Source organism: Bacillus sp. HNG (assembly GCF_003400205.1).
Lineage (GTDB): Bacteria > Bacillota > Bacilli > Bacillales > Bacillaceae_L > Ferdinandcohnia.
On the sequence record NZ_QUQV01000009.1, the window covers coordinates 115034 to 172704 of the forward strand.

Sequence of the window (57671 nt, forward strand, 5' to 3'; positions counted from 1 at the left end):
ACTCCCCATATGGATTGGCTGCTTATGTCTTTACTGAAAATATTGGGAAGGCTATTCGCATAAGTGAACAGCTTGAATATGGAATTGTTGGTTTGAATGACGGACTGCCATCAGTAGCACAAGCTCCATTTGGTGGCTTTAAAGAAAGCGGACTTGGAAGAGAAGGCGGACACTTCGGAATCGATGAATATATTGAAGTCAAATACATTTCGATTGCATTTTAGATTTATCAAAAAAACTGCCCATTCAATTAAGAATCGGCAGTTTTTTTAGTAGATGTGGTTGAATTTGCTGAATTAGACACTTCGCTCAACCCTAAAAATTGCGTGATGCAGCATTTCAATTAATAGGTCTACCTCCTCCTTGGTAATGCAAAGTGGAGGTGCAAAGACTAGGGTATCCATTCCATCAAATACGACAGATCGACAGATAAGCCCTATTTTAGCAGCTTCATTTACAATTCTAGGGGCAATTGGGCCTTTTACATGTTGTGGCGTATTGATTTCAACTGCGCCCATGAGCCCTAACGCACGAACATGACTGACAAGACTTGATTCACTTTGAATCCATGAAAAACCATCGAGCATTTTAGCTCCCATTTTCGCGGAATTCTCAATTAATCCTTCAGTTTCGATGATTTCGATATTTTTCAATGCAACCGCGCATGCCATTGGATGACCGCTATACGTATATCCATGTAAAAGCGTTCCGGTAGAAAGCTCTTTGAAGTCCTCAAAAATCGCTTCAGATAAAACAACACCACCTAATTGGGCATATCCACTTGTTACCCCTTTAGCAAAGCACATCATGTCTGGCACAACTCCATAGTGATCGACACCGAAATATTGCCCAGTTCGACCAAATCCGGTTATCACTTCATCGGTTATCCACATAATATTGTGTTCATCACAAATGTCTCGAATTTCTTTAAAATAGCCTTCAGGTGCGATATGCACTCCACCTGCACCTTGAACTGGCTCTGATACAAATGCAGCAATTGTTTCCGGTCCCTCTGTTTCAATCGTTCTTCGCAAATCCTCCGCTGACATATTATCTGTATAATAAAAATCTGGCGCTAATGAATTGGTAAAATCTCTGAACGGCTTTAAACCAGTCGCGCTGGTCGAGCCCATTGCAACCCCGTGGTAAGATTTTTTACGAGAAATGATTTTCTTTTTCTCCGGCATTCCACGTAATATCCAATAATGGCGCGCTAATTTATATGCCGTATCATTTGCTTCTGATCCTCCTGAAGTAAAGAAAGTTGTCGATAAGTTCCCTGGTGAAATGTCCGCAAGCTTTGCTGCCAATCGTATCGCGGGTTCATTACTAAACGTCGCAAAGCAAGAACTAAATGCGAGTTTGTTCATTTGTTCTTGAGCCGCTTGTCCCAATTCCTTCCGTCCATGCCCGATATTGACATTCCATAAAGAGGACATGCCATCAAGGACTCGTTTCCCATTCACATCCTCAAGGAAGACACCTTCTCCTTTTGAAAAAATAAACGCGGGACCGAAATCCTGCTGTTGCTGAATCGGTGAGGTTGGATGTAAAAAATGTTTCTGGTCAAGTTCCATTAATTCTTGGCGTACCATCAATTTTTCGTTCATTCACATTCCTCCTTCGTTCATTAAGGGTGCAAGTTCGCACATTTATTGAAATATATGCGTTAGGTTCAAGCTTTTGAACTATGAATATGGAATAGAACTTATAGAATTCACGTGAATATTTCTTTTTGTAAAGGACAACCTTGAATTCGTAATTATGTTTTAACTCTCCTGTAACACGGATGAAATATATTTTGAGTATGATAATAGTAGTAATTGACCCCCTTTTTATAAAATAGATTTATTTTGGGCACAGGAACATCCCCTGTGCCCCCTTTTTTTGTAGCTGGCAGAAAAATGACACATCGATAGAGGAACTTCGACTCACTACCGACACATCCTGTGGAAGCGCGTTGGCTTGCTTCTCCGTTCCTCACGTATTAACTACATACGCTCCGGTACTCAAAGCTGCGCCGCCTTGAAATCCTCGGTCCTTTTCAACCTCCTTCATGTACATAATTTATAACTACAACAAAAAACAATATACAAATCTTGTTCGTTGTGAGTACCTGTTAGAAATAGTATAATAATAACCATAAGATTGCTTACAAACGGTCTGCCATTTACGGGACCGACTTGGGGTGAAAGAGAGTGCAAAGAGTAACAAATTGCGTAGTACGCAAAGATAATAAAGTATTGCTATTGCAAAAACCGCGACGCGGATGGTGGGTTGCTCCTGGAGGAAAAATGGAGCCAGGTGAATCAGTTCGGGACTCCTGTATCCGTGAATACCGTGAGGAAACAGGATTATATCTTAAAAATCCAGATATAAAAGGGATTTTTACATTTATCATTAAAGAAGGCGATAAGGTAACTTCCGAATGGATGATGTTTTCTTTTTTAGCTAATGATTTTGAAGGAGAAAATGTTGATGAATCCGAAGAAGGTATCCTGAAATGGCAGGAAATTAAGGACATACCAAATCTTCCGATGGCTCCTGGGGATTATCATATTTTGGATTACGTACTTAAAGGTTCTGGGGTTATTTATGGAACATTTACATATACGCCAGATTTTCAATTACTTTCTTATAGATTAGATCCTAGTTAGATATGGGGAGGCAAAACGATGAGTGTTGGTTCAACGAGTGAAATACAATTGGTGATAATAACGGGAATGTCAGGTGCAGGTAAAACTGTGGCCATTCAAAGCTTTGAGGATTTAGGATATTTTTGCGTAGATAACCTTCCTCCAACCTTGCTTCCAAAGTTTCTTGAGTTGATGAAGGAATCTGGAGGGAAAATGAATAAAGTCGCTCTTGTCATGGACTTACGTGGTCGTGAATTTTTCGACAGCTTATTCGCATCCCTTGACGATCTTTCAGAGGTTTCATGGATTGCTCCACAAATCTTATTTTTAGATGCAAAGGATACAACGCTTGTCACACGTTATAAGGAAACAAGACGTTCTCATCCACTGGCTCCAACTGGTTCGCCACTCGAAGGCATCCAGGCTGAAAGGGAAATCCTTGAGGAAATGAAGGGAAGAGCCCAGTATATTTATGACACTTCAGATTTAAAGCCGAGGGAACTAAGGGAAAAAATATTAAAGCAGTTCGCATCACATTCAAGACCTACCTTTTCAGTTAACGTGATGTCATTTGGCTTTAAATATGGTATTCCAATTGATGCGGACCTTGTGTTTGATGTGCGTTTTCTCCCGAATCCTCATTACATCGAAGCGATGAGACCAAAGACTGGACTTGATGAGGATGTATCAAGCTATGTTCTAAAATGGACGGAAACCCAGAAGTTTATTGAAAAAGTAACTGATCTCCTCGCATTTATGCTCCCGCAATACAAGCGGGAAGGAAAAAGCCAGCTTGTGATTGCAATTGGGTGTACGGGCGGACAGCACCGTTCTGTCACACTTGCTGAATATATCGCAAATCATTTCAAGGATGACTATCAAACTCATGTTTCTCACCGCGATATTGAGAGGCGAAAGGAAAGAAAGTAATGACCAATCAAAAACAGCCTAAGATTGTCATCATTGGTGGAGGAACTGGCCTTTCCGTACTTTTACGAGGGTTAAAATATCAGCCAGTTGATATTACGGCCATTGTAACGGTTGCGGATGATGGAGGATCGTCTGGTCGTCTACGCGATGAGATGGATATTCCACCACCTGGTGATATTCGAAATGTATTAGCTGCCTTATCAGATGTGGAGCCCTTGATTGAGGATTTGTTCCAGCATCGGTTTGCAGGTGGAAATGGCTTATCTGGTCATTCACTTGGAAACTTGATCCTTGCGGCAATGACAACAATAACTGGTGATTTTGTTCACGCAGTAACTGAAATGAGTAAAGTCCTAAAAGTAAGAGGAAAAGTGCTCCCAGCAGCGAATAAAAGTGTCGTTTTAAATGCTGAAATGGAGGATGGCACTGTTGTTACAGGTGAATCTAAAATTCCATACTCCGGTAAAAAAATCAAGCGTGTCTTTTTAACACCGGATGATGTTGAGCCACTCAACGAATCAATTGAAAAAATTCGACAGGCCGATATGATTGTCATTGGACCAGGCAGCCTTTATACAAGCATTTTGCCAAATTTGCTTGTACCTAAAATAGGCGAAGAGGTCGTAAATGCAAAGGCAAAAAAGGTTTATATTTGTAACGTGATGACCCAGGCAGGGGAAACCTTGAACTATACAGCAAGTGACCATGTGCAGGCTTTGAATGATCACATGGGCTTGAGGTTTATTGATACCATTTTGGTCAATGATGGAGATATCCCTGAGCGCATCAAGGATAAATATGCAAAAGAGTTGGCGAAGCCAGTTGTGTATGACGTAGAAAGGCTTTCTACTTTAGGTTTATCCATCATTAATGATAAAATAATTTCATATGATAACGATGTAATCAGACATGATACAACAAAAGTAGCAAATCTTTTATATAATATGGTTTTAGAAAATAAAAATGGGTGATTGAATAAATCACCCTCATTATAAAAAGGAGGGTGGAACCTGTGTCATTTGCATCAGAGACGAAAAAAGAACTAACAAACCTAGACATCAAAGAGTGCTGCGCAAAAGCCGAGCTTTCCGCTTTGATTCGAATGAATGGCGCACTTTCCTTCTCCAACCAAAAAATAGCGGTTGATATCCAAACGGAAAATGCTGCTATCGCGAGAAGAATTTATACATTACTGAAAAAATGCTATAATGTTGGTGTTGAGCTCCTCGTTCGTAAAAAAATGAGACTCAAGAAGAACAATGTATATATTGTTCGACTGATTGAGGAAGCAAAGGATATTTTAGAAGATTTAAAGATTTTTGAAGGTTTTTCCCTACATCAAGAAATCTCTCCTGCCCTCGTTGCAAAGAAATGCTGTAAACGCTCCTATTTACGCGGGGCTTTTTTAGCAGGGGGCTCAGTAAATAACCCTGAAACATCCTCATATCATCTTGAGATTTTTTCATTATATAAAGAACATAATGATTCTCTTTGTGAATTAATGAACGTTTTCGATCTCAATGCCAAAACATTAGAACGAAAAAAAGGTTTCATTACGTATTTGAAGGAAGCTGAAAAAATCACAGAATTTCTCAATGTTGTTGGTGCTCACCAAGCATTGCTTCGATTTGAGGACGTACGTATTGTTCGCGACATGCGAAATTCGGTGAACCGTCTCGTGAACTGTGAAACAGCTAACTTAAATAAGACAATTGGCGCTTCCATTCGTCAAGTAGAAAATATCCGCTACATTGATGAAACAGTCGGCCTTGGCATTTTACCAGATAAGTTAAGAGAAATTGCTGAGCTCCGAGTGGCCTACCAGGATGTCACTCTAAAAGAGTTAGGTGAAATGGTAACATCTGGAAAGATTAGTAAATCTGGAATTAACCACCGTCTTCGAAAAATAGATGAAATTGCCGACAAGCTCCGTGCAGGCCAATCGATCAAATAAGTGTTTTGTTCACTTGGAAAGAAATAAAGCGCTATCATTTTGAAACCTTTTTGGTTTATTCTACGTATGAATAGAAAACTAATGAGAAAAAACAAACAACTTAAGAATTGCACACAAATTTGAGGAGGAAGAAAAAATGGTTGAAAGACATGTTGAGGTTGTATTAAGAACGGGATTACAAGCACGCCCAGCAGCAATGTTTGTTCAAGAAGCAAACAAATATTCTGCGGACATCTTTTTAGAAAAGGATGGGAAAAAGGTTAACGCAAAAAGCATTATGGGGCTAATGAGTTTAGCGATTGGCTCAGGTGCAACGATTACCCTTATCGCAGAAGGAAACGATGAAGAAGCTGCGGTTGAAGCTTTAACTGAATTTGTTCAAAAAGAAGCATAAAAAAATCCTCTCACGATATGATGTGAGAGGATTTTTATTTATATACTTATTTATTGTTATCTTGTGGGTACATAACCTTGTCGATAAGACCATACTCCATTGCTCTTTCAGCAGTCATGAAGTTGTCACGGTCTGTATCTCTTTGAAGAACCTCTAATGGTTGGCCAGTACGTTCTGATAAAATTTGGTTAAGCTTTTCGCGTAAGAATAGAATACGCTTCGCTGCGATTTCAATCTCAGTTGCTTGCCCTTGTGCTCCACCAAGTGGTTGGTGAATCATAACTTCACTGTTTGGAAGCGCAAAACGCTTGCCTTTTTCACCAGCTGCAAGTAAGAAAGCACCCATTGATGCAGCCATACCGATACAAATAGTAGAAACCTTTGGCTTAATGAACTGCATTGTATCATAGATCGCCATACCAGCTGTAATTGAACCACCTGGGCTGTTGATGTATAAAGAAATATCTTTTTCAGGATCCTCAGCTGCTAAGAACAATAACTGAGATACGATTGAATTGGCAACATTATCATCAATCGCACTTCCAAGCATGATAATACGGTCTTTTAATAAACGTGAGTAGATGTCATATGCGCGCTCTCCACGGTTTGTTTGTTCAATAACTGTAGGTATTAAATTCATTTTACTTCCTCCTTCAAACAAATTAAAAGGTTTGTTATGTACTTCCATCATACAATTAAGGTCAGTAAAGGTCAAACAATTCGCTTTACTAACTTATACTATTCTACAAACGATTATCCCATACCTCTTTAGGCACGGAAAAAATCAAAATTTCATACGTATTCCATCATAACCGATTTGACGTATTTTAAACATGGGACCAGAGGGACGGGTTCTATTGGTTCCATGTGGTCCAAAGGGAGCAGAGGGGACGGTTCCAATGGTTCCACGGGGTGGGTGGAATAGAAAAAACCTGTCTCTTTAATTAGAAACAGGTTTTCAATAGCGCCCTCGGCAGGATTCGAACCCACGATAAGAGAACCGGAATCTCTTGTGCTATCCACTACACTACGAGGGCATGTTTTGGATAAAACTGCACTCATCATTATAGGATAGAACTTATTTGAATGCAAGAATTTAATTTAAGGATGGCGTGTGCTTTTTGCAAAGGCCTCGTAAATATTGACTCAATTAATTAGGTACGATTACTTGAATGTTTTTGGAAGAATAAAGGGAAAGGGGCAATATAAGGTTTTGAAAGAACTATTGGATAAATATTGTAAAAGTCATGAGAGATAGCTTATATTTGTAGATGCTTTTGGATGAAAGTGGAAAAAGCCCACATAAAACCAATATATGAAAAGACTATTGGATAAATCTTGAAAAAGTGATACCAAAAAAACTATATTGAACCTAATTTCTCTTCGTCTAATCCAGAAAAAGTGGTATATCGCAGAACACCCCAATATACCACCTTAAAATCTTCTCTCTAGTTATCCTTATAGCCCAATGTCCCGTCGTACACATCTTCATCAACAGGATTCACAGCCCACATCGTTTGAATCGGATCGAACTCTGATGCAAACTCTTTTTTGTTATTACTTTCCTTTGCTTCATCAAGTGTCCCAGTGACTGGGCCCGTGTACATGATTTCATTCTTTTTCAACAGTAATCACCTCTTTAAGGTAGATTCTTTCAAAAAATGAATAAAAATGCGTGCTAAAATTTAACTTTTTCGATACGATAGAAGTAAGAAAAAATAAACGATATATCATTTAGTCAAATGTTTATTAAAATTGCGAATTAAAAAGTAAACGCTTCCATTTTATTGAATCACCTCAAAGGAAGGGGGAAACCATGAGTGAATATGCAAACTGGACTTTTTCAGCAACAATCTTTAAAGCTAGTCATGACAAAGGAATTAACACAGGCAATTACTCTTTTACAATACTCTTCTTTGGATTTGACTAAATTTCTAGAAGAGCAAACACTAGAAAATCCCCTCATTGATGTAAAACCATCAGATTTTGGACGACCAAAAAAAATGAAGGTTACAAAAGATACGTATACAAATCCAATCGACTATCTAAGTAAAAAAGAAACAACGTTATACGAGCATTTACTCACACAGATTTCCTATATGAAATTAAACAACACGAAAAAACAGACGGTCGAATATATCATCCAACTACTCGACAGTAATGGGTATTTGTATTTTCCTACAGAAGAAATAGCAAGGGATCTTAATATCGATACGGAAACCATTGAAAATGCGATCCAAATTATTCAGAGCTTAGATCCGGTTGGGGTAGGAGCAAGGTCTCTGCAGGAATGTCTTCTCCTGCAATTGCAGGCACTCCCAAATCGAAACAGGTTGGCAGAGACAATCATACAAGACCATTTTGAACGTTTTGCTGAAAAGTCATGGAAGGAAATCGCTAAGGACCTAAATGTAAAGCTTTTTGATATCCAACAGGTGTTTGATTTTATTCAAACGCTAAAGCCGAGACCAGGTACTGCCTTTCATGGTGGAGAAGCGCATTATATTGTTCCGGACATCGATATTCAGGTAGAAGGCGATGTCGTCACAATGAAGATGCAAGACTCGTACCTGCCAAAGGTATCGTTGAATCTCCAGTATTATCAACACTTTTTAGATGAAAAGGATACCAAAACAAAGTCCTATCTTCAGGAAAAAGTAGATCAATGTCAGTGGATTATGAGAAGTTTAGAGCAACGAAAAATGACCTTGCAAAATGTCATGAGTGAAATTATTAAACGTCAAATGGATTTTTTTATAAAGGGACCAGCACATTTAAAACCGCTTATTATGAGTGATGTTGCGGATGCTCTTGATATCCATGAATCAACAGTTAGCAGAGCGGTAAAGGATAAGTTTGTGCAAACTCCATTTGGGATTTTTGAGATGAAGTATTTCTTCAGCCGGAATATCCAAACAACGGGTGAAGCTGATACGTCGTCGACGCAGGTGAAAAATGTAATGAAACAGATGATTGAAGAGGAGAATAAGCAAAAGCCTTTGTCAGACCAAGAAATTGTCAGTATACTTGAGGAGGAGCATGGTATTCTTGTATCGAGACGAACAATCGCAAAATACCGTGACCAATTAAACATACCTTCTTCGACAAAACGAAAACGGTATAGCAAGTAGATTGGAAGTGTAAGAAGTTGAATCGAATTCAGGTAACCATGTATTCAAAGGAAAATTGCTCACTTTGTACCAAAGCAAAAATCGTGATTGAGGAATTAAGCGAGGATTACCCTATAGATTTTCAAGAAATTGATATTTATAAAGATGACCAACTTTTGGAAAAGTATCAAATCATGATTCCGGTAATTGAAATCGATGGAAATGAAGTAGAATATGGGATCATTCATAAAGAAACAATCCAAGAGTACTTGAATCATTTAATGAAAAAATAAAGTTTACCCCGACTGCCTAAAAAATAGGCAGTTTATTTATTGCTTTCTTTTAAAAGTATTGTTACTATAATAAATGTAGCACGACGATATTTAAATTTAATGATGTGTTTTTTTTTACTGTAAGCGGGACATAATATGTCACACCGGGACAAAAGAAGTCCCTTATGGTAAAAAGGGGAAATGACAAAATGAGTTCAATCATTGAGGTACAACAAAAATTATTACCCGATTTACTCGAGGTTATGCAAAAGCGCCATGAGATCCTCAAATACATACGACTTATGCAGCCGATAGGAAGAAGGAATCTTTCAACGAGTCTTGGTCATAGTGAGCGTGTCCTCCGCGGAGAAGTTGAGTTCTTAAAAAAACAAAATCTCGTGGACTTTAGCACTGCTGGTATGAGCTTGACGAAAGAGGGCGCGGAGCTTTTAAAAGACCTTGAGGATGTTATGAAGGAAGTTTTAGGCTTAAGGGTTTTAGAATCGAAACTTAAGGAGAAGTTAAATATAAAAGAAGTGATTGTCGTCCCTGGCGACAGTGACACGACTCCTTGGGTGAAGAAAGAAATGGGAAGAGCTTGCGTTTCAAGAATAAAACAAAGGCTTTTTGGAGAAAATATCGTCGCAGTTACTGGTGGTACGACCCTTGCTGAGGTGGCAGAAATGATGACGCCGGATTCGAAAGGGAGAAGCATTTTATTCGTACCAGCAAGAGGTGGTTTAGGAGAACGAGTAGAAAATCAAGCAAATACTATTTGCGCAAAAATGGCTGAAAAAGCCTCGGGTGATTATCGACTCCTTCATGTACCTGATGTTGTGAGCAATGAAGCGTACCATTCATTTGTGGCAGAACCATCGATCCGAGATGTCTTGAGTTTGATAAAGTCATCAAGTATGGTTGTTCACGGAATAGGAGACGCTATTACAATGGCAAAGCGTCGCAAGACAGATGAAGAGGATATGAAAAAAATCATTGAATCTCATGCGGTCGCAGAAGCTTTTGGCTATTATTTTGACGAAGATGGGAATGTAGTCCATCGCGTCCAAACGATTGGAATCCAGCTTAAGGATCTTCCAGCAATCCATGATGTGATTGCCGTAGCTGGTGGAGCTTCGAAGGCAATTGCCATCAAAGCTTACTTAAAGCAAGCCCCGGGAACTCTGTTAATTACAGATGAAGGTGCTGCGAAAGAGTTAATAAAGGGGTAACCCTTATATAAAATTTCTTTAGGTTTCACATACAAAAGGAGGAAATCAAAATGGCAGTAAAAGTTGGTATTAATGGTTTTGGACGTATTGGTCGTAACGTATTACGTGCGGCTCTTAAAAATCCTAATGTAGAAGTAGTAGCAGTAAACGATTTAACAGATGCAAACATGTTAGCTCATCTATTAAAGTATGACTCTGTTCATGGTGTTCTTGATGCAGAAGTATCTGTTAATGGAAACAACCTTGTTGTTGATGGAAAAGAAATTCTTGTTAAAGCAGAACGCGACCCAGCTCAACTAGCTTGGGGTGACCTAGGTGTTGAAGTTGTTGTTGAATCAACTGGTCGTTTCACAAAACGCGCAGATGCTGCGAAACACTTAGAAGCTGGTGCAAAGAAAGTTATCATTTCTGCTCCTGCAACTGATGAAGATATCACAATCGTTATGGGTGTTAACGAAGACAAATATGATGCAGCAAACCACAACGTTATTTCAAATGCTTCTTGTACAACAAACTGCTTAGCACCATTTGCAAAAGTTTTACATGAAAACTTTGGAATTAAGCGTGGTATGATGACAACTATTCACTCATACACAAATGACCAACAAATTCTTGATTTACCACATAAAGACTATCGTCGTGCTCGTGCGGCAGCTGAGAACATCATTCCAACAACTACTGGTGCTGCAAAAGCTGTTTCTTTAGTATTACCTGAGTTAAAAGGTAAATTAAATGGTGGAGCTGTTCGTGTTCCAACTCCAAACGTGTCACTTGTTGACTTAGTTGCTGAATTAGATAAAGAAGTAACTGTAGAAGAAGTAAACGCAGCTCTTCGCAAAGCTGCTGAAAATGAGTTAAACGGAATTATGGGTTACAGCGAAGAGCCACTAGTATCTGGTGACTATAACGGTAATGCAAATTCTTCAACTATCGATGCACTTTCTACAATGGTAATGGAAGGCAACATGGTTAAAGTTATCTCTTGGTATGATAACGAAACTGGTTACTCACACCGTGTAGTTGACCTTGTAGATTACCTTGCATCAAAGGGACTATAATTTTACCGTTTGATTAGTATGTCACATTAATCAAACAGTAAAACACATTATTCTTGGAATCCTAAACAACAATAACTATAATAGAACTTGTGTGGGGAAGGGAGTGTTCCCTTCCCTTTTTGATGTCATTTAGACAAATGCCACAGAACAAGTTTTGAATATTACATAGAACGGAGGCCTTCCCAGTGAATAAGAAATCAGTAAGAGATATTGATGTGAAAGGCAAGCGAGTATTCTGTCGAGTTGATTTTAACGTTCCAATGCAAGATGGTCAGGTTACGGACGAAACTCGTATTCGTGCAGCATTACCAACAATTGAGTACCTTCGTAAAGAAGGAGCAAAGGTTATTTTAGCAAGCCACCTTGGTCGTCCAAAAGGAAAAGCGGTAGACGAACTTCGCTTAGATCCAGTTGCAAAACGATTAAGCGATCACTTAGGGATCGAGGTTCGCAAAACAAATGAAGCGTATGGTCCAGAGGTTGAACAAGCCATTTCAGAAATGAACGAAGGCGATGTTCTTTTATTAGAAAACGTTCGTTTTTATCCTGGTGAAGAGAAGAATGATCAGGAACTTGCAAAACAATTTGCTGCATTAGCTGATCTATACGTAAATGATGCGTTCGGAGCTGCACACCGTGCACACGCTTCTACAGCTGGTATCGCTGAACACTTGCCAGCCGTTGCAGGTTTCTTAATGGAAAAGGAAATTGAAGTACTAGGCAAAGCACTATCAAATCCAGAACGTCCTTTCACTGCGATTATCGGTGGAGCAAAGGTTAAGGATAAAATTGGTGTCATCGAGAACCTCTTAGAAAAAGTAGACAACTTGATCATTGGTGGAGGTCTTGCTTATACGTTCGTAAAAGCACAAGGCCATGAAATCGGTAAATCTCTTTTAGAGGAAGATAAAATGGATCTTGCTAACGAGTTTATCAAAAAAGCAAAAGAAAAAGGCGTAAACTTCTATATGCCTGTTGATGTAAGAGTAGCAGATGATTTCTCTAATGATGCGAACATTAAAATCGTTCCTATCACCGAAATTCCAAGCGATTGGGAAGCACTCGATATCGGTCCAAAGACAGCTGAAATTTACAGTGAAGTAATTCAAAAATCTAAGCTTGTGATTTGGAATGGGCCAATGGGAGTATTCGAATTAGATGCATTCGCAAATGGTACAAAAGCTGTTGCACAAGCACTTGCTGATGCAACTGACACGTATTCTATCATCGGTGGAGGTGACTCTGCTGCAGCGGCAGAAAAATTCGGTCTTGCTGATAAAATGAGCCACATTTCAACTGGTGGTGGAGCATCATTAGAATTCATGGAAGGTAAAGAGCTTCCAGGAGTCGAACTACTTAACGATAAATAATAAAAATTCATCTAGATTTAATGTCTAGTTCCAGGCGCCATCGGCTCGAGGTCACAAGCCAATCGCTTCGGAAGGTAAAATACACCTTCTGTCAGCGCTTGTCTTGTGCTTATCGCCGATGAACGGGCGCCTTGCACTTTTCTATTTGAAAGGGATGGTGAAACATGAGAAAACCAATCATTGCAGGAAACTGGAAAATGAATAAGGTTCTTTCAGAAGCAGTTCAGTTTGTAGAAGAAATCAATGGTCTAATTCCATCACCAGAAAAGGTTGATTCTGTTGTTTGTGCGCCAGCACTATTTTTAGAGCGTCTGGTTGCAAACGTAAAAGAAGGAAACTATGACCTTAAAATCGGTGCACAAAACATGCACTTTAAAGAGAGTGGAGCATTCACTGGTGAAATCAGCCCAGTGGCATTAAAGGACTTAGGTGTTGACTATGTAATCCTTGGTCACTCTGAACGCCGTGAAATGTTCGCAGAAACCGATGAAACAGTTAACCAAAAAACACTTGCGGCATTTGCACATGGATTAGTTCCAATTGTATGCTGTGGTGAGACATTAGAGCAGCGTGAAGCAGGTCAAACGAATGACCTTGTTGGAACACAAATCGAAAAAGCATTAGCAGGTCTTACAGCTGAACAAGCGAAAGAAGTTGTCATTGCCTATGAACCAATCTGGGCAATTGGAACAGGTAAATCTTCTTCTGCTGAAGATGCGAATGAGGTTTGTGCACATATCCGTAAAGTTGTTGCTGAACAATTCTCACAAGATGTGGCAGATGCTGTTCGCATTCAATACGGTGGTAGTGTAAAACCAGAAAACATTAAGGAATACATGGCACAACCAGATATCGATGGTGCTCTAGTTGGTGGAGCAAGTCTTGATGCTTCCTCTTTTGTTAAGCTTTTGGAGGCAGGTAGCAATGAGTAAATCACCAGTTGCACTAATCATCTTAGATGGATTTGCATTTCGCGATGAAGTAAAAGGAAATGCGGTTGCCCAAGCAAACAAACCAAATTTTGATCGCTATTGGAACAAATACCCGCACGCTACTCTACAAGCAAGTGGTGAGGCTGTTGGTTTACCAGAAGGCCAAATGGGGAATTCAGAGGTAGGGCACTTAAATATCGGCGCAGGCCGTATTGTCTACCAAAGCTTAACCCGTGTAAATGTTGCGATCCGCGAGCATGAATTTGAAAAAAATGAAACTTTCCTTGCAGCCATGAAGCATGTAAAGGAAAAAGGTACTGCTCTACATCTATTCGGTTTATTATCCGATGGTGGTGTACACAGTCACATTGATCACCTTTTTGCACTGTTAAGACTCGCTGCATCTGAAGGCATTAAAAAAGTGTACATTCACGGCTTTTTAGATGGAAGAGACGTTGGTCCTCAAACCGCGAAAATCTATCTCGAACAGCTCGATGAAAAAATCAAGGAATACGGTGTTGGTGAAATTGCAACCTTGTCTGGCCGTTATTATTCAATGGACCGTGACAAGCGTTGGGAGCGCGTTGAAAAATCATACCGTTCAATGGTTTACGGCGAAGGTCCTACATATAAAAATGCATTCGAACTTGTTGATGACTCCTATGCTAATGGCATTTACGATGAATTCGTATTACCATCAGTCATTGTAAAAGAAGACGGTTCACCAGTTGCAACCATCCAAGACAATGATGCAGTCATTTTTTATAATTTCAGACCAGACCGCGCTATCCAAATTTCAAACACATTCACAAATGACGATTTCCGTTCATTTGATCGTGGACCTAAGCATCCGAAAGACTTATTCTTTGTGTGCTTAACACACTTCAGTGAAAGTGTTGATGGATATGTAGCATTCAAACCAACAAACCTAGATAACACACTAGGAGAAGTTCTTTCACAAAACGGATTAAAACAGCTTCGCATTGCCGAAACTGAAAAATATCCTCATGTGACATTCTTTATGAGTGGTGGTCGTGAACAAGAATTCCCTGGTGAAACTCGTATTTTAATCAACTCACCAAAGGTTGCAACCTATGACCTAAAGCCAGAAATGAGTGCTTATGAGGTTAAGGATGCACTTTTAAAAGAGATTGCTGAAGATAATCATGATGCGATTTTATTAAACTTTGCAAACCCAGATATGGTTGGACACTCAGGAATGCTTGAACCAACAATCAAAGCAATTGAAGTAGTTGATGAGTGCTTAGGTGAAATCGTAGATGCAATCATTAAAAAAGGTGGAGCAGCGATTATTACGGCTGACCATGGTAACTCCGACGAGGTTGTTACTCTTGAAGGAAACCCAATGACTGCTCACACAACAAATCCAGTACCAGTCATTGTCACAAAAGAAGGATTAGCTTTACGCGAAGATGGAATTCTAGGAGACTTAGCACCAACCATGCTTGACCTACTAGGCGTCCAAAAATCCGCTGAAATGACAGGAAATAGTTTAATAAAATAAAACGAATTTGAAAAAGGAGAGATTTTTAATGTCAATTATCGTAGATGTATACGCTCGTGAAGTATTAGATTCTCGTGGAAATCCTACAGTTGAGGTTGAAGTTTATACTGAATCAGGTGCATTTGGCCGCGCATTAGTACCAAGTGGTGCTTCAACTGGTGAATACGAAGCAGTTGAGCTTCGTGATGGCGACAAGAGCCGTTACCTTGGAAAAGGTGTTCAAACAGCAGTAAACAACGTAAATGAAATCATTGCAGCAGAAATCATCGGTTTCGATGTAACTGACCAAGTAGCAATCGACCACGCGTTAATCGAGCTTGATGGAACTGAAAACAAAGGTAAATTAGGTGCTAACGCAATTCTTGGTGTTTCTATGGCAGTAGCTCGTGCAGCAGCTGATTTCTTAGAAATTCCTTTATATCAATACCTTGGTGGTTTCAACTCAAAAACTCTTCCAGTTCCAATGATGAACATCATCAACGGTGGAGAGCATGCTGACAACAACGTTGATATCCAAGAATTCATGATCATGCCTGTTGGAGCAGAAAACTTCAAAGAAGCACTTCGTATGGGTGCTGAAATTTTCCACAACCTAAAAGCAGTGTTACATGCAAAAGGCTTAAACACAGCTGTAGGTGACGAAGGTGGATTCGCTCCAAACCTAGGTTCAAACGAAGAAGCTCTACAAACAATTGTAGAAGCAATCGAAAAAGCAGGTTACAAGCCTGGTGAGCAAGTACGCCTTGCAATGGATGCTGCATCTTCTGAGTTCTACAACAAAGAAGACGGTAAATACCATCTTAAAGGAGAAGGCAAAGTTCTTACTTCTGAAGAAATGGTTGCCTTCTACGAAGATCTTGTATCAAAATACCCAATCATCTCAATTGAAGATGGTTTAGACGAAAACGACTGGGAAGGCCACAAACTTCTAACTGAGCGTCTTGGCAAAAAAGTTCAATTAGTTGGAGACGACCTATTCGTTACAAATACGAAGAAACTTGCTGAAGGTATTGAGAGAAACATCGGTAACTCAATCCTTATCAAAGTAAACCAAATCGGTACATTAACTGAAACATTTGATGCAATTGAAATGGCAAAACGCGCAGGTTACACTGCAGTAATCTCTCACCGTTCTGGTGAAACAGAAGACAGCACAATCGCTGACATCGCAGTTGCAACAAACGCTGGCCAAATCAAGACTGGTGCTCCATCACGTACTGACCGTGTTGCAAAATACAACCAATTACTACGTATCGAAGACAATCTTGGCGAAACAGCTCAATACAACGGCTTAGCATCTTTCTATAACCTAAGAGGCTAATCTGATAAATAGGAAAACGACAAGCGCGGTTGCTTGTCGTTTTTTTAGTTGGTAGTTGGTTGTTCGGTTTTGGTAAACGCAATTCCTGCGAGCTAAAGCGCAATTACAAAAATTAACGCGCGATTCCGTCGAATTAAAACGCAATTCCGGCATACTATAGCGCAATACCGTAAAATAAAGCGCAATCACACTAAATTGAATGCAATACCTACTTTTCTTTCTTCATCTGTTGCTTCTTTTGTTTACCTTGCTGTGTATGTTCACCTAAATAATTCGTTTTGTGTTTTTTCTGTTCTTTAACAAACGCATCAAAATCCAAATTGACCACATCTCATCATTCCTTTCAAGATAGTCAATTTTAATATGGACGATTCTAAAGGAAATCATGAAGTGAATCATTGGAAATTAGGTGTTGGGAAAATCTTAACTGGATGAAGACCTGAACCGAGATCCTGAATGCACGAAAAGGTCATCATAAACGAGATGACGACTCGAACCGAAAGATCAGGCGCACGAAAAAGTCTTCATAAGCGAGATGAAGACTCGAACCAAGAACGTGGAGCAGAGAAAAGTCCTTCATAGGCCAGATGATGATGATTCAATCCATAATTCTTTTTTCAATTATTTGACTTATGTCAGAAAATGCAGTATTGTCCACATGGTATTTTTATGGTACATTTATTTTAACGTCATATGCGTTCTTGTTCAGGAGGTGTCGTTTTATATGTTGCATGGAATTTTTGTTACATTACTCGTAATCGTATGTATCGGGTTAATCGTAGTGGTGTTATTACAATCGGGTAAAAGCGCAGGTTTATCTGGAGCTATCTCTGGTGGTGCCGAGCAATTATTCGGAAAACAAAAGGCTCGTGGCCTTGATGCGGTCCTACATCGTATCACAGTAGTCCTAGCGGTATTATTCTTTGTTCTTACAATTGCGGTTTCTTACTTTGAACTATAAAACTTTTCGAAAAGAGGGTTAGACAAGTTGATGTCTAGTCCTTTTTTATTGCGCTCAAAACGCACTTTCCGGTACGATAGTAGAATACCGAAAAAAGCGCAAAATAAAAATAAGGAAGTCATCATAAAGGAGTTATACATAATGAAGATCAAATTACCTCAGCCTTTCTTTTTTGAAGGAGGAGAAAGAGCCGTTTTATTACTACATGGATTTACTGGAAATTCAGCAGACGTAAGGATGCTAGGTAGATTTCTTGAAAATAGGGGCTATACGTGTCATGCACCGATTTATAAAGGACATGGTGTCCCACCGGAAGAATTGGTGCATACCGGTCCTGAGGATTGGTGGGAAGACGTCATGAACGCCTATCAATTTTTGAAAAATAAAGGATACGATAAAATTGCAGTAGCCGGATTGTCACTTGGCGGGGTATTTTCCCTAAAATTGGGTTACACTGTACCTATAAAAGGGATTGTGACCATGTGTGCCCCTATGTATCTAAAAAGTGAAGAAGTTATGTATGAGGGTGTCGTTGAATTTGCACGTGAATACAAGCGATTCGAGGGGAAATCTCCAGAGCAAATCGACAAGGAAATCGAAGAATTCAAAAAGACCCCGATGAATACGTTGAAAGCACTGCAGGAGCTAATCGCGGAAGTCCGTAACAATGTCGATATGATTTATTCTCCGACCTTTGTTGCGCAGGCGCGTCATGACAAAATGATAAATCCGGATAGCGCAAATATTATTTATGAAGCGATAGAAAATGATTTTAAAAAGATCAAATGGTACGAGGAATCAGGACATGTCATTACCCTAGACAAAGAACGTGACCAGCTGCATGAGGATGTGTATGCATTTTTAGAGCAGTTAGATTGGTAACGGGAGGGATAAAAAATGGAACAGGAAATCCAAAATCATATTAATAAATTATTAGAATTTATGAAGGAAGAAGCATACAAACCGTTAACCGTCCAAGAGCTTGAGGTGGCATTTGGAATCTCAGGATCGGAGGATTTTAAAGAGTTTGTCAAAGCCCTTGTTGTAATGGAGGAACAGGGATTAGTCGTTCGAACCCGTAGTAATCGCTATGGTCTTCCGGAAAAAATGAACCTTGTTCGCGGGACACTCACAGGTCATGCGAAGGGGTTTGCATTCGTGGTGCCAGATGACAAAACTATGGATGACGTATTTATTCCACCAAATGAGTTGAAAAATGCGATGCATGGGGATACCGTGCTTGTTCGAATTAATTCTGAATCTTCCGGTCAACGAAAGGAAGGTACAGTTGTTCGGATTATTGAGCATGGTATCAAAACGATTGTTGGTACATATACCGAAAGTAAAAACTTCGGCTTCGTCATTCCAGATGATAAAAAAATCACCAATGATATTTTCATTCCGAAGCAAGCGTCAAATGGTGCGATTGAAGGACATAAGGTAGTTGTGAAACTCGTCACGTATCCTGAAGGAAGAATGAGTGCAGAAGGTGAAGTTATTCAAATTTTAGGTCATAAAAATGACCCTGGAATTGATATTCTTTCTGTCATTCATAAGCACGGACTCCCAGAGGAATTTCCGGGAGAAGTATTGGAGCAGGCGAATAACACCCCTGATTCCATCGATCCAAGAGAGCTTGAAAATCGACGCGATTTACGAAATGAAGTCATCGTGACAATTGATGGCGCCGATGCAAAAGATTTGGATGACGCCGTGACGGTTACGAAGCTTGAAAATGGGAATTACAAGCTCGGTGTACACATTGCGGACGTCACTCATTATGTGACAGAAGGTTCTCCTATCGATAAAGAAGCAAGTGACCGTGGAACAAGTATTTATCTTGTTGACCGCGTAATTCCGATGATTCCTCATCGTCTTTCAAATGGCATTTGTTCCTTAAATCCAAAAGTGGACCGTTTAACCCTGTCTTGTGAGATGGAAGTTGACGGGAACGGTACCGTTGTGAAGCATGATATTTTTCAAAGTGTAATAAAAACAACGGAACGAATGACATATGCAGATGTAAATAGCATTTTGGTCGAAAAGGATGAAGAGCTCAGAACTCGCTACGAACCACTTGTTCCAATGTTTGAAGATATGGAAAGACTAGCTGCAATCCTTCGTGAAAAACGAATGAAGCGTGGTGCAATTGACTTTGATTTTAAAGAGGCAAAGGTTCTTGTCGATGATGAGGGTGCACCTTATGACGTTGTCTTACGGGAGCGATCTGTTGGTGAACGTTTAATCGAAGAATTCATGTTGCTAGCAAATGAAACGGTTGCAGAGCATTTCCACTGGATGAACGTTCCGTTTATTTATCGGATTCACGAAGATCCGAATGAAGAAAAGCTTAGACGTTTCTTAGAGTTCATCACGAACTTTGGTTATCTTGTAAGGGGAGCTGGAAATTCGATTCACCCTCGTGCCTTGCAGGAAGTAATTGAAGCCGTTCAAGGGAAACCAGAGGAAATGGTTGTTTCAACCGTTATGCTGCGCTCAATGAAGCAAGCAAAGTACGATCCAGAAAGTGTCGGACACTTTGGACTTTCAACGGATTTTTATACGCACTTCACGTCACCCATTCGACGTTATCCAGACTTAATCGTTCATCGATTAATTCGTACCTATTTGATTCAAGGTAAGCTTGACAATGCGACCCAGGATAAATGGAGAGAAAAACTCCCGGAAATTGCAGAGCATTCCTCAAACATGGAACGCCGTGCGGTTGAAGCTGAGCGTGAAACAGATAGTATGAAAAAGGCAGAATATATGATGGATAAAATCGGTGAGGAATACGATGGCATCATTAGCTCTGTGACCAACTTTGGTATGTTTGTGGAGCTACCAAACACTATTGAAGGACTTGTTCACGTCAGCTATCTAACCGATGATTACTATCGATATGATGAGAGAAGCTATGCGATGATTGGTGAACGGACCGGTAATGTATTCCGAATTGGAGACGAAATTACGGTTCGTGTCATTAACGTGAATAAAGATGAACGCTCTGTTGACTTTGAGGTGGTTGGAATGAAAGGTAGCCGCCGCAAGTTTTCAAAGGAACAACCGACAATCATCAAGTCCGATAAAGGAAGAAATCGACGCAAATCAAATGAGGATGACAAGAAACGTGGTAGTGACAAAGACGGCGAATGGTCAACTCGGAAGCCTCGGAAGAAAAAGAAGAAATATGATAATGTGCCACCACAGAAAAGCAAGAAACGGAAAAAGAGAAGATAATCGAGAGTACCCCACTTATGTGGGGTGCTTTTTTTCTGTATAGTTTATTTAATGGAACAAATAATAAGAGTTGTTATTAAAATGGCATTATTGGAGGGTGAGAAAGATGAATATAGGGGATCGGGTTAGTCGTGTAGCCTTGATAGGGACTGGTTTTGTTGGTTCAAGCTATGCCTTTGCGTTAATGAACCAAGGAATTGTCAATGAATTACTTATGATTGATGTCAATGAGGAAAAAGCCAAAGGGGATGTCCTGGATCTTAATCATGGAAAAGCTTTTACAGGGAATCCGACACTTATTAAATTTGGAAGCTACGAAGATTGCAAAAATGTTGATCTAGTGGTCATTTGTGCAGGAGCCAATCAAAAGCCTGGAGAAACAAGACTAGACCTAGTAGAAAAAAACCTTAAAATTTTTAAAGAAATCGTTGAAAACGTGATGGCAAGCGGATTTGATGGAATCTTTTTAGTCGCTACGAATCCAGTTGATATTTTAACATATGCCACATGGAAATATAGTGGATTACCGAAAGAACGTGTAATAGGTTCCGGTACGATATTAGATACAGCGCGTTTCCGATACTTATTAGGGGAATATTTTAATGTCGCCCCCAAAAATATCCATGCTTATATTATTGGAGAACATGGTGATAGTGAATTGCCAGTATATAGCTCGGCATACATTGGAACACTCCCGATAAAAAAGTATATGCAGCGCAATGAAAAATATAAAAAAGAAGATTTAGATGACATTTTTATTCGGGTGCGTGACGCAGCCTATGAGATTATTAAAAGCAAGGGTGCGACCTACTACGGAATAGCAATGGGGCTAGCCAGAATCACCAAAGCCATATTCTCAAATGAAAATGCAGTGTTGACAGTTTCCGCCCATTTGGATGGACAGTATGGGGAAGAAAATGTGTATATAGGGGTGCCATGCGTTATAAACAGAAATGGGATTCGTGAAATCATGGAACTTGAGTTAAATGAAGAGGAAGAACAAAAGTTTGAGAACAGTGCGAATGTGTTAAAAACGATCCTTGCCCCATATTTTGATGAGGTGAAACCAAAAGGGTAACGTGGTGAATACGTATGGAAACTAAACCACTATCAAGTATTGAAAAATTAGCACTGTCTCGTCGTGATACATTTCAAAGTAGTAGGGTGATCTATTTTTTACGAGCCGTGTTAGCCAGTATGTTTATTGGGTTTGGGGTAATCGTTGCCTTTCGAACAGGTAATTTCTTCTTCATGCAGCAATCACCAGTTGCATTTCCAATAGCAGCCATCACATTCGGTGCCGCAATAATCCTCATTGCATATGGTGGAGGAGATTTATTTACAGGAGATACCTTTTATTACACGTATGCGGCCTTACGTAAAAAGATGAAATGGAATGTGGTCGGCCAAATGTGGCTTTATAGCTATATTGGATATATAATTGGCGCCATTTTCTTTGCCTTTTTATTTTACATGACAGGCCTATTCCAAGGTGATTCTGTTAATGAATTTCTATTAACGATTGCCTACAATAAAACACAACTCACCACTTCTCAATTGTTTTTTCGAGGGATTCTCTGTAACTGGCTTGTGTGCCTTGCCTTTTTTTTACCACTGGGAATGCGTGGAGACGGACCTAAAATATTTATTATGATGTTACTTGTATTCTGCTTTTTTATCTCTGGCTATGAACATAGCATTGCGAATATGTGTACGTTTGCCATATCGTATGTGATGAAACATCCGGATTCTGTCACAGTCAATGGCGTTATCCACAATTTAATCCCTGTCACCGTTGGGAACCTAATCGGTGGCGGTGGTTTCATGGCATGGATGTATTTCTATGCAAATAAGGCAAATATTGAATGAAACTCGAAAGATCCAGCCGGTGCACTGGATCTTTTTATATGAAAAATATTCCAATTACAATCTAAATGAATTATACTTGTGTAAATTATAAGGGGGTAACTGGGATGGAGGATTGTTTTATTTGTAAAAAACACAATGGTTTGATTCAAACCGCTGGGGAGACGATATATGAAGATGAGCTTGTTTATGTAGGACACATTGATCATAATGGTGAAGATAGTTACCTAGGTCATATTATGATTGATTTAAAAAGACATGCTCCAACTCTTGCTGATCTGACAATAGAGGAAGCGAAGGCATTTGGTATCATTATGGCAAGAGTGAGTAATGCATTAAAAGAAAGCGAACAAGCAGAACATATTTATTCTTTTGTTTCAGGAAATGCGGTTCCTCATCTTCACATGCATATTGTCCCGCGCTATCCAAACACGCCGATAGAGTTTTGGGGACCAATGGCTGTATATGATTGGCCACAAGCACCGATGGGGAATAATGAACAGATTGTGCAGATTTGTAGAAGACTAAAAGGTGCCTTGGAGAAAATAAGCAATGAATGATTTTACATGGGGTGGTTCAGAGATTCATTTCATTGATACATTATCTGTTCAAAAACAAGGGAACATAACCATAGGCCGATTCGGTGGCAATTCTTCAGCAGGTCAAATCAAAAATGAAGATGGGTGCCTTGTCTGGCAGAATGAACAGCAGGATTGGGAGTTCGTGATTCTCATGGATGCACATCACACCGCTGAAAGTGCAGAATTGATTGTACAGGAATTTACGAAACAGCAAGCTTCAATAAAGTCTGTGTTTTCTGGAACACTCAAGGAGACCTTTAAGAATATCGAAGAGACGGTGCTTCAAATTTTTCAGAATCCTGAATTTCTAGGCAACTGCCGGAAAGTTAGAGGTTCTACCTCATGTCTTATGGTTCTTAGAAAAGATAAATACATTTGGTGGTTTTCAGTTGGTGATTGTATCTTGTACTTATTTCATCCAGAGTTAGAGAGACTCGGACAATATCAAGTGAATCAACGTCATTTTTTTGAATGGATCGGCCAGGTGAACACCTTCGAACTGCCTGTCCCATGCTACAGTTCTGGAAGAAAAGAACTAAGGAAAGGCAATAACCATATATTTTTAACAACAGATGGTTTAATTGAATGTCCTGGTTTACCTTATAATCACCCTGAAAAGATACAAAAAGAATTTTTAGATCGCTCAAATGAATATGCCGTTGAAGCATTATTAATGAAAATCCAATCACTCAACGTAAGAGACAGCACGACAGTCATTTCTTGGTTTGTGAATTCCGATCAAGAAGCAAGTTTACCTTGCAATCAATAAGCCTTTCCTTGAGATGTTGTCCATTATTTGCTAAAATAGAAGGTACCGTCTTAAGGGGGAAATCAATATGCCAAAAGGTGTAGGCAAGGTAATCGCACAAAACAAAAAAGCAAATCATGATTATTTTATCGAAGAAACCTATGAAACAGGAATCGTGCTTCAAGGGACTGAAATCAAATCCCTTCGTAATGGCCGTGCAAACCTAAAGGATTCATATGCTCGTGTTCATAACGGTGAAGTATACCTGTATAACATGCATATTAGCCCTTATGAGCAAGGTAACCGATATAATCATGATCCACTGCGGACACGTAAGCTACTTCTTCATCGAAAAGAAATCAACAAACTGATTGGACTGACAAAAGAAGAAGGCTATGCACTTGTGCCAATTAAGATCTATTTAAAAAATGGCTATGCAAAGCTGTTATTAGGTCTTGGTAAAGGTAAGAAAAAGTATGACAAACGTGAAGACCTCAAGAAAAAAGAAGCAAAACGTGATATCGAGCGTGCCTTCAGAGAAAGACAGAAGATGTAATCTGCCACTTCTTACAATAACTTACAATTGAAATTGTGAGGACATGTGCTATAATAAGACATGTGGTTGACAATTGAATAGTCAACGAAAGCAAGAACACTTCATCCGAAACACCCAGATAACTGGTGATTAAGTTCATCATTATCATTTTATAATGGGGACGCTACGGATTCGACAGGGGTAGTTTGAGCTTAAGTTGCGAGTCGAGGGGATCGGCCTCGTTAAAACGTCAAAGCCAATAACTGGCAAAGAAAACAACAATTTCGCTTTAGCTGCTTAATAACAGCTTAGCGGTTCCTCCCTCCATCGCCCATGTGGTAGGGTCAGGGACTCACTCTTAGTGGGCTACGCCGGAGTTCGCCGTCTGAGGACAAAGGAAGAGAACAACCAGACTAGCTGCTTGGAAGCCTGTCGATAGGCTGAAGAGTTAGCGAAACGCTAATATATCGACTACACTCGTAGATGCTTAAGTGCCAATATCTTTGGACGTGGGTTCGATTAGTAATTAGTCGCCTTATGTGGTAACACATAAGTGATAATCCGGCTTTATCGGTGAAACCTAAGTCGCACTCGATGTGATAAGGCAATGCCGAGCGGTATGTAGAGCAATCTAACAGCCGTGTATCGACTTATAGGCTGCCATGAAACCATGGTAGTACTAGGATGCGAAATTCTACCTGAACAGGTACAAAATATGTTTCGCATAAGACGCCGGAGGACCTGGAACTTTCAGGTTCAAGATATAGTCAGTGCCATGACGAAAGCATGGAAAAGCACGTCCCACCGTCTCCACCAAATACATATACTTGGTGGTTAAATACTCAATTGAAACTTTAAGCATAAGTCTGCATGAATTGAAGGCTTATGCTTTATAAAACTATGTGCAAAATTATGCTTAAAATTGTGACCTGAATCATAAGTTTTCCTCTATGGCAAGGTTATGCTTAAAAGGGTTAGAACCAACATTTCTAAGTGTTGATTCTAACCCTTTTGGTGCGTAATTGTAATAATCTCTGAACTCTTGTCATGTTCCTCCTAGTTAGATACACTTCAAATAGTTGCGAAATCACAAGTCTTTACTTAATTATTTGTCTTTAATTTAAATGATATTGATGTTTAATTACTTCAAAAACATTTTGTAATACTTTTTATTATGTTCCACAATCCTATTTGCATTATTGTCGACTTTACATCCCAATTTTGTACCTTTAAGTTATATATTCGCGAGTATTGGCTTTACAGCACTTTCTACCAGTATTTCTAACGAAGTTACAAGAATCTTACCATTGGATCAAATCGGTTCGGGAATAGGGACAGTTCTATTAATACAATTTTTAGGTGGTAGCCTTGGGGTTACAATTTCTGGATTATTATTAACAATTCAAGATAATTTTTCTTTAGAAATTGTTTATCGAAATATTTATATTAGTTTTTCCTTTGTCTGTATTTTGGCAGGACTAACGTACCGTTTATATTATCAAAGAGCTAAGTTAAAGAAGCAAAGTGAACTTGTATAATTTCTAGAAGAAGTATGGATTGAAAATACGATATTTCTTGAAATACTAAAATAATATTTATTTCGAAAGGGGATTTGTTAAGGTGGCGGAACTTTAAAAAGAAGCTATTCCAATGAGGGGGACCTGTTTGGAATAGCTTTTTTCTATAGTACATTTTCTAGGTGGATGGTTGAAATGAATGATTAGTGGATGTTCTATAACATTCAAAAACAAGATAGCATTAATCTCGATAGACGAATAATTGTATAATAATGCCACTTTTTTTAACATTAATTGTATAGGGAGAGGAATATCTATGACTGAATTTGGTCGACTTATGACAGCTATGGTGACACCTTTTAATGATGAATTGAAAATTGATTATGAAAAAACGGATAAATTAATTGAGCACTTAATAAAAACAGGTACGGATACGATTGTAGTTTGCGGTACCACAGGTGAGCCATCAACATTATCAAACGAAGAAAAGTTATCATTGATTAAGTTTGCAGTTGAACAGGTAAAAGGTCGTTGTAAAGTGATAGCGAGTACAGGTACAAATAATACAAGAGTCTCTGTTGAGTTAACCAAAAAGGCAACAAAGATTGGTGTTGATGGGATTTTGCTAGTTAGCCCATATTACAATAAACCCTCACAAGAAGGTTTATATCAGCATTTTAAGACTATCGCAGAGTCTACTCATCTCCCCATTATGCTCTATAATATTCCAGGAAGAACGGCTATTAACATTTCTCCAGAAACCATCATACGATTATCCAAAATAAATAATATTACTTCGGTTAAGGAAGCAAGTGGTGATCTTTCTGCGGCTGCCTACTTACTTGACAAAGCTCCAGAAGGTTTTAAGGTTTATTCTGGGGACGATAGTTTAGCACTGCCTTTACTAAGTATAGGAGGACACGGTGTTGTAAGTGTAGCTAGCCATGTTATAGGTCATCAAATAAAAACCATGATTGATAACTTCTTGTCAGGAAAAGTCGAAGAAGCTGCACATATGCACCGCAAAATGCTTCCTACCTTTGAAGGACTTTTTGTTACTACTAATCCATCACCTGTCAAATATGCATTAGAAATGCAAGGAATTCATGTCGGATCAGTAAGATTACCACTTGTCCCCGTTAATGAACAAGAGGCTGAATATATCACTTCTATTTTAGAGCACTTTCAAAAAGACAACTAAAAATAGATTCAGGGTTGATTAGGAGTCAGTATTAATAGACTTCTAATCAACCCTTTATACAATCTACCAATTATCCCACTTTTTCTCTATCCATCCTATTTCTTTTAACAGATTTTCGAAAAGTGAATCATGTTCAGCTTTAAACGCTTCTTCTGTACAAAAAGAATGAGGTTTATAGTCTAAATCTTGTCCTCTTTGAAGAGTACCTTCCTCTAGAAAATTAGTTGCATTTGATTTTTCAAAACATATAGGGGCGATGTACGTTTTATATGTATGTTCTAGAATAACCCTTGTGTCTTTAGACGGATGAGTTGCCTTAGGGATTAGTAAACTAGCACCGATACCAATTACGCAAATAAATGCAATCATCCACAGGAATCTTTTTTTCCTTTTATTCATTCGTTGATTCCATTGAGATTAGTATTTTTGCGTCATTGATAATGTCATCATAGGGAACAGTCATCCCATCATAATCTTTTACCACTTTACCCTCTTGATCTAAAAGATAAAAGGAGGTACCGTGTAGGACTTGGTTATCAGTTTCTGGTTTTTTTACAATGGTCTTAAAATTTTTCATGGCATAATCTTCAATAAATTCTTGTGAGTAGCCAGTTAATAAGTGCCAGTTTGATAAGTCACCATCGAAATTTAAAACATACTCTTTTAACTTTTCTGGTGTATCAACAGTTGGGTCAACACTGAATGAAACAAACTCTACATCTAATTCTTTTTCTTCCATTAGTCCTTGAAGTTTGCTCATATTTGCCGTCATTGGTAAACACACTGTTGCGCAATTCGTAAAGATGAAATCAGCGATCCACACTTTCCCTTTTAAATCATTCAAGTCCATTTCTTTTCCTTCTTCGTTAATAGCGGATAAATTCTTTATTTCCCAATTAAGAGGTTTTTTTATGCTGTTATCTCCACAGCCGACAAGTGCTAGGCAAAGGAGTAAAACAGAAGTACACCATAGATTTTTTTGCATTTGAAGCACCCTTTTTTAAATACTGCCCCTTACTTACTATCATAATAAAAATTCAAAAGAAAGAACCATCCATTCCTCTACTACTTTGCTCATCCACTTTTTAAAAAGATTAATTTGAAGTGATTTTCTAGATTGGCGACTCATTATTTTCTTAAGTGATTTAAGAAATACCACACACTTTTGGATAAGCGTTCTGCAGGTCGGGTTATTACATTTACTACTACATGATGGGGATTGTATCCACTCCAAGGGTGTAACCTATCACTAGCTATTTCGAATCTAGCCGCCGATTCTAAAATTACACCGTACCCCATTCCCTCCATGACAAATTGCTTAACAGATTCGGTAGAATCAAGCTTTATTATGTTTGCATCAAGATCCGTACTCAGGATGATTGACATATCTTCTGGAATTAAAAGTGTCTGGTTATTGATGGGAATTGGTGGTTGTATGCCAATCAATCGATCTTCAGAGAACCTAGTGATCCTAAAAGAAAAATGATCTTCCGGAACTTTTAGAGTTATTCCGATATCAAAACTTCCCATCCTAACGAATCTTTCAATTTCATCGTCCGTTCTAGTTTCCAAATCCACTTTAATATCTGGATGTGCCTGAGTAAATGAAAGCATTAACTTAGGCAATAAATATGTCCCAATTACTGAGGAAGTTCCTACAACAATCCTGCCACGATTACCAAGACGGAACTCTTCCATCGCTCGGTATATTTGTCCCTCTAAGGAAAGTATGGACTCCGCATACTCTAAAAAAGTCAACCCTGCATCCGTTACAGAAATATTCCGACCTACTATTGTAAACAGTGGGACTCCTATCTCCTGTTCCAATCGTTTGAGTTGCATCGAAATAGCCGGTTGACTGACATGGAGATCCTTTGCAACTTGAGTAATGTTTCCCGTTTTAATGACTTGCATGAATAAGGATAAGTGTTTTGTATTCATCTCGACCTCCATATATAATCTTTTAGTTATGATTATATAACAATAATGGTATTTGTATTATGGTTTGTTTCGTGTAAATATAAAGTCATTATTACTAACTGGTTCATATTCACTGTAGGTTATACAAAAAAAGTGATGAAAAAGGAGCGTTTTCCAATGAATATTCAAGAAATAAAAGAGCATTTCCCTATTCTAGATCAGAAGATCAATGGCCATCCATTAACTTATTTGGATAGTTCTGCTACATCACAAAAACCAATTACCGTTATTGAAGCTATAGAAAATTATTATAGAAAATATAACTCAAATGTACACCGCGGTGCACATACTTTAGGTAACCTTGCTACAGATGCCTATGAAAATGCTAGGGAGAAAGTGAAAGAGTTTATTCATGCCAGGGAGTCCGCGGAAGTTGTATTTACCCGTGGAACAACGAACTCATTAAATTTGGTAGCCCAATGCTATGTCAAAGAGTTTCTTAAGGAAGGGGATGAAATCCTTATTACATTAATGGAGCATCACAGCAACCTTATTCCCTGGCAACAGGCAGCCAAGGCAACAGGAGCAATTCTTAAATTTATACCTATACAGCCAGACGGAACCATTCAACTAAACGATGTAGAAGATGCCATCACATCAAGAACAAAATTTGTATCGATTACACATGTCTCAAATGTTTTGGGAACGATCCTTCCAGTAAAACAAATTGCCGAAATAGCCCATCGGCATGGAGCAGTTATTTGTGTAGATGCAGCCCAAAGTGCCCCTCACCTAGAGATAAATGTCCAAGATTTAGATTGTGATTTTCTTGCTATTTCGGGCCATAAGATGGCAGGTCCCACAGGTATAGGAGTTTTATATGGAAAAAAGGGACTGTTAGAAAAAATGAGTCCTTACGAGTATGGAGGGGAAATGATAGATTTTGTTGATTTATATGATTCTACTTGGAAGGAGCTTCCTTGGAAGTTTGAGGGGGGGACTCCGAATATTGCGGGGGCAATTGGATTGGCAACGGCGATTGACTTTTTACAGCAAGTAGGATTAGATGAGATTCGTTGTCATGAGCAAACACTAGTAAAGTATGCGCTAGAAGAGTTATCATCTATCGAAGGTATTTCAATATATGGTCCAATGGAATCTAAAGATAGAAGTGGACTTGTCACTTTTAACTTACAGGATGTACATCCCCATGACCTAGCAACTATATTAGATGCAGATGGAATTGCGATTCGTGCTGGGCACCATTGCTGTCAGCCATTAATGAAATGGCTCAATGTTTCCGCAACTGCACGTGCAAGCTTTTATATTTACAACACCGAAGAAGATATTAACGAGCTCGTAAATGGAATAAAACACGCAAAAACATATTTTCAGAATGTATTAGCTTAATAATCTTTTACATGTTTTTATGAACAAAAATATATTAGAACAGAAGGGTAATAAAATGAAAAATCCAATTCAACGTGCTTTTAATTTTAATGCAGGGCCATCCGCTCTTCCACTTGAAGTACTTGAGAAAGCGCAGCAAGAACTTGTAAATTTCCAGGGTACTGGTATGTCGATAATGGAGCTAAGCCATCGGAGTACAGATTATGAAAAAGTTCACAATCAATCTATTACTCGTTTAAAAGACTTGCTGTCTATCCCTGAAAATTATGCAGTGCTTTTACTCCAGGGAGGTGGAAGTCTTCAGTTTTCTATGATTCCAATGAACTTTTTACAGCCGGGGCAAAAAGCTGGTTATATCATGACAGGCTTGTGGTCCGAAAAAGCCTTTTCGGAGGCAGAATTATTCGGGGACGTTTATCAAACAGCGAGCACAAAGGACAGTAACTATCGACGTATTCCTAAGTTCAATGAATTACAGTACAACCCTGATGATGCCTATATTCACCTTACATCTAACAACACCATTTATGGGACTCAATGGAAGGAATTCCCTGATACAGGAAATATTCCTCTAGTAGCAGATATGTCTAGTGACATTCTTTCTAAACCATTTGATGTCAGCAAGTTCGACTTGATATACGCTGGTGCCCAAAAAAATTTAGGGCCGTCCGGTGTAACGGTTGTCATTATTCGTAAAGAGATGATTGAAAGAGCCAATTCCAATATTCCGACTATATTAAAATACAGCATTCATGCCAAAAACAATTCCTTATATCATACCCCTCCAACCTTTGGTATATATATGCTTGGGGAAGTTCTTGGTTGGATAAAAGGACAGGGCGGCCTAAAAGAAATCACCAAACGAAATGAAGAAAAAGCGAACCTTATTTATAATGCTATTGACGATAGCGGTGGATTTTATCTTGGTCATGCGGAACCTGAAAGCCGTTCGTATATGAATATTACTTTCCGATTGAAAGATGAAGATCTGGAGAAAAAATTTCTTGCAGAAACCAAGAAAGAAGGTTTTGTCGGTTTGAATGGTCACCGTTCTGTAGGAGGATGTCGTGCATCCATATATAATGCTGTTCCATACGAGACGTGTAAAGCTCTAAGTGAATTTATGTATCGTTTTCAAAAGGTAAACGAGTAAGAAATAGTTTTCCTTATTGTATTTTCAACCAGAACAAAAATGAGGATAATGATTTCATTCTAGGCCAATCTCTTTTGGAGTACCCACATAACAAATAACATATATAAATATAAAAGCAGGGTTTTCTTATATAATAACTCTGCTTTAATTATTTTTTTGAAGAATCATAGGGTAAAATTTTGTAAAGAAGCTTATTATACTAAGTGAAGGTAAGTTCAATAAGGTTTATTAAAGGGCACCCAAAATATTAGTTTGCCCTTTATAAAATTGTATTAAATTTTTTTAATGGCTTGTTTCAACTAAATGTTTATAAAACTTATTTGCTGCTACTGACAAAGGAATCTCATTTCTTGTTATTAGCCCAATTTTTCTGTTTTCTATTTTTTCATTTAAGCACACTTCAAATAATTCCCCTTCAGATAAATCTTTCAAAACCAATTCTTTAGTGACAAAAGCAATCCCCATTCCGATTTTTGCACATTCAATTAATAATTCAACACTTCCAACTTCAATGTCGGGTTTTACATTTAGCCCTTGTTTTTGGAATAGTTGATTTAGAAATCTCCTTGAACTGCTTGTTTCCGAAAAGGAGATTATGGGGTAGTTGAGCAACTCTTCAAGAGAAAGATGTTTGTTAGCTAAATTTTTAAATTTTTTCCCTACAATAAAGGTGCTACTAATGCTTAAAAATTCGGTTAATTTTACTGGAGATTGATCAATCGGTAAATGAATAATACCAATATCAACAAGTCCGTTTGTTAATTTGTCCAATATCTGGGGTGTAGAACCATGTTGTAGCTTAATCTGTATTTCTGGAAACATATCCTGGAATGTTTGTATATGAGGCAGTAAAAAATGTTTACATGTTGAATCACTACCTCCGATTGTAACATGACCACATTTTAAACTTTTTAGCTCCGAAATCTTTCGCTCGGCGTTATTAATTAATCCAAAAGCAGGACTAATATATCCAAATAGAGTTTCACCCTCATGTGTCATTGTAACGCCTTTTGAGGTTCTAACAAATAATTGAATCCCAAGGCGTTCTTCCAACTGTTTAATTGCATGACTAACGCTTGGTTGTGTTATATATAGCTTTTTTGCGGCTTTACTGAAGTTCTTTTCCATAGCCGTAACATAAAAAACACGATACAGATCTAATTGCATGATATAGATACCACCTATAACTGCTATAAATTATATTAATTTCATTTATATCTTAATTGTAATTATAATAAAGATACAGAAAATAATAAATAAATTTGTAATAAGGGGAGTTCGGAATTGGAAAAGTATAATTTTGATATAAAAGCCCGTAGCCCATGGACACCATTAAAAGGTGTTAATTCAATAAGTGTTTCACCGAGTAAAAGGAGAATAGATGGATCAATTACTATTCCTGGGAGTAAAAGTTTCACTAATAGAGCACTAATTATAAGTGCTTTAGCTAATGGTAAGTCAAAAGTGGAAGGTATTTTAAAAAGTGACGACTCTTTTTGGTGTTTAGATTCCTTGAAAAAGTTGGGTGTAAATATAGAAATTCAAGGTGAGACAGTTATCATTGAAGGAAATGGTGGCAAATGGGAATCAGGTAATTTATATATTGGTGCAGCAGGGACAATTGCACGATTTTTGCCTGGAGTATTAGCTGTTTCTAGTGAAGGGACGTGGGAATTAGAAGCCAGTGAAAGTATGAGTAAACGACCTGTTGCACCCATAGTAAATGCTTTAAGGGGTCTTGGTGCTGAAATAACATATCTAAGTAATGAAGGTTACTATCCGTTGTTAGTACAAGGAAAAGAATTAACTGGAGGCGAGGTTAGCCTTTCGGGTAATATTTCTAGTCAGTTTATAAGTGGTCTCTTGATTGCTGCACCTTATTTGAAAGATTCGCTCACAGTCAATATTAAGGATCATATAGTTCAACATTCATATGTACTTTTAACTTTAGAATTAATGAAAAAATTTGGTGCAAAAGTTCAATATGATAACAATCTAAAAAAAATAGTAGTATATCCTTCGAGGTACATTCCGCAAGATGTAAATTTAGAAGCGGATGTTTCAACTGCTTGTTACTTTCTTGCCCTTGCAGCAGTGACAAAAGGTAGAATCCGAATTGATAATCTAACTTATGAAACAAAACAACCAGATATTAAAATGGTTGATGTCCTTGAACAAATGGGATGTAAAGTAACAAAGGGTTCATCTTTCGTTGAATTAGAGGGGGTAACCCAATTAAAAGGTGGGTTTGAAATCTCTATGAGGGAGATGTCTGATCAGACATTAACCTTGGCAGCAATTGCTCCATTCGCAGATGGACCAATATCAATAAAAGATGTTGAACATATACGTCATCATGAATCGAATCGAATTAGTGTAATATGCGAATCACTATCTAGGTTAGGAATTAAAGTGGAGGAATTTAAAGATGGATTAAAAGTTCATCCAGGTAACCCGAAACCAACTCTACTAAATACGCATGATGATCATAGAGTTGCAATGTCGTTAGCACTTATCGGTTCAAGAGTTGATGGAATACAAATAAATGATCCAGGATGTGTTTCTAAAACTTGTCCTCAGTATTTTGGGATGTTGGAGAACTTAGGTCTAAACATAATTCAACATGAAATTTTCTAGTAATAATAAAGGATGTTATAAAATTAACCCAGGGCGATTCTTCTAATGATGGTCGCCTTTTTTATATTCATAATGGCTAAATTTCATTCACGATTCTCTTTTTTGTGTGTTCTGTTATAAATGGATGGTAAAAAAAGTAGTGAAGTGGATGATTTAAAAATGTTTAAATTCATTATGATAGAAGAGTAGGCTACCCAAAAAAAAGTTTTGTTTGTGAAGTGGTTCACAAACATTTTTTGTATTAATTTTTTATAGTTAAAGTGTGTTTTAAAGGAATAACTTTATTGACTGGAGATGATATGTTGATATACAACGACAATCAGATAAAAAAGCAGAAGGCATTGGAAAATTTCAAAACATCTGTACCAGGGAAATCAATATCCGAAATTCAAAAAGAATTCGGAGTTGAAAAGCTAGTTAAATTGGCCCCAAATGAGAATCCTCCAGGTACATTTCCTACAGCTATAGGAACAATTGGGAATAATCAAACTAGTCTTAATCGATATCCTGTGATATTCGATAGTGTTTATAGCCATCTTGCTTAATTAGATTATTTTTTCTGACGGTTTGGAATTTGTTTGTTGGAGAAAAGGATTTGCTTTTTGAATTAGTCTTTAAACTTAAAATTGATTTCACTCGCTAAAGGAGGACATTAATATGTCAAATGCAGCTGAAACACTTGAAGGTTGGTACTGTCTTAATGATTTCAGGAAAATTGATTGGAAGGGTTGGAAAACATTAAGTTCAAATCAGCGTCAAGAAGTGCTAGAAGAAGTTTTTCAATTATGGGACCAATGGCAGGGGAATGACAATGAAGTAGAAGGTAGCCTAGGAATTTTTCAAATTATTGGCCATAAGGCTGATATTATGTTTATGTTTCTCCGCCCAACATTGGAGGAGTTAAGTCAAATTGAAATTGCTTTTAATAAAACAAAACTTGCTGAGTACACCATTCAAACGAATTCTTATGTTTCAATCGTGGAATTAAGCAATTATCTTCCAAAAGGTGAAGATCCGTATAGTAAGCCTGAAATACGGGCGCGCTTATATCCTCAAATTCCTAAAACTGAGTTTGTCTGTTTTTATCCAATGAACAAGCTTCGTCAATTAACAGATAACTGGTACATGCTTCCGTCTGAAGAACGCAATCAAATGATGAGGAGTCATAGTTTAATTGGAAGGAAGTATGCTGGAAAAGTAAGACAAATCATTTTAGGGTCAGTAGGGTTCGATGATTATGAATGGGGTGTTGCCCTATTTGGTAATGATCCAGTTCAATTTAAAAAGCTTATTTATGAGATGCGCTTTGATGAAGTAAGTGCCCGATTTGGAGATTTTGGTACTTTCTATTTAGGAAATTATTTAACTAAGGAACAGTTTAAACAATTGTTCCATTTATGAATCTACTACAAAGAGACTACTGAAAATAGGAGTGGACATTATGAAGCAACAAAAAAATCTTTTATTGATCGTTCCATTTATTTTATTGATCGTTATAGTATTGTCAGCATGTAATTCCGAACAAACAAAAGGTCAGGAAAAAATGATAGAGAACGAAGAAATACAGCAAAAAGAACAAAAAAGTAATAAAGGAATGGGATGGACTCATGATAACCCCATGACACCAACAGCGGGGGAGTGGGGAGCGCTAGAATTTAAGGAAGGGAAAACCTATAAGGTAGATGCCCCACCTGCAGATGATTCTGAAACCACAAAAAAAGAAATAGAAGAATTGGTTAAGATTACAAATGAACGAACAGATGAAGAGGTTGAACTTGTTAAACACTGGGCTATAACACCGAGTCCCAACACACACTGGTTTGCCATCACAGAAGAATTAATTCAAAAGTATAAATTAAGTATACCAGAAGCAGCACGAGTTCACGCTATCGTATCTGGAGGCATCTATACGACTACAACAGCAGCATGGGGTCAAAAATACGAATACTTACGGAAACGACCAACAGATTTAGAAACCTCTATTACCTTAGTAGACGGAGTTCAAGTACCACCCCATCCTGCGTATCCGAATAGCCATGCATCTACTGCCTGGACTGCCGCCACTATCTTGTCATATATTTTCCCTAACGAAAAGGGCATGTTAGAACAGACAGCAGAAGATGCAACATATTCTAGAATGTTAGCAGGTGTTCATTTTAGAGGTGATCATGAGGCTTCCATACAATTAGCAAAGGATATCACTGCAGATATAATTGATAGCTTAAAAGACGATCATGCTCCATTACAATATGAAGAAATTCAGTAAAAATTAAGGAGGCTGCCACAAAAAGTGACAGCCTTTTCTACAGCAAACTATTCAAAATCAATTATTACCTTCAAAGCATTCTCTTTAGATGCATTTTCAAATGTTTTATATGCTTCCAAAATATCATCAAAACGATAATGATGTGTTACCAATTCTTCGGGCTTAATTTTTCCTGTTCCAACTGTTTTTAATAACATTGGAGTTGTATATGTGCTAACTAACCCTGTTGATACAGTAATGTTTTTAATCCACAATTTATCTAAATGAAATTCTACACTTTTTCCATGTACACCAATATTAGCTATTCTTCCACCGGGTGATATGATCCTTTGACACAAATCGAATGTTTGAGGAAAACCAACAGCTTCCATTGCAACGTCTACACCTATACCGTCTGTTATTTCAAGTATTCGTTCAATTGCTTCATCAGGATTTTTAGAATTAACTGTATGAGTAGCCCCAAAGCCTTTTGACATTTTTAATCGATTATCATCTAGATCAACCATGATAATCTTTCCAGGTGAGTAGAATTGGGCTGTTAAAAGGGCTGACATTCCAATTGGCCCAGCCCCAATAATAGCTACTGTACTACCGGGTTCCACTTTTCCAGGTAATACTCCGATTTCCAATCCTGTTGGTAAAATATCGCTAAGCATTACTAAAGCGTCATCTTGAATTCCTTTAGGAGCATGATAAAGACTATTATCAGCATGAGGTATTCTAACGTATTCTGCTTGAGTGCCATCTATTAAGTGACCTAAAATCCAACCGCCATCTTCGCAATGGGAGAAAAGGCCTTTTTTACAATAATGACATTTTCCACACGATGTAACACAAGAGATTAATACCTTATCCCCAACTTTAAAGTTAGATACACCAGTACCTACTTCTTCAATAATACCAATTCCTTCGTGCCCCAAAGTTAATCCATTCGGGACTTCTGGAGTATGTCCTGCCAAAATGTGTAAATCAGTTCCGCAAATAGTAGTCTTTAAAAGTTTAACAATAGCATCAGTGCTCTTCTGTAATTGTGGTTTATCTTTTTCTACAAGTTCTTTCTGATTTAACCCTAAAAAGGAAACTGCTCGCATTTTTCATTACCCCTTCTTAAAAATAATAATTGGCCAATACATAAAAACCGGAAGCAAGAATAGGATTTAGTGAAACAAGGTATCCTAAAAATCACCCCTTTTGGTTACAAATACAAGGTTTCATAATGACGGTAGTTTTACAAAAAAATAAGCATACCATCACTACTCTTCCTATTTACTATCATAAGGAAAAGTTCACTAGAATTAACCATCCAATGTACTGATAATTTACTCGTCCACTTTCGAAACATAGGAGCCACTAAAAATGATACTTTTGCCATCGATGCTACCCATTGATTAATCTTTTTTAAAACAAAGAATGCTAATGATAAAATATAACGTGTGGGTAATTGAATATTATAAATTATGGAAGTTTTTATTGGAATTTACTCTTCATACTTGAGTGTAGAAAAAAATTGACATCTATCTACTTCCATGATAATCTCTTCATTAATTGAATTATTGATGTGATTACTTCGGGTAAGCAAGCAATAATCAAAAATGAAAATGGTTAGATATTATCATTAAACAATGAGTGGAATTTATCTATTAAAGTAAATAGGATTTTTTATAGAATGGTGATTTACATGATTATAAAACGTGTTTTAAACAACAACACGATTATTGCTTCAAATAGCAAAGGCGTTGAAGTTCTCCTAATGGGAAAAGGGATTTCTTATGGTAAGAAAAAAGGAGAAGAAGTTGATATTGAAAAAATAGATAAAACTTTCCTATTGCGTGATAAGGCTACACAAAGCAAATTTACAGAATTACTGATTAATGTACCAATGGAGCATATTTTAGTTGCAGAAAGAATTATTAATTTTGGTAAAATAAAACTGGGTAAAAATTTAAATGAAAGTATCTATGTGAATTTAACGGATCATATCCATTCTGCTGTTGAGAGATATGCAGAAGGACTGATTCTTAAAAATCCATTGCGCTGGGATATTGCTCGTTTTTACCAAGATGAATATGCAGTAGGGGAAAAAGCAGTTGAAATCATTCAAAAAGAATTGAATGTTACGCTTGATATTGATGAAGCCGCTTTTATTGCACTTCATTTTGTCAATGCTGAAGAAGGTAAAAGCTTTGATTTAGCTTATGATGTAACCGAAATCACGAAAAAAATTGAAGAAATCGTAAAAGTAGAATATCACACAGAATTTGACGAACGTTCGCTTAATTATTATAGGTTCATCACACATGTTAAATTTTTCGCCCAACGTCTATTAACTGGTGAACATTACGAAGATGAAGACAAAGAATTGCTTGATGTTATGAAGCAAAAATATCAGAATGAATATAAATGTGCGAGCAAAATTAGTGAGTACGTTAAAACAGCGTTTAAACATGACTTAAGTTCCACAGAATTACTTTATCTAACGGCTCATATTAGAAGAATAACTAAAAATCTTTAATGTGATTTAGGAGTGTTATCCGATATAGGAGCATGACCTAGGGCATTTGTTTAATTAACAATGCTTTTGGTCATGCTTTTTTGTTTGGTCAAATTTTGGAAAAGAGAGGAAGTATATCTTGTGAAATACAAAGATTCAGCAAAAAATATTTTTGAAGAAGTAGGCGGAATTGATAATATTGAATCCGTTACACACTGTGTAACTCGTTTACGTTTCATATTGAAAGACGAATCAAATGTAAATGATCATGCGGTTAAAAATATTCCGGGTGTGATGGGGGTTATGAAAAAGGGCGGTCAGTATCAGGTTATTATGGGGAACGATGTGGGCAACTACTATAAAGAACTACAAAAGCTTGCAAACTTTTCGGATTCAGCTAGCTCAGGAGGAAAAAAGAAGAATTTTTTTGAAGCTTTAGTAGATGTCATTTCAGGCTGCATGTCTCCACTTATTCCTGCATTGCTCGGAGGTGGGATGATAAAGGTTTTACTCGTCTTGCTTCCAATGATGGGGTTGCTTAATGAATCAAGTCAAACCTATCAGATTCTTGCTTTCTTTGGCGATGCGCCATTTTATTTCTTACCGATTATGCTAGCTTATACAGCATCCCGAAAATTCAATGTAACACCAATGCTTGCAGTTACTGTTGCGGGAATTATGTTACATCCTAAATTTGTTGCGATGGTTGCAGAAGGAGATCCAATTCAATTTTTCGGTGCACCAGTTACGCTAGCATCCTATGGCTCATCAGTCATTCCAATTTTAATTATGGTCTGGGCAATGAAGTACATTGAAGCTTTTTTTGATAAAGTTATTCCGAACGTTATTAAAAGTTTCACCAAGCCATTGTTTATTATTTTAATTGCTGGATTTTTAGCACTTGTTGTTGTTGGTCCGCTAGGCACGTTTGCAGGAGAAGGTCTATCTAGTATCATTCTTTGGATTTATAGCAAAGCAGGATGGCTAGCACTTGGTATTATGGCAGCTTTCATGCCGCTAATTGTTATGACAGGTATGCACTGGGCGTTTGCGCCAATATTCTTAATTGCTTCCCCAGCAACGCCTGACGTATTAATCTTACCAGCGATGCTTGCTGCAAACCTAGCCCAAGGTGCTGCAGCATTGGCTGTTTCGCTTAAAGCAAAAGATAAAAAAATCAAACAAGTTGCCGGAGCAGCAGGTGTTTCAGCACTCGTTGCAGGGGTTACGGAACCAGCCCTTTATGGGGTTACTCTGAAATATAAAAAACCACTTTATGCTGCTATGATTTCTGGTGGGATATGTGGTATCTATATGGGGATTGTAGGCTTAAAAACTTTTACGTTTGCCTCCCCATCTATAGTCGCTTTACCACAGTTTATCGGTGGAGATGGTAATACTAATATCTTAAATGCCATTATTGTTGCAATTGCTTCTATTGTAATAACATTTATTTTAACTTGGATTTTTGGTATTGATGAAGAGCAACCAACTGAAAAAGAAACGGTGACACCAGTTAATTCTGTACAAGCAGGGAGCAGCGAACCAAATAAGATTTACGCACCACTTGAGGGGAAAATTTTACCGCTTGGAGAAGTTAAAGATGAGGTATTTGCAAATAAAATGATGGGAGAGGGTGTAGCGATTATTCCAAATAATGATGAAGTCGTTGCGCCGTTTGATGGTGTTGTAACAACAGTCTTTCCAACAAAACACGCCATTGGTTTAACAAGTGAAAGTGGGATTGAATTGTTGATTCATGTTGGTTTAGAAACAGTTCAACTTAATGGGGAACATTTCGAAGCGCTTGTTCAAGACGGAGAGTCGATTAGAAAAGGAGAGCCCATTTTGAAGGTTGATTTTGAAAAAGTAAAAGAAGCTGGATATGATATTACAACGCCATTAATTGTAACAAACACTGCTTCATACATTGATGTTGTCGCAAAAGATGTGGCAGAAGTGAAAAAAGAAGATACGATTCTTTACGTAGTTTAGGAGGAATTGGATCATTTCTTTGTTGGAATTTATGGCCGTTTCCTAAAGAGGCGGTTCAGCATCGTAAACGCATTTGTAAGAGTGCTGTCACACTAACACTCACTTTTTTCTAATTAGCAGGAAGCTTGTTAAGGCAAATACACACGAATTGTAAACTATGCTCTCTGACTTAAACTAAATAAACGATAAGCTTTTATTTAATATTCAAGGTTCAAGTTTGTTCCTAAAATCCTTTTGAAATTAGGATCAAACATAATATAGAGGGAGGAATAAAAATGATTGAATTTCCTGAAAATTTCCTATGGGGTGGCGCAACAGCTGCTAATCAACTAGAAGGGGCCTATAATGTTGACGGAAAAGGATTAACTGGCCAGGATTTAACTCGTAAAGGATGGAAAGAAGAACCTACAGAAGAACCTATGGAAGATAATTTAAAGTTGATAGCAATTGACTTCTATCATCGATACAAAGAAGATATTGCATTGTTTGCTGAAATGGGTTTTAAAGTTTTTCGAATGTCAATTGCTTGGGCTCGAATTTTTCCAAATGGTGACGAAAAAGAGCCAAATGAAGCTGGCTTAGCTTTTTACGATAAAGTTTTTGATGAGTGCTTAAAGTATGGTATTCAACCATTGGTTACCTTATCACATTATGAAATGCCACTTCACTTAACTAGAACTTACGATGGTTGGCGTAGCCGTAAAGTGATTGATTTCTTTGAAAACTATGTTAAAACAGTATTTAATCGTTACAAAGACAAAGTAAAATACTGGTTAACTTTTAATGAAATCAATTCAATCAGCCATGTTCCATTTTTAAGTGGTGGTATTAATACGCCAAAATCTGAACTAACAAAACAAGACATTTACCAAGCAATTCATCATGAATTTGTTGCTAGTGCGAAAGCAGTTAAAGCATGTCATGATATTATACCAGACGCTAAAATTGGTTGTATGATTTTAGGAGTTCCTGTATATCCTTTAACTCCTGAACCTAAAGATGTTTTAAGATCATTAGCTACAGAAAGAGAAAACTTTTTCTTCTCTGACGTTCAAGTAAGAGGTTACTATCCAAGCTATATGAACAGAATTTTTAAAGAAAATAATATTGAACTCGACATCAGGCCTGAAGATTTAGAAGTATTAAAGCATACAGTTGATTTTATTTCTTTCAGCTATTATATGAGCGTATGCGAATCAGCAGATCCAACTAAAGAAGCTGGTGAAGGAAATATTATCGGAGGAATACCAAATCCTTATTTGAAATCAAGTGATTGGGGATGGCAAATCGACCCAGAGGGATTACGTTATTACCTAAACATTCTATATGATCGCTATCAAAAACCTGTTTTTATTGTAGAAAATGGTTTAGGTGCTGTAGATGAATTGATTGAATTAGAAGATGGTACAAAAACTGTTATCGATGATTACCGGATTGAATATATGAATGATCATCTTGTACAAGTTGAAGAAGCTATTCAAGATGGTGTTGAGATTATGGGTTATACATGTTGGGGTTGTATTGACTTGATTAGTTTTACTACCGCAGAAATAAAAAAACGATATGGTATGATTTACGTGGATCTTAACGAAGATGGATCAGGTACATTAAATCGATACAAAAAGAAAAGTTTTGATTGGTACAAAAATGTAATTAAAACCAACGGTAAAAGTTTGATTAGAAGTTAAAAATTATATTGATTTACAGATATGTCAAGGGAATATAACAGGGGATACTGAACATTCTTAATTCCCTTGACAATATTATAGCCGATGCTGTGATTTCTAATTTAGAAACTATTGATTTGGTAAATGATAACATGGAATGGTGTTATCATGATGGCGACGAAGATCCAAATGCCAAATGCCGGCACCTGTTATGAAGGTTGGAACAAAAGTAATAGTTGGGCATATCCAGAAGGTTGGTAAGACTGGGGTACGATCCCAATGGACTTTACCGAAGTTGGGTGGCTAAAGTACAAAGGAACTGTTTTCAGTACAAATCCTGATACAGACTGTCAAGTATTCGCGACAACAGAATACGGTAAAGCAAAAAGTACGTACTTCTTACGTCACACATTCAGATATTGATGAAAGAACAACATGAGCTGTATGCTAACGCTGCAATAAAAAAGTTCCCTTATTGTATTTTTTACTAGTCAAAAAGGAGAATCATGATTTCAATCACGATTCTCCTTTTTATTTTCCAAATAAATGGATGGGAAAACATGTTATGAAGTGGATGATTTAAAAACGTTTAAATTCATTATGATAGTATAGTAGGCAACCGTAAGTCACAGTAACCCTAAAAATAGGGTTAGTAAAATCTGTTCGTTATAATAATAAAAATGAATCTTCGAATTTATAAAAATAGAAATTGAAAGGTGGGGCTACTTTTGGGTAAAGTTAACTATTTAACTGACTATATTCCTGTACTTGAAACTATTAAAAAGATTAATGAGCTGGATAAACCTATAATTCTTGCAATCGATGGAAGATGTGGAAGCGGTAAATCTGGATTGGCTGAAATGCTAAAGCAGGAGGTTGACTCCAATGTTTTCCACATGGACGATTTTTTTCTACCGTTTGATATGAAAACAAAAGAACGTCTTACAAAGCCAGGTGAAAATGTTCATTACGAACGATTCAATAAAGAAGTTCTCACTCCATTGCTTCAAGGAAAGAAGGTTATTCATCAGCCATACAACTGTCAAATAAGAGAATTTGACCAACCGATACATACAGAACCGAAAAAACTGACGATTGTAGAGGGGAGCTATTGCATGCATCCCTCATTACAACCGTTTTATGATATTAAAATCTTTATGACTATTAATAAAGAAATACAATTGGAGCGGATTCGCAAACGAAACGGCGAAGAAAGGCTTCAGGACTTTAATAATAAATGGATCCCTATGGAGGAACTTTATTTTAGCGAATTAAACATCGAAGATAAATGTGACTTTACGATTGATACATCAAATATATGGTAATTGAAAGTAAGGAGAATGTTGAAAATGAGAAATGTCCAGCTTAGAAAAATCATTTTTACAGCTTTATGTATATCCATTGGGTTAATTTTTGCACAGATAGTGAAAGTCATACCAATTCCATATCCTGGCGCTGTTTTATTGCCTATGCATATACCCGTCTTAATTTGTGGTTTTCTTTGTGGAAGGGCTTATGGTGCATTATCTGGCCTTCTGTTGCCATTAATAGGTTTTATTTTAACGGGGATGCCACCCATATTTCCAACAGGTCTATCCATGATGCTAGAATTAGCAACATATGGGGCATTGACTGCTATAATCTTTGACTATACAAAAGGAAAAGTCTACATTAGCCTAATTGGAGCAATGATAGGCGGAAGAATTGTAATGGGGATTGTAAATACTGTACTTCTTAGTTTTACTGATAATGCATATGGGTGGGCCATATTTATTTCTGGTTCAATAGTTACTGCACTCCCTGGTATTATTATTCAACTTATCTTGATTCCTATAATTGTTCTTTCATTAAAAAGAGCGAAACTAATTACAATAAGTTAAAAAGAGAAATATTCTAAACGAACCTTCCCAAGTTATTGATAGGAAGGTTCTTTATAATTGTATTTAAAATATGTTATTTTATAGAACCTATATGATAAAAAACTAGGAGTGACATATATGAAGGATATACCATACATAGATTCACTAAATGAAATTATTGATACTCAACTCAAGCCCTTTGTTAAAAAAATCGATGAAAACGCCTATTACCCAAAAGAGTTTCACAAAAAAATCGGAGGTCTAGGCTTTTTTAGCTCATCAAATTTACAAAATGAATTTGTACGTTATCGAGAAGCCCTTTTAATTCAAGAAACGGCAAAGCATTGTATGACATCAGCATTTACTCTATGGTGCCATCTAGCCGCTACGTCTACTATAAGATTAAGCAACAATCCATATTTAATAAAGGAGCTATTACCCTTATTAGAGTCCGGCGAGGTACTTGGTGGAACTGCATTATCTAATGCTTTAAAATACTATTCTGGATTAGAAGACATACGTTTACAAGCAAAACGAGTCGAAGGAGGATATACCATCTCTGGGAGTTTGTCAAATGTATCAAATTTGTGTAACGATCACTGGTTTGTCATCTTTGCATCAGTAGAGAAGCAACAAAGAATACTCTGTATTTTACCAGTAAATATAAAGGGGTTAGGGTTAAAGCAAGTTGTAGGACTTATTGGGTTAAACGGAAGTGCTACGTTTTCATGCACATTTAATAATGTATTCATTCCTGAACAATGGGTTATTACCGAAGATGCAGATAACTATATACCTAGAATTCGACCCATATTAGCACTTTACCAAATACCTTTAGGTTTAGGAGTATCTGAAGCAGCAATAGAATCCATTTATCAAACTTACAACAAAAATAAGGCTTTAAATCAGCATGTAAGGCCTCAACTGGCTGAGTTAGAGACAGAGCTTCAATTACTCAAAAATAGAACGATCGATTTCACTCAATTACAAGACCTATCAGAACAAACGAAAAATATAATGCGAACCCGGTTAGAAATGGTCTATTTAACTTCTAAAATCGTTCATAATGAAATGATATCTAGTGGAGGAAACGCTTATTTCCAAACAAGCAATTCATACAGAAGGTTAAGGGAATCATATTTTCTTGTGAACCTAACTCCAACTTTAAAACAATTAGAAATGCTTCAGTAGCAAGAAAAACGCCCTAGTTGCCATAAACAGGGGCGTTTTATATTGGTTTGCCAAATTCAAAAAAACAACCTATTATAGTGAATGCTTAAACTTTTTACATATCCCAGAGGAATATTAGCAATGTACCGAAAATGGTAATTAGAGCGATTCCCAACATGAAATATACGTTGGTATAAATGGCAGCTTTATCTTCTGTTTCACCAGCATGCATAAACACAACAAGCTGAAGGGCTGCCTGTATGAATGCTGTGACAATTAGAATGGCAATACCTACAGCAAATGTTAAATCTAAAAAGTAAACAACAAGTGCAACAGAAGTCAGGACCAATGAAAATACAAAGCCCATTATTTGCTTACGCGGAAATAATTCATTCATTTTACATCAATCCTTTCAAATAGATGAAGCTGAAAATGAAAATCCAAACAACATCTAAGAAATGCCAATACAATGAAAAGATGAATGATTTACCTGCGTTTTCTGCAGTTAGCCCTCTTTTTCTAATTTGAAGGATAATCATTAGTCCCCAAACTAAACCAAAAGTTACATGAGCTCCGTGAGTACCTAATGTTGTTAATAAAATCGCTGTAAACGCACTCGTTTGTAAACCTGCTCCAATGTGTACATAGTGAATAAATTCATAGATTTCGACACTTAGGAATGCCAAGCCTAGTAGCAAAGTGATCCAGAAAAAAGCTAACATTGCTTTTTGTCTGCCAAGACGCATGGCATGAATTGCAAGCCCTATTGTAAAACTACTAGTTAAAAGAATAAATGTTTCAATTAATACTGGTGTGATTTCGAAAATCTCTGCACCAGTAGGTCCGTTACCAGTCCGGTTTTCTAATGTGAAATAGGACGTAAACAACGTTGCAAACAGCATAATTTCGGCTCCGATGAAAACCCAAAAGCCAAATATATTTAGTTGGTTCTGACTTGTACTATATTCAAGAGGTTGAGAGCTTTCTAGTTTCATTATTTCATACCTCCTAATCTCTCTTCTGTCTTTTTGATTTCAGCTATTGATAGATAGCGACCATGATCTTTTCCGAATGAACGGTATGTCATACATGCAAAAATACCAATTGTTGATAGTATGACTAGTGGCCATATAGCAAAGACAAATGCAAAGCCCCAAACAAAGAAAATGGCACTCATGATAAATGGTAAACCACTATTATTTGGCAAATGAATTTTCTTTACCTCATCTGGGAATAGCACATGTCCATTCTTTTTAAAATCCCAAAAAGCTTGATCTGAATTTGCATGTGGAATCAATGCAAAATTATATTCAGGAACTGGAGTATGTGTTGCCCATTCTAGTGAACGTGCATCCCATGGATCGCTACTAATATTTCTTGGTGAATGTCTAAAACTGTAGTAAATATTGTAAACGATTAAAGCAAAGCTAATGGCCATTAAAGCTGCTCCAACAAATGAAATCATATTCATCATTCCAAATCCTGTACTTTCTGAGTAGGTGTACATTCGTCGGGCCTGCCCATCCAATCCAGAAATGTACATAGGGAAGAAGGCTAAGACAAAACCAATGGATAGGAACCAGAACGCCCACTTTCCAATCCTTTCGTTTAACATAAATCCAAACATTTTTGGCCAGTAGTACGTAAGCCCAGCAAGCATGGCAAATACAACACCAGGAATGATTGTATTGTGGAAGTGAGCCACTAAGAACATGGTATTATGGTATTGATAGTCAGCTGCTGACATGCCTAGCATAACTCCTGTCATTCCACCTATAATGAATAGTGGAATAAAGCCTATTGAATATAGCATTGGAACTGTAAAACGAATTTTTCCTTTCCACATCGTAAATAGCCAGTTAAAAATTTTAACCCCTGTCGGAACAGCAATTGCCATCGTTGTAATCGAAAAGAAGCTATTGGCTAATGCGCCTTGACCCATCGTAAAGAAATGGTGAGCCCAGACGAGACATGATAGGAATGAAATGATAACCATGGAAGCAACCATTGATTTATAACCATACAGGTTTCTACTAGAGAATGTAGAGATAATCTCACTATACAAACCGAATGCAGGTAGAATTAAAATATATACTTCTGGATGTCCCCAAACCCAAAATAGGTTTGCCCAAAGCATATCCATTCCGCCATTCGTTGATGTAAAGAAGTTTGTTGCAAATAATCGGTCCATTGTTCCCATGGCAAGCGCAACTGTTAATACTGGAAACACAGCTGCGATAATGATATTAGCAACTAATGTAGACCATGTGAACATTGGCATTTTCATTAAAGTCATACCTAGTGCTCTCATTTTAAAAATAGTCGTAATCATGTTAATACCTGTCATTAATGATCCAAGACCAGATATTTGTATGGCTATCATATAATAGTTCGTTCCAACTGACTTACTAAATTCATTACCTGCAAGTGGAAAATAGGATGTCCAACCTGCATCAGGAGAACCACCGATTATGAATGATATGTTAAATAACATGGCCCCCATGAAGAATAACCAAAAACTAATGGCGTTTAATCTTGGGAATGCGACATCACGAGCTCCAATTTGTAATGGAACAAGGTAGTTCATAAATGCAAAGATAAATGGCATCGCCATAAATAAAAGCATGACGATTCCGTGCGTTGTAAAGATCTCATTATAATGTTGAGCATCTAATAATTTATTTTCTGGAACAGCTAGTTGGGCTCGCATCATGATTGCATCTACGCCACCACGAAAAAGCATAAGCAATGCTGAAACGAGGTACATAATTCCGATACGTTTATGGTCAACCGTTGTTAGCCATTCACGCCATAAATAACCCCATTTCTTAAAATAGGTTAATCCGAAAATAATTGCGATAACTGTTAGTCCGATTGCTACCATTGATGCATAGATTGCGGGACTAGGATGTGGTATGGCAAAACGCTCAAAAAATTCCATTCTTTTTTAATCTCCTTTCAAAAATATATGGTCTAACTCTGTAAGGTTCGAATCTTAATGATTACTGTTATCTTGAGGTTCGTGTGAATCTTCGTCAGATTCAGCCGATCCTTGACTATGATCACTATGTTCACCTGGAGGTGGCATGAACTCTAAATGAGTTCCAGTGTATGTGGACCGTCCAAGATGACCTGGTTCTAATAAATCCATGAACTTTTCTTCAGTAAGTGGGTCAGCCCTATCCCTTACTTCTGCTACCCATTCATCAAAATCAATTTGGGACATTGCTTCAACATGAAATGTATTTTCTGCAAATCCCTTTCCACTAAAGCTCGCATTACGTCCCATAAATTCACCTGGTTCGTCTGCAGCTAGATGTAAAGTAGTGAGCATGTCAGCCATTGCATACTTTTGGCCACCTAGCTGCGGAATCCAAAAGCTGGTAATTGGTCCATAGGAGTAAAGCTTAAATTCAAGTGGTCGGTGTGTTGGGATATTCAAGTAGTTTACTGTTTCAATCCCTTCCTCCGGATAACTAAAATGCCACTTCCAATCAGAAGACGAAGCATAAATAACCAATGGCTCTTGATTCTCATATTCTTTCGGTGCTGATTCAACAATGTAGTTACTTTGAACAGACACAATTGATAAGTACGTAACGATTAAGATTGGAATCCCAACACATATTGCTTCTACCCATGGATTCCCTTCAATGTGTGGTGGTTCATAATCAGCACTTTGTTTAGATGCTCGATATTTGATTAAAATATAGATAAGCATTGCGAAAACAACAATAACAACAGCTGACATAATTCCAATCGATAACAAAATGTCTTGTGCTTGCCTTTCCGCTTGAGGCCCCTTAGGATCTAGGACTAAGAGTGGTTCGCACCCTGTTAAAACAGTGAGTATAGTAAAAACTAAAGAAAAGATAATAAATTTGGTTCTACTTTTCATGTATAAGCTCCTTTCGTTTCAAAATGTAATAGCTAAATACGAGAAAGTTATTTTTGATTCACAATTGGCTTTTATATTAATCTCATATTTTTTGAAAGACAACGACTTTGTGAATCCTTTAACAAAACGTTCAAAAACAGAAAAAAATTTTTTACTATCAGATTTAACTTCATAAAAGTATTCGAACTATTGATAAATAAGGGTTTGAATGAGAAAGTATATGTCACTAATCTTTAAAATTGGAAGAGTGGATGGTTTAATTAATAGGAGAGTGGATGGTTAAACGAAGGACTTCTTACTATATAATAAATTTATTTGGAAATACCTTTTAATAAATATTTTTTTAGATATAGCTTTTTGTGCTGTAGGCAAACAAAATTACTGTGAGGTGTACTATGAAGACATTAATGATTTTAGTAATAATCATTGGAATTATTTCGCTAATTGGAACGCTTTTAATTGCAGGGAAAAGTGATTCGAACTATAGCAGCGCGACTAAAAGAAATACAACAAATTTAACTCTAATCTATGTTGTCATTATTACTTTGGCTGTTATAGCTTTAGGGATATATATAGTGATAATGTGATGAAATAACTAATCTCATCATCTGTGTAGTTATTTTATTCATAAATGAGGATACTAACCTTGTTAATGTGTAAATGAAATATATTAACTGTAAGGAATGTATAGCTATGGATTGGAAACCTGATAGAAAAGCAAAAAAAGCGATTTATAAACAACTTGCGGAATATATTGAAAATGGGATAGCAGATGGTACATTTCCACCGGATAAGCCCTTGCCTTCCGAAAGATTTCTAGCGAAGGAATTAAATATAAATAGAAGTACCGTTGTAGCTGCATATGATGAGTTGGAGTCTAATGGACTAATTAAGAGGAACCGTGGAAGTGGTACAACTATAAGCCAGGATATATGGGGCATTACCAAAAAAAGAATCCCTAGCTGGAATAGATATGTAGAGGCAGGATCCTTTTTGCCAAACTTGCCTGTTACACAAAAGATTCGTAAAGAAACAGAGGAACATAATCTGATTAATTTAGCGAGTGGGGAATTGTCTGAGAATCTTTTCCCCATTGAGGTCTTGCGGAATCTCACTTCTACAAGATCCTATATTGGTAGCATCGGGTATGACCACCCTCAAGGGAACAAAATATTAAGAGAAACAATCTCAAAACATGTTAGGGATTCAAGAAGTATTGAGAGTAGTCCGAGTTCCATACTTATCACATCTGGTGCGCAGCAGGCTTTGCATTTAGTCGTACAATGTCTGTTAAAGCCAGGTGATGCAATTGCGATAGAAGAGCCATCTTATCATTACAGTCTTCCTATCTTTAAATCAGCGGGAGTAAGAACATATTCGTTACCAGTAGACAATGAAGGAATTAACCCAGAGGATCTTGTTTCTCTATATAAAAAGCATCGGATAAGAATGATATTCTTGAATCCAATCTTTCAAAATCCTACTGGCACATTATTAAATGAACATAGGCGAAAGAGGATCTTGGAAATTTCATCTGAACATGGAATACCTGTTGTCGAAGATGATCCATATAGTTTAAGTTCGTTTACAGGTGAACAGATCTCTTCCTTAAAATCTATGGATGTTAATGGCAACGTCTTATATATAAGTTCATTGTCAAAAATTGTTGCTTCTGGTTTACGAATTGGCTGGATAATAGGTCCTAAACCCGTCATTGAAAGATTATCAGATGCTAAGCAACAAATTGATTTTGGACATGCTAGTTTCACTCAATGGATTGCAAATGATTTTTTAGAATCAGACGAATTTGACTCACATATAAAAAACTTAGTTGTTCAATTAAAAAGCCGAAGAAATCAAATTGTTTCCAGTCTATCTGAGTATTTAGGGGATCAAGTTGATTACTATACCCCTAAAGGCGGTATTCATATTTGGTGTAAGATTAAGAAGGATTTTAATGAAATACAACTTTTGGAAGAGTCAATAAAGAGGGGCGTTATTTATGTTCCTGGTTCCACAATGGGCTCAAACAAGAATTGTGTACGATTTACATTTGCTCGGGAAAATGAGAAAAACATTAACGAAGGGATCAGAAGATTTGCAAGTGCACTGAACGATATTTAAAAAAGCTAATTCTCCGTATCTAGTAGGGGAATTAGCTTTTTTATTTCATTTCCTAGATGCAAGTGGATGGTCAAAAAATGAGTAAAGTGGTTGATTGAAAAAATAAAAAAACGAGTATTATGAAAGAGTGGATGATTACCACACTCTTTAATAGCTAAATAATGGATACTTCGAAAGTTATTGTGTGAACTGATTCACAATTCATTTTCACATTTGATACTTAACCGGACTATCATTTTGAGTAGGCATGGGGGGATATAGGTTGGAAAAAACGTATCAGATTAAGAAACGCAGTGTATTAGATAGAATTGAGCCATATAAACCCGGTAAACCAATTTGGGAAGTGCAAGAGGATCTAGGATTGAAAAGGGTAATTAAATTAGCCTCAAACGAAAATCCGTTAGGGCCTTCACCTAAAGCAATTGAGGCAATAATGACCAACTTAAATGGTATAAATCGATATCCTGATTCACACGCAAATCAATTAAAACAGAGTATTGCATACCAATATGGGTTATCCCCCAGTCAACTGATTATTACAAATGGTGCAGATGAATTAATTACGCTCATTTCTGAAACATTTCTTGAGGCAAGTGATGAGATTATAGTACCCTCTCCATCTTTCGGTGAATATGATTTTGGAGCTCATTTGATGGGAGCTAAGATTGTAAAGGCCCCCCTAGATTATAATTTTAGTTTTAGTATTGAAAATATCTTATCTGCCATTACAGAATATACAAAATTAATATATATATGCTCACCAAATAATCCAACAGGTACGTATATGCCTAAGCAGGGCTTAGAGCAGTTACTACAAAAACTACCAAAAGATATTTTGGTAGTCTTCGATAGCGCATATAGTCATTACGCAACAAATGAGGATTATACGGATGGCATTGAGTATGTTAAAGACGGATTTCCGATTATAATTTTACAAACCTTTTCGAAAATTTATGGTTTGGCTGGATTAAGGATTGGCTTTGGAGTGGCACCAGAAGCGGTTATTCAAGATATTCAGCGGGTAAAAGAACCGTTTAATGTAAATACTCTTGCACAAACTGCGGCAATTGCAGCGATTAATGATGAAGTACATCTTAAAAAGTCTAAGCATACTAATACGATAGGGCGTAATATGCTTTATGAGGGACTTACGCACTTAGGGGTAACATATACCGAAAGCATGAGTAATTTTGTTCTAGTGGACTTTGGGCCAGATGCAAAACAAATTTATGAGAAATTACTAGCAAAGGGTATAATCGTTCGCTACGGTGATACGTGGGGAATGTCCAAGTATATACGATTTTCAGTTGGAACATATGAGGAAAACATTCAGCTATTACTTGCACTTAAATTGATTCTAGGCAACAGGAGTGACGATGATGAATGAGATTGCTAGAAACCTAAACGAATTAATAAAGTCCCATAATCAAAGCATATTTGAGATGCTATCAGATTTTGGTCGGAAGGCATACTATCCGAAAGGTATCTTAAGCCAAAGTGCCGAGGCCAACGAGAAAGCCACACGATTTAATGCAACAATTGGTATTGCAACTGAACATGATGAACCCATGCATTTTAGTCATATACAAAAAAGATTAAATGGATTATTACCAAAAGATATTTATCAGTATGCACCTCCTTCTGGGAGGATTGAGCTCCGTAATGAATGGTACAAAAAGCTACTGCATAATAATCCCAGTTTAGAAAATAAAAATATTAATCTCCCAATCGTAACAACAGGTATTACACATGGATTGAGCATAGTAGCTGATTTATTTATAAATGAAAATGATTCAATCATTTTACCAGATAAATATTGGGGGAACTATCAATCTATATTTTGTCTGCAAAGAGGGGGAAGTCTAAAGGCCTTTGAATTATTCGATAAAGATGGGAAATTTAATGTAAGCGGGTTTAGAGAACGTTTAATGGAGCAAAAAGTAAGTGGTAAGGCAATTGTCTTGCTTAATTTTCCGAATAACCCCACTGGATATACCCCATATGAGGACGAGGCTTCGGGAATCATCTCTACTTTAGTAGAGGCTGCGGATTTAGGGATAAATATTGTTCTCATTATTGACGATGCTTATTTTGGGCTTTTTTATGAAGATTCAATAAGTGAGTCATTATTTGGTAGAGTTGCAGGGCTTCATAAAAGAATACTTCCAATAAAAGTAGATGGCGCCACTAAGGAAAGTTTTGTATGGGGGCTAAGAGTGGGATTTATTACATTTGCGTGTGAAGTTCCGATATTAGAAATTTTAGAACATAAAGTGGAAGGCGTAATTCGTAGTTCAATATCAAGTAGCTCTATTTTGTCCCAATCTATCATTTTAGACTCATTACGATCAGATGAATATAAGCTTGAAAAAAGAGAAAAATATGAAATTATGAAAAGGCGTGCGTTAAAAGTAAAGGATATTTTAACGAAAGAAAAATATAAAGAAGTATGGAGCATTTATCCATTCAACTCAGGATATTTCATGTGCTTAAAGCTTTTAAATGTAAATGCTGAGGAGTTAAGAGTGCATTTATTAGATCGCTATGGAGTGGGTACGGTTTCCATAAATCCTACAGACTTACGAATTGCTTTTTCAAGTGTTGAAGAAGAGGATTTAGAAAAAATATTCGAATACATTTATCAAGGTGTAGATGACTTAAAGGTAAAACACCTTAAACCTATACTACAACAATGATAAATACACCATGAGCGCAAAGGAAAGGTGGTAGAGATGGTTTCCCAATTTGAAACACCCTTATTTACAACTTTAAAAAATCATGCAAGTAAAAATCCAGTTCAATTTCATATTCCGGGTCATAAAAAGGGTAAAAATATGGACCCGAATTTTAGAGAGTTTATAGGTGAGAATGCTTTATCGATTGATTTAATAAATATTAATCCTTTAGATGACTTACATCTTCCAAAAGGAATTATTAAAGAATCTCAGGAATTAGCTGCAAAAGCGTTTGGGGCTGACCATACCTTCTTTTCTGTTCAAGGGACAAGCGGGGCCATAATGGCGATGATTATGTCCGTTTGTGGCCCAGGGGATAAAATACTGGTGCCGAGGAATGTTCATAAATCGATCATGAGTGCAATTGTTTTTTCTGGTGCGATTCCTATTTTTATTCACCCGGAAGTAGATCCATATTTCGGTATTTCTCATGGGATAACACCTGATTCAATTGAAAAGGCACTACATTTGCAACCGGATACTAGGGCGATTCTTGTAATAAATCCAACTTATTATGGTATTTCAGGAGATTTAAAACGGATTGTAGAAATTGCTCATTCAAGAAATATCCCTGTTTTAGTCGATGAAGCACATGGGGCTCACATCCACTTTCATCGTGACCTTCCCCTTTCTGCAATGGAAGCAGGAGCTGATATGGCTGCAACAAGTGTGCATAAACTGGGTGGTTCCCTTACGCAAAGTTCAATCTTGAATCTACGTGGAAACCTTGTATCTCATAAACGTGTACAGTCTGTAATAAGCATGTTAACAACAACTTCTACATCTTATCTACTTTTGGCTTCTTTGGATGTAGCTAGAAAATCATTAGCAACAGAAGGATATGCTTTATTAGAGGACACTATTCAAAAAGCAGAAGAAACACGAAGAAAAATTAATGAGCTTGATTATCTATATTGTATGGGAATAGAAGTACTATTTTCAAGCTCCGCAGTAGCAATGGATCCTACTAAGCTTTTAATATCTGTAAAAGAACTAGGTGTAACAGGATTCTACGTTGAAACATGGTTACGCGAAAAGTTTAATATTGAGGTAGAATTGTCTGATCTTTATAACATTTTATGTATTGTTACTCCCGGTGATTCAGAGGAAGACTTATATTTACTTGTACAAGCATTAACTGAACTGTCACAAGAGTTTCGTTCTACAGTTAATAAGAACGTAAATAGTTCAGTACTATTGCCTGAAATTCCAGTATTAGCTCTTACGCCTAGAGATGCTTTTTACGCTGAAACAGAAGTCATTCCTTTAGAAGAATCAATTGGTAGAATTATAGCTGAATTTGTTATGGTGTACCCACCAGGAATACCTATATTTATTCCTGGTGAGATTATTTCAGAAGGTAACTTGGACTATACAAAAAGAAATATAGTAGCAGGTCTTCCAGTTCAAGGTGCTGAAGATGAACATATGAAAATGATACGTGTATTAAAAGAATATATACCCATTAAATAAAACAATAATTAACTAGAGGTGGATACAACATGAATTATGCAAAATTAATTGACCATACACTACTATCACCAGTTACGAGAGAATATGAAATTCGAAGTTTGTGTGGTGAAGCAGTGGAATTTGGATTTGCTTCAGTATGTGTGAACCCGACATGGGTAAAACTTTCTGCAAGTATTCTAAAGGGTTCAGGTGTTAATGTATGTACTGTTATTGGCTTTCCGTTAGGTGCTAATACACCGGAATCTAAAGCAACTGAGACAGTTAATGCGATTAAAGATGGTGCTACAGAGGTTGATACAGTTATTAATATAGGTGCCTTAAAAGATAAACAATACGACCTAGTTGAACAAGATATTCGTGCAGTAGTAGAAGCGGCAAAAGGAAAGGCATTGGTCAAGGTTATTATTGAGGCATGTTTGTTAACAGACGAGGAAAAGGTCCATGCTTGTCTGTTGGCTGTAAAAGCAGGTGCCGATTATGTGAAAACTTCAACCGGTTTTTCGCTTCATGGTGCAACAGTAGAAGATGTACGAATAATGAAGAATGCAGTTGGAAGTAATTTTGGGGTAAAGGCTTCTGGGGGTGTCCGAAACCTTGATGATATAAAAGAGATGGTCGCAGCAGGAGCAACAAGAATCGGTACGAGCTCTGCAGTAACTATATTTAGTGAAAACAATATACTAGTTAAAAATTAATTAAAATGCAAAAAAGTAGGGAGGCCTTATCTATGGAGAGTACGCATCATAGTGTTAGAGTCGCCGTTATCCAGGCTGCATCAATTATTATGGATAAAAATGCAACTATTGAGAAAGCAGTAAAATTAATAAAAAATGCTACTGAAGAAGGTGCTAAAATAGTTGTTTTTCCCGAGGCATTTATTCCAGCATATCCAAGAGGATTGTCATTCGGCACTGTTATAGGGAGTAGAACAGATGTTGGTAGGAAGGATTGGTATCGATACTGGGATAACTCTATAACAGTACCTAGTGATGAAACAGACATACTTTCAAAAGCAGCGCGTGAATCAGATGTTTATCTAGTGATTGGTGTAATTGAGCGAGATAGCCAGCATAGCGGAGGGACATTATACTGTACAGTGCTATTTTTTGGTCCAGATGGAGCCCTTTTAGGAAAACACCGTAAGTTAAAACCAACAGCAGCTGAACGCATCGTTTGGGGAGAAGGTGATGGAAGTACACTACCTGTATTCGATACTCCTTATGGAAAAATTGGTGCTCTTATTTGCTGGGAAAATTACATGCCTCTTGCAAGGGCAGCTATGTATGCCCAAGGTATTCAACTATATATAGCACCAACGGCAGATGCAAGGGAGTCTTGGCAGTCAACGATCAGGCATATTGCAATGGAAGGTAGATGTTTTGTTTTATCATCTAATCAATATGTGACAAAGGATATGTATCCAACTGATTTAGCCTGCTATAGCGATCTTGATACTGCTCCAGATATAATGAGTAATGGTGGGAGTGCAATCG

Annotated in this window: 55 protein-coding genes, 1 tRNA gene and 1 other RNA gene (2 of these 57 running past the window's edge); 44 read left to right on the top strand and 13 right to left on the bottom strand. The window is 37.3% G+C overall.

Annotated elements, in window-relative coordinates; all coding sequences use genetic code 11:
• Nucleotides 1-224, top strand: the final stretch of a protein-coding gene (locus DZB84_RS16655) for an NAD-dependent succinate-semialdehyde dehydrogenase (protein ID WP_116353469.1). 1192 nt of this gene lie to the left of the window's left edge; 224 of the gene's 1416 nt are visible here — the last part of the coding sequence; its start codon lies beyond the left edge, outside the window; it ends in the stop codon at nucleotides 222-224.
• A 72-nt stretch (nucleotides 225-296) separates the two neighbouring features.
• Here DZB84_RS16655 and DZB84_RS16660 read toward each other — a convergent pair whose 3' ends face one another.
• Complete coding sequence (locus DZB84_RS16660; protein WP_116353400.1) at nucleotides 297-1610, bottom strand: aminotransferase family protein; 1314 nt, start codon at nucleotides 1608-1610, stop codon at nucleotides 297-299.
• A gap of 588 nt (nucleotides 1611-2198) precedes the next feature.
• Between DZB84_RS16660 and DZB84_RS16665 the strand changes: the two genes are divergently transcribed.
• The 5 genes from DZB84_RS16665 to DZB84_RS16685 all read left to right on the top strand — a co-directional run bounded on the left by DZB84_RS16665 (nucleotide 2199) and on the right by DZB84_RS16685 (nucleotide 5914).
• Entirely contained in the window at nucleotides 2199-2657 is a 459-nt protein-coding gene (locus DZB84_RS16665) for an NUDIX hydrolase (protein ID WP_116353401.1), read from the top strand.
• 18 nt (nucleotides 2658-2675) lie between these two features.
• The gene (rapZ, locus tag DZB84_RS16670) at nucleotides 2676-3566 is read left to right on the top strand and encodes an RNase adapter RapZ (RefSeq protein WP_116353402.1); all 891 of its coding nucleotides are present in this window, start codon (nucleotides 2676-2678) and stop codon (nucleotides 3564-3566) included.
• Nucleotides 3566-4537, top strand: coding sequence for a gluconeogenesis factor YvcK family protein (locus tag DZB84_RS16675; protein ID WP_116353403.1), 972 nt, complete (start codon nucleotides 3566-3568; stop codon nucleotides 4535-4537). Before rapZ ends, DZB84_RS16675 begins: the two co-directional genes overlap by 1 nt.
• Before the next feature lie 41 nt (nucleotides 4538-4578).
• Nucleotides 4579-5520, top strand: coding sequence for a DNA-binding protein WhiA (whiA, locus tag DZB84_RS16680; protein ID WP_116353404.1), 942 nt, complete (start codon nucleotides 4579-4581; stop codon nucleotides 5518-5520).
• Between the two features lie 136 nt (nucleotides 5521-5656).
• Nucleotides 5657-5914, top strand: a complete 258-nt coding sequence (locus DZB84_RS16685; protein ID WP_116353405.1) for an HPr family phosphocarrier protein — start codon at nucleotides 5657-5659, stop codon at nucleotides 5912-5914.
• Between the two features lie 46 nt (nucleotides 5915-5960).
• Here DZB84_RS16685 and clpP read toward each other — a convergent pair whose 3' ends face one another.
• From clpP to DZB84_RS24995, 3 genes are all read right to left on the bottom strand, one after another.
• Complete coding sequence (clpP, locus tag DZB84_RS16690; RefSeq protein WP_116353406.1) at nucleotides 5961-6554, bottom strand: ATP-dependent Clp endopeptidase proteolytic subunit ClpP; 594 nt, start codon at nucleotides 6552-6554, stop codon at nucleotides 5961-5963.
• A gap of 325 nt (nucleotides 6555-6879) precedes the next feature.
• A tRNA-Arg gene (locus DZB84_RS16695) sits at nucleotides 6880-6951 on the bottom strand.
• A gap of 411 nt (nucleotides 6952-7362) precedes the next feature.
• A complete protein-coding gene (locus DZB84_RS24995) occupies nucleotides 7363-7539 on the bottom strand; it encodes a hypothetical protein (protein ID WP_189655285.1) in 177 nt (58 codons plus the stop codon).
• Between the two features lie 201 nt (nucleotides 7540-7740).
• Here DZB84_RS24995 and rpoN point away from each other — a divergent pair, with 201 nt between their 5' ends.
• The 19 genes from rpoN (at nucleotide 7741) to dapA (ending at nucleotide 27380) form a co-directional block, all read left to right on the top strand.
• A complete protein-coding gene (rpoN, locus tag DZB84_RS16700; protein ID WP_189655284.1) occupies nucleotides 7741-9045 on the top strand; it encodes an RNA polymerase factor sigma-54 in 1305 nt (434 codons plus the stop codon).
• 26 nt (nucleotides 9046-9071) lie between these two features.
• On the top strand, nucleotides 9072-9317 hold the full coding sequence (locus DZB84_RS16705; protein ID WP_116353470.1) for a glutaredoxin family protein: 246 nt from the start codon (nucleotides 9072-9074) through the stop codon (nucleotides 9315-9317).
• Nucleotides 9318-9505: 188 nt separating this feature from the next.
• Entirely contained in the window at nucleotides 9506-10525 is a 1020-nt protein-coding gene (locus DZB84_RS16710; RefSeq protein ID WP_116353408.1) for a sugar-binding transcriptional regulator, read from the top strand.
• Nucleotides 10526-10575: 50 nt separating this feature from the next.
• Complete coding sequence (gene gap, locus DZB84_RS16715; RefSeq protein ID WP_116353409.1) at nucleotides 10576-11583, top strand: type I glyceraldehyde-3-phosphate dehydrogenase; 1008 nt, start codon at nucleotides 10576-10578, stop codon at nucleotides 11581-11583.
• Nucleotides 11584-11768: 185 nt separating this feature from the next.
• Complete coding sequence (locus DZB84_RS16720) at nucleotides 11769-12953, top strand: phosphoglycerate kinase (RefSeq protein ID WP_116353410.1); 1185 nt, start codon at nucleotides 11769-11771, stop codon at nucleotides 12951-12953.
• A gap of 164 nt (nucleotides 12954-13117) precedes the next feature.
• Nucleotides 13118-13885 carry a triose-phosphate isomerase gene (gene tpiA, locus DZB84_RS16725; protein WP_116353411.1) on the top strand — a complete coding sequence of 256 codons (768 nt, stop codon included), beginning with the start codon at nucleotides 13118-13120 and terminating at the stop codon, nucleotides 13883-13885.
• The gene (gene gpmI / locus DZB84_RS16730) at nucleotides 13878-15410 is read left to right on the top strand and encodes a 2,3-bisphosphoglycerate-independent phosphoglycerate mutase (RefSeq protein ID WP_116353412.1); all 1533 of its coding nucleotides are present in this window, start codon (nucleotides 13878-13880) and stop codon (nucleotides 15408-15410) included. Before tpiA ends, gpmI begins: the two co-directional genes overlap by 8 nt.
• A 28-nt stretch (nucleotides 15411-15438) precedes the next feature.
• Nucleotides 15439-16731 carry a phosphopyruvate hydratase gene (gene eno / locus DZB84_RS16735; protein ID WP_116353413.1) on the top strand — a complete coding sequence of 431 codons (1293 nt, stop codon included), beginning with the start codon at nucleotides 15439-15441 and terminating at the stop codon, nucleotides 16729-16731.
• A 724-nt stretch (nucleotides 16732-17455) separates the two neighbouring features.
• A complete protein-coding gene (gene secG / locus DZB84_RS16740) occupies nucleotides 17456-17692 on the top strand; it encodes a preprotein translocase subunit SecG (protein WP_411266271.1) in 237 nt (78 codons plus the stop codon).
• A gap of 141 nt (nucleotides 17693-17833) precedes the next feature.
• The gene (locus DZB84_RS16745; RefSeq protein WP_116353414.1) at nucleotides 17834-18574 is read left to right on the top strand and encodes an alpha/beta hydrolase; all 741 of its coding nucleotides are present in this window, start codon (nucleotides 17834-17836) and stop codon (nucleotides 18572-18574) included.
• 15 nt (nucleotides 18575-18589) lie between these two features.
• Complete coding sequence (rnr, locus tag DZB84_RS16750; RefSeq protein ID WP_116353415.1) at nucleotides 18590-20932, top strand: ribonuclease R; 2343 nt, start codon at nucleotides 18590-18592, stop codon at nucleotides 20930-20932.
• A gap of 106 nt (nucleotides 20933-21038) precedes the next feature.
• A complete protein-coding gene (locus DZB84_RS16755) occupies nucleotides 21039-22010 on the top strand; it encodes an L-lactate dehydrogenase (protein WP_116353416.1) in 972 nt (323 codons plus the stop codon).
• A gap of 14 nt (nucleotides 22011-22024) precedes the next feature.
• Nucleotides 22025-22801, top strand: coding sequence for a formate/nitrite transporter family protein (locus DZB84_RS16760; protein ID WP_116353417.1), 777 nt, complete (start codon nucleotides 22025-22027; stop codon nucleotides 22799-22801).
• Between the two features lie 104 nt (nucleotides 22802-22905).
• Nucleotides 22906-23358 (top strand): HIT family protein, encoded by a 453-nt coding sequence (locus DZB84_RS16765; protein WP_116353418.1) that lies wholly within the window; start codon nucleotides 22906-22908, stop codon nucleotides 23356-23358.
• A complete protein-coding gene (locus tag DZB84_RS16770) occupies nucleotides 23351-24148 on the top strand; it encodes a PP2C family serine/threonine-protein phosphatase (RefSeq protein WP_116353419.1) in 798 nt (265 codons plus the stop codon). The genes DZB84_RS16765 and DZB84_RS16770 overlap by 8 nt, the downstream gene beginning before the upstream one ends.
• 67 nt (nucleotides 24149-24215) lie before the next feature.
• Nucleotides 24216-24683: an SsrA-binding protein SmpB gene (gene smpB, locus DZB84_RS16775; protein ID WP_116353420.1), complete on the top strand. Its 468-nt coding sequence runs from the start codon at nucleotides 24216-24218 to the stop codon at nucleotides 24681-24683.
• A 164-nt stretch (nucleotides 24684-24847) separates the two neighbouring features.
• Nucleotides 24848-25184: a transfer-messenger RNA gene (gene ssrA, locus DZB84_RS16780) on the top strand.
• Nucleotides 25185-25969: 785 nt separating this feature from the next.
• Complete coding sequence (locus tag DZB84_RS16785) at nucleotides 25970-26200, top strand: hypothetical protein (RefSeq protein WP_116353421.1); 231 nt, start codon at nucleotides 25970-25972, stop codon at nucleotides 26198-26200.
• A 295-nt stretch (nucleotides 26201-26495) separates the two neighbouring features.
• Entirely contained in the window at nucleotides 26496-27380 is an 885-nt protein-coding gene (gene dapA, locus DZB84_RS16790) for a 4-hydroxy-tetrahydrodipicolinate synthase (protein ID WP_116353422.1), read from the top strand.
• 63 nt (nucleotides 27381-27443) lie between these two features.
• On the opposite strand, the gene DZB84_RS16795 is transcribed toward dapA, so the two are convergent.
• The 3 genes from DZB84_RS16795 to DZB84_RS16805 all read right to left on the bottom strand — a co-directional run bounded on the left by DZB84_RS16795 (nucleotide 27444) and on the right by DZB84_RS16805 (nucleotide 29321).
• Nucleotides 27444-27779, bottom strand: a complete 336-nt coding sequence (locus DZB84_RS16795) for a hypothetical protein (RefSeq protein WP_116353423.1) — start codon at nucleotides 27777-27779, stop codon at nucleotides 27444-27446.
• Complete coding sequence (locus tag DZB84_RS16800; RefSeq protein WP_116353424.1) at nucleotides 27772-28365, bottom strand: SCO family protein; 594 nt, start codon at nucleotides 28363-28365, stop codon at nucleotides 27772-27774. The genes DZB84_RS16795 and DZB84_RS16800 overlap by 8 nt, the downstream gene beginning before the upstream one ends.
• Nucleotides 28366-28508: 143 nt before the next feature.
• The gene (locus DZB84_RS16805; protein ID WP_189655280.1) at nucleotides 28509-29321 is read right to left on the bottom strand and encodes a LysR family transcriptional regulator; all 813 of its coding nucleotides are present in this window, start codon (nucleotides 29319-29321) and stop codon (nucleotides 28509-28511) included.
• A 156-nt stretch (nucleotides 29322-29477) separates the two neighbouring features.
• Here DZB84_RS16805 and DZB84_RS16810 point away from each other — a divergent pair, with 156 nt between their 5' ends.
• Nucleotides 29478-30710, top strand: a complete 1233-nt coding sequence (locus DZB84_RS16810; RefSeq protein ID WP_116353426.1) for a cysteine desulfurase — start codon at nucleotides 29478-29480, stop codon at nucleotides 30708-30710.
• Nucleotides 30711-30765: 55 nt separating this feature from the next.
• Complete coding sequence (gene serC, locus DZB84_RS16815; RefSeq protein WP_116353427.1) at nucleotides 30766-31863, top strand: 3-phosphoserine/phosphohydroxythreonine transaminase; 1098 nt, start codon at nucleotides 30766-30768, stop codon at nucleotides 31861-31863.
• 282 nt (nucleotides 31864-32145) lie between these two features.
• Here the strand turns inward: serC and DZB84_RS16820 are convergent, their stop codons facing one another.
• Entirely contained in the window at nucleotides 32146-33030 is an 885-nt protein-coding gene (locus tag DZB84_RS16820; protein WP_223254480.1) for a LysR family transcriptional regulator, read from the bottom strand.
• A gap of 117 nt (nucleotides 33031-33147) precedes the next feature.
• Here DZB84_RS16820 and aroA point away from each other — a divergent pair, with 117 nt between their 5' ends.
• The 4 genes from aroA to DZB84_RS16840 all read left to right on the top strand — a co-directional run bounded on the left by aroA (nucleotide 33148) and on the right by DZB84_RS16840 (nucleotide 36766).
• A complete protein-coding gene (gene aroA / locus DZB84_RS16825; RefSeq protein ID WP_116353429.1) occupies nucleotides 33148-34500 on the top strand; it encodes a 3-phosphoshikimate 1-carboxyvinyltransferase in 1353 nt (450 codons plus the stop codon).
• A gap of 284 nt (nucleotides 34501-34784) precedes the next feature.
• Nucleotides 34785-35045, top strand: a complete 261-nt coding sequence (locus DZB84_RS16830; protein ID WP_116353430.1) for a hypothetical protein — start codon at nucleotides 34785-34787, stop codon at nucleotides 35043-35045.
• A 112-nt stretch (nucleotides 35046-35157) separates the two neighbouring features.
• Complete coding sequence (gene hemQ / locus DZB84_RS16835) at nucleotides 35158-35901, top strand: hydrogen peroxide-dependent heme synthase (protein WP_116353431.1); 744 nt, start codon at nucleotides 35158-35160, stop codon at nucleotides 35899-35901.
• A gap of 40 nt (nucleotides 35902-35941) precedes the next feature.
• Nucleotides 35942-36766 carry a phosphatase PAP2 family protein gene (locus DZB84_RS16840; RefSeq protein WP_116353432.1) on the top strand — a complete coding sequence of 275 codons (825 nt, stop codon included), beginning with the start codon at nucleotides 35942-35944 and terminating at the stop codon, nucleotides 36764-36766.
• Nucleotides 36767-36813: 47 nt separating this feature from the next.
• On the opposite strand, the gene DZB84_RS16845 is transcribed toward DZB84_RS16840, so the two are convergent.
• The gene (locus tag DZB84_RS16845; protein WP_116353433.1) at nucleotides 36814-37857 is read right to left on the bottom strand and encodes a zinc-dependent alcohol dehydrogenase family protein; all 1044 of its coding nucleotides are present in this window, start codon (nucleotides 37855-37857) and stop codon (nucleotides 36814-36816) included.
• A gap of 587 nt (nucleotides 37858-38444) precedes the next feature.
• Between DZB84_RS16845 and licT the strand changes: the two genes are divergently transcribed.
• The 7 genes from licT to DZB84_RS16875 all read left to right on the top strand — a co-directional run bounded on the left by licT (nucleotide 38445) and on the right by DZB84_RS16875 (nucleotide 45969).
• On the top strand, nucleotides 38445-39278 hold the full coding sequence (gene licT, locus DZB84_RS16850; RefSeq protein WP_116353472.1) for a BglG family transcription antiterminator LicT: 834 nt from the start codon (nucleotides 38445-38447) through the stop codon (nucleotides 39276-39278).
• Between the two features lie 120 nt (nucleotides 39279-39398).
• On the top strand, nucleotides 39399-41252 hold the full coding sequence (locus DZB84_RS16855; protein ID WP_116353473.1) for a beta-glucoside-specific PTS transporter subunit IIABC: 1854 nt from the start codon (nucleotides 39399-39401) through the stop codon (nucleotides 41250-41252).
• Between the two features lie 275 nt (nucleotides 41253-41527).
• Nucleotides 41528-42940, top strand: coding sequence for a glycoside hydrolase family 1 protein (locus tag DZB84_RS16860; RefSeq protein WP_116353434.1), 1413 nt, complete (start codon nucleotides 41528-41530; stop codon nucleotides 42938-42940).
• A gap of 258 nt (nucleotides 42941-43198) precedes the next feature.
• Nucleotides 43199-43342 carry a hypothetical protein gene (locus DZB84_RS25000; RefSeq protein ID WP_189655281.1) on the top strand — a complete coding sequence of 48 codons (144 nt, stop codon included), beginning with the start codon at nucleotides 43199-43201 and terminating at the stop codon, nucleotides 43340-43342.
• A 305-nt stretch (nucleotides 43343-43647) separates the two neighbouring features.
• The gene (locus DZB84_RS16865) at nucleotides 43648-44244 is read left to right on the top strand and encodes a uridine kinase family protein (protein ID WP_189655282.1); all 597 of its coding nucleotides are present in this window, start codon (nucleotides 43648-43650) and stop codon (nucleotides 44242-44244) included.
• A 24-nt stretch (nucleotides 44245-44268) separates the two neighbouring features.
• Nucleotides 44269-44799, top strand: a complete 531-nt coding sequence (locus DZB84_RS16870) for an ECF transporter S component (protein ID WP_223254481.1) — start codon at nucleotides 44269-44271, stop codon at nucleotides 44797-44799.
• Nucleotides 44800-44916: 117 nt separating this feature from the next.
• A complete protein-coding gene (locus DZB84_RS16875; protein ID WP_116353436.1) occupies nucleotides 44917-45969 on the top strand; it encodes an acyl-CoA dehydrogenase family protein in 1053 nt (350 codons plus the stop codon).
• A 94-nt stretch (nucleotides 45970-46063) separates the two neighbouring features.
• Here DZB84_RS16875 and qoxD read toward each other — a convergent pair whose 3' ends face one another.
• From qoxD to qoxA, 4 genes are read right to left on the bottom strand one after another with little or no spacing between them, the layout of a single operon-like run.
• Nucleotides 46064-46345 carry a cytochrome aa3 quinol oxidase subunit IV gene (gene qoxD, locus DZB84_RS16880; protein ID WP_116353437.1) on the bottom strand — a complete coding sequence of 94 codons (282 nt, stop codon included), beginning with the start codon at nucleotides 46343-46345 and terminating at the stop codon, nucleotides 46064-46066.
• 1 nt (nucleotide 46346) lies between these two features.
• The gene (qoxC, locus tag DZB84_RS16885) at nucleotides 46347-46943 is read right to left on the bottom strand and encodes a cytochrome aa3 quinol oxidase subunit III (RefSeq protein ID WP_116353438.1); all 597 of its coding nucleotides are present in this window, start codon (nucleotides 46941-46943) and stop codon (nucleotides 46347-46349) included.
• Nucleotides 46943-48889: a cytochrome aa3 quinol oxidase subunit I gene (gene qoxB / locus DZB84_RS16890; protein ID WP_116353439.1), complete on the bottom strand. Its 1947-nt coding sequence runs from the start codon at nucleotides 48887-48889 to the stop codon at nucleotides 46943-46945. Before qoxB ends, qoxC begins: the two co-directional genes overlap by 1 nt.
• A 54-nt stretch (nucleotides 48890-48943) precedes the next feature.
• Complete coding sequence (qoxA, locus tag DZB84_RS16895) at nucleotides 48944-49846, bottom strand: cytochrome aa3 quinol oxidase subunit II (protein WP_116353440.1); 903 nt, start codon at nucleotides 49844-49846, stop codon at nucleotides 48944-48946.
• A gap of 693 nt (nucleotides 49847-50539) precedes the next feature.
• On the opposite strand from qoxA, the gene pdxR reads away from it, so the two are divergent.
• The 6 genes from pdxR to DZB84_RS16930 all read left to right on the top strand — a co-directional run.
• A complete protein-coding gene (pdxR, locus tag DZB84_RS16905; protein ID WP_116353442.1) occupies nucleotides 50540-51970 on the top strand; it encodes a MocR-like pyridoxine biosynthesis transcription factor PdxR in 1431 nt (476 codons plus the stop codon).
• A 262-nt stretch (nucleotides 51971-52232) separates the two neighbouring features.
• Nucleotides 52233-53357, top strand: a complete 1125-nt coding sequence (gene hisC, locus DZB84_RS16910) for a histidinol-phosphate transaminase (protein ID WP_223254482.1) — start codon at nucleotides 52233-52235, stop codon at nucleotides 53355-53357.
• The gene (locus DZB84_RS16915) at nucleotides 53350-54666 is read left to right on the top strand and encodes an aminotransferase class I/II-fold pyridoxal phosphate-dependent enzyme (RefSeq protein WP_116353444.1); all 1317 of its coding nucleotides are present in this window, start codon (nucleotides 53350-53352) and stop codon (nucleotides 54664-54666) included. The genes hisC and DZB84_RS16915 overlap by 8 nt, the downstream gene beginning before the upstream one ends.
• A gap of 36 nt (nucleotides 54667-54702) precedes the next feature.
• Nucleotides 54703-56178: an aminotransferase class I/II-fold pyridoxal phosphate-dependent enzyme gene (locus tag DZB84_RS16920; protein ID WP_116353445.1), complete on the top strand. Its 1476-nt coding sequence runs from the start codon at nucleotides 54703-54705 to the stop codon at nucleotides 56176-56178.
• A 29-nt stretch (nucleotides 56179-56207) separates the two neighbouring features.
• Nucleotides 56208-56873 carry a deoxyribose-phosphate aldolase gene (gene deoC, locus DZB84_RS16925; protein WP_116353446.1) on the top strand — a complete coding sequence of 222 codons (666 nt, stop codon included), beginning with the start codon at nucleotides 56208-56210 and terminating at the stop codon, nucleotides 56871-56873.
• Between the two features lie 32 nt (nucleotides 56874-56905).
• Nucleotides 56906-57671: the 5' portion of a carbon-nitrogen hydrolase family protein gene (locus DZB84_RS16930; RefSeq protein WP_116353447.1), read on the top strand. It continues 191 nt past the right edge of the window; 766 of the gene's 957 nt are visible here — the first part of the coding sequence; the start codon lies at nucleotides 56906-56908; its stop codon lies off the right edge, out of view.

Coding starts and splice junctions, on each gene's coding strand:
- clpP (WP_116353406.1), bottom strand. CDS start 6,554: ATGAATTTAATACCTACAGTTATTGAACAAACAAACCGTGGAGAGCGC.
- deoC (WP_116353446.1), top strand. CDS start 56,208: ATGAATTATGCAAAATTAATTGACCATACACTACTATCACCAGTTACG.
- DZB84_RS16840 (WP_116353432.1), top strand. CDS start 35,942: ATGAAGCAACAAAAAAATCTTTTATTGATCGTTCCATTTATTTTATTG.
- DZB84_RS16860 (WP_116353434.1), top strand. CDS start 41,528: ATGATTGAATTTCCTGAAAATTTCCTATGGGGTGGCGCAACAGCTGCT.
- DZB84_RS16915 (WP_116353444.1), top strand. CDS start 53,350: ATGAATGAGATTGCTAGAAACCTAAACGAATTAATAAAGTCCCATAAT.
- tpiA (WP_116353411.1), top strand. CDS start 13,118: ATGAGAAAACCAATCATTGCAGGAAACTGGAAAATGAATAAGGTTCTT.
- serC (WP_116353427.1), top strand. CDS start 30,766: ATGAAAAATCCAATTCAACGTGCTTTTAATTTTAATGCAGGGCCATCC.
- gpmI (WP_116353412.1), top strand. CDS start 13,878: ATGAGTAAATCACCAGTTGCACTAATCATCTTAGATGGATTTGCATTT.
- rnr (WP_116353415.1), top strand. CDS start 18,590: ATGGAACAGGAAATCCAAAATCATATTAATAAATTATTAGAATTTATG.
- DZB84_RS16760 (WP_116353417.1), top strand. CDS start 22,025: ATGGAAACTAAACCACTATCAAGTATTGAAAAATTAGCACTGTCTCGT.
- DZB84_RS16795 (WP_116353423.1), bottom strand. CDS start 27,779: ATGAATAAAAGGAAAAAAAGATTCCTGTGGATGATTGCATTTATTTGC.
- DZB84_RS16660 (WP_116353400.1), bottom strand. CDS start 1,610: ATGAACGAAAAATTGATGGTACGCCAAGAATTAATGGAACTTGACCAG.
- smpB (WP_116353420.1), top strand. CDS start 24,216: ATGCCAAAAGGTGTAGGCAAGGTAATCGCACAAAACAAAAAAGCAAAT.
- DZB84_RS16745 (WP_116353414.1), top strand. CDS start 17,834: ATGAAGATCAAATTACCTCAGCCTTTCTTTTTTGAAGGAGGAGAAAGA.
- licT (WP_116353472.1), top strand. CDS start 38,445: ATGATTATAAAACGTGTTTTAAACAACAACACGATTATTGCTTCAAAT.
- gap (WP_116353409.1), top strand. CDS start 10,576: ATGGCAGTAAAAGTTGGTATTAATGGTTTTGGACGTATTGGTCGTAAC.
- DZB84_RS16875 (WP_116353436.1), top strand. CDS start 44,917: ATGAAGGATATACCATACATAGATTCACTAAATGAAATTATTGATACT.
- qoxB (WP_116353439.1), bottom strand. CDS start 48,889: ATGGAATTTTTTGAGCGTTTTGCCATACCACATCCTAGTCCCGCAATC.
- DZB84_RS16770 (WP_116353419.1), top strand. CDS start 23,351: ATGAATGATTTTACATGGGGTGGTTCAGAGATTCATTTCATTGATACA.
- hemQ (WP_116353431.1), top strand. CDS start 35,158: ATGTCAAATGCAGCTGAAACACTTGAAGGTTGGTACTGTCTTAATGAT.
- qoxD (WP_116353437.1), bottom strand. CDS start 46,345: ATGAATGAATTATTTCCGCGTAAGCAAATAATGGGCTTTGTATTTTCA.
- rpoN (WP_189655284.1), top strand. CDS start 7,741: ATGCAAACTGGACTTTTTCAGCAACAATCTTTAAAGCTAGTCATGACA.
- DZB84_RS16765 (WP_116353418.1), top strand. CDS start 22,906: ATGGAGGATTGTTTTATTTGTAAAAAACACAATGGTTTGATTCAAACC.
- eno (WP_116353413.1), top strand. CDS start 15,439: ATGTCAATTATCGTAGATGTATACGCTCGTGAAGTATTAGATTCTCGT.
- dapA (WP_116353422.1), top strand. CDS start 26,496: ATGACTGAATTTGGTCGACTTATGACAGCTATGGTGACACCTTTTAAT.
- qoxC (WP_116353438.1), bottom strand. CDS start 46,943: ATGAAACTAGAAAGCTCTCAACCTCTTGAATATAGTACAAGTCAGAAC.
- DZB84_RS16755 (WP_116353416.1), top strand. CDS start 21,039: ATGAATATAGGGGATCGGGTTAGTCGTGTAGCCTTGATAGGGACTGGT.
- DZB84_RS16920 (WP_116353445.1), top strand. CDS start 54,703: ATGGTTTCCCAATTTGAAACACCCTTATTTACAACTTTAAAAAATCAT.
- DZB84_RS16710 (WP_116353408.1), top strand. CDS start 9,506: ATGAGTTCAATCATTGAGGTACAACAAAAATTATTACCCGATTTACTC.
- DZB84_RS25000 (WP_189655281.1), top strand. CDS start 43,199: ATGGACTTTACCGAAGTTGGGTGGCTAAAGTACAAAGGAACTGTTTTC.
- DZB84_RS16820 (WP_223254480.1), bottom strand. CDS start 33,030: ATGCAATTAGATCTGTATCGTGTTTTTTATGTTACGGCTATGGAAAAG.
- DZB84_RS16810 (WP_116353426.1), top strand. CDS start 29,478: ATGAATATTCAAGAAATAAAAGAGCATTTCCCTATTCTAGATCAGAAG.
- rapZ (WP_116353402.1), top strand. CDS start 2,676: ATGAGTGTTGGTTCAACGAGTGAAATACAATTGGTGATAATAACGGGA.
- DZB84_RS16805 (WP_189655280.1), bottom strand. CDS start 29,321: ATGAATACAAAACACTTATCCTTATTCATGCAAGTCATTAAAACGGGA.
- DZB84_RS16845 (WP_116353433.1), bottom strand. CDS start 37,857: ATGCGAGCAGTTTCCTTTTTAGGGTTAAATCAGAAAGAACTTGTAGAA.
- pdxR (WP_116353442.1), top strand. CDS start 50,540: ATGGATTGGAAACCTGATAGAAAAGCAAAAAAAGCGATTTATAAACAA.
- DZB84_RS16685 (WP_116353405.1), top strand. CDS start 5,657: ATGGTTGAAAGACATGTTGAGGTTGTATTAAGAACGGGATTACAAGCA.
- secG (WP_411266271.1), top strand. CDS start 17,456: ATGTTGCATGGAATTTTTGTTACATTACTCGTAATCGTATGTATCGGG.
- DZB84_RS16870 (WP_223254481.1), top strand. CDS start 44,269: ATGAGAAATGTCCAGCTTAGAAAAATCATTTTTACAGCTTTATGTATA.
- DZB84_RS16800 (WP_116353424.1), bottom strand. CDS start 28,365: ATGCAAAAAAATCTATGGTGTACTTCTGTTTTACTCCTTTGCCTAGCA.
- qoxA (WP_116353440.1), bottom strand. CDS start 49,846: ATGAAAAGTAGAACCAAATTTATTATCTTTTCTTTAGTTTTTACTATA.
- DZB84_RS16675 (WP_116353403.1), top strand. CDS start 3,566: ATGACCAATCAAAAACAGCCTAAGATTGTCATCATTGGTGGAGGAACT.